Here is a 57,671-nt window from a genome sequence, read left to right as displayed (position 1 = left end):
GCAAGATGCCTGTTCCACAAAGAATAGTGCAAGATGTCAGTTTTATCTCACATCTTGCACCATTCTCAAGAACAGGCATCTTGCCTGTTCCTAAACAAGTAATTGAGAATGGTGCAAGATGTCAGTTTTATTCTACTTTCTGCCTTCTACACTTCGGATAACTTTTGTATTCGGCCTTAGACTACCGTTCAGCGTCCAACAGTTGTTTGCTGCGGCGGTTCGATCACTTCGATTTCCACTCTGGCTACGCCACTGCTGATCATTCCTAGCACGTTGGCGGCGCCGGCGGACAAGTCAATGAGCCGATCGCCCACATAGGGGCCGCGGTCATTAATGCGGACGACTACGGTGCGGCCGTTGTCGAGATTTCTCACCATGACTCTCGTTCCAAAAGGCAAATTTGGGTGGGCTGCGGTCAAATCATTTTGGTTGAAACGCTCGCCGCTGGCGCTGAGGTTGCCATCAAATCCCGGGCCGTACCAGGAAGCCCAGCCGCTGAGGCGCACTTGAACTGGGCCCAGAGACAGCACGGGGGGTTCTGGTTGGGGTTTGCCTGCGACTTCTTCGAGGGGTGGGGCGTTGCCCAGAAGCCGGCGGAGGCGATTGGTTGCTTGCAGGGCGTCTCGGCTAAAGTTGCTGGTGGTGTCGGGGAGGATTGTTTCGGCGTTGATGTTTACCAAGTCCTCGCCGTTTGCCTGGATAATGTAGCGATCGCCTTTTTCCCACTTCACGGTAATGCTATTGGGATCGATGTTGTTGCGGGCTAGCTGATTGAGTCTTGCTGCTAAGCTTGATGCCCGCCAAACTGGATCGGGTTCTTGGTTGCTAGAGTTGCTGGCAATGTTTCCGACTTTGGGATTGTCTTTTGCGCCCGCTACTTTTGACGGACTGCTAGCACCGGCTTGGCTGTTGCCAGTTTCTCCCAAAGGCGTGTTTTTTTCCGGATTCGCGTTCAGAAAGGTGATGACTGGAATGTTTCGCACGTAGACTGTCGCTGCTTGTCGCCCGCCTAAGTCGTGGGGCTGAATTTTGGCGATCGAGTCTCGGGCAATTTCAGCTCTTGCTTGATACTGATACTGTCCGACTTTTTGCGCTTCGACCCGAGTAGCGTTTAACTGCCGGGACGCTTGGGTGGCAATTACTTGCTCGGAAACCTGAGAGTTTTGGTTGTCGGCACCTGTTGCTTGTGCGTGACAAGAGGATGCCGTTCCTACCATAGGAACTAACAGGACAGCGAGTAGACCACCAACAAATTTTTCCTTCATACGTCCATTTTTGTGAATAGCCATTGCCAACCGAGATTGGAGGATTGGCCATTTGGCGGCGGGCATCAAGGATTTCTCTCTTGCCCTTCGCCATTCCCCCGTGAGTCAAAGCAAAGTATCCGGGTGCGTTTTTGCTTTAATGCTCCTACCCAAAAAAAATTGGCGGAAACTTCCCTGACACTTGACAACTCATACTCGATTCGCAATTTGTGTTTTGTTCACGAACTGCAACAGACTACCACAAACTTTTGTGCTTGGGGATCGCTGGGATCGCGATTTTCACCAAATCTTCATCAAATTTTCTCAAAACTCTCTATCATAAAATCCTTTAGTGCCAGCGGTTACAGCCGTTTCAGCCATTACGGAAAAATTTACAAAAATTTACAAAACTTTAGTGTATTTTGTGGGCTGCGGAATGGCTAGTCTTAAAAAAGCTGTTTGTCAACTGTTATGGGAATAAACTAAAAATTAGAAGAAATCGATTTGGCGGACTTATGGATTATCGAGAAGCAGGTGTGGATGTTGAGGCGGGCAGAGCTTTTGTCTCGCGCATCGGGAGTATGGTTAAGAGCACGCACCGATCGGGAGTTTTGGGCGGATTCGGCGGGTTTAGCGGGTTTTTCAGCGTTCCGGAGGGTTTAAAAGAGCCGATTATGGTTTCGGGTACTGACGGCGTTGGGACTAAGTTGAAATTGGCCCACAATCTCGATCGGCACGACACGGTAGGTATCGACTTGGTGGCGATGTGCGTCAACGACGTGCTGACATCCGGGGCCGAACCCCTCTTTTTTCTCGATTATTTAGCCACGGGAAAGTTAAATCCCGAACAATTAGCTGCGGTGGTGGCCGGGATTGCTGACGGTTGCAAGCAAGCGGGCTGTGCTTTACTCGGAGGGGAAACGGCAGAAATGCCCGGTTTTTACCAAGCGGGTGAGTACGATTTGGCGGGGTTTTGTGTGGGAATTGTCGAAAAGAGCAAATTGTTGGACGGTTCGCGGGTGCAGGTGGGAGATGTGGCTGTGGGGCTGGCCAGTTCGGGCGTGCACAGCAACGGTTTTAGTTTGGTGAGAAAAATTGCGGGCGATTTAGGTTTTGATTGGAATTCCCAACCCGAAAAGTTAGGTGGCAAAACTTTAGGAGAAGTGCTGCTGACTCCGACTACAATTTATGTTAAACCAGTTCTCGAAGCAATTAAGAGCGGTCTAGAAATTCACGGCATGGCTCACATTACGGGCGGCGGTTTGCCGGAAAATTTTCCCCGCTGTTTGGGAGTTAATCAATCTGTGAAAATTGACAGCAATAGCTGGCCAAATTTGCCAATTTTCCAGTGGATTGCTGAAGCGGGCCAAGTTGCCACAGCCGATATGTTCAATACTTTTAATATGGGGATTGGCTTTGTGCTGTTGCTTGATTCCAGGGAAGTAGAACAGGCTGTTAAATGGTTTGAATCTCAGGGAATTGGTGCTTGGGCGATCGGGGAAGTGATTGAGGGGAACGGAGAATTGATCATGGATAACGGTTAATTGGTAATTAGTAGAAAGCAATCGCATGGGGTGAAGATTGCTTCGCTTTGTTTTATGCGTTAACAGACACTCTCAAGCTGCATTCATCTGTGTATAATCTGCGGTTAAATTTATACTTTTGAAAGTAACCGCAGAGGACGCAGAGGACACAGAGGAAAAAATAGAAAAAGAACTTCACAACTGATGACTCGTTGCTTTAATTTTAACTGAAATTGAAATAAGCTCTTGTGCCTTTAAGTACGGTATAAGCGGTTGTGCTTTTAAATAGGGTGTGAGGATTTGGTGAAAGGGAACAGGAAACGGGAAACAGGGAACAGACAATATGTAATTTAAATGCTCGACAGCTTAATTCCAGATTATTTCCGTCAATGAGTGCAAAACTAGCCGTTCAAAAGTATCGGAATCCCAAACAAATATAGCAACTGCAATAAGCATTAAAATAAAAAAAGGAGATAATAGAGGAAAAAAATATGATTTTGTTATTGCTAAATAACCGAAATAATCAATCAAAAATTGGTATTTTTTTTGGCTATATCGTAAATAATGTGTTTCATTGGTGTATTCAGGGATATCCATAGAATCTAGACACTTACTACTATTTTATGTCCGAAGAGAACCTAGTGAAGCAATCTCAAACCCTTGATTACGTAAGTCCTGAATATATTGCTAATGGACTGTTTAAAGTAATTGAAGAGCTGTAATATTTATTACATCGCCTTTCAGCGAACACGCTGATTATTGCGATCGCACTTCTTCTCCTCCCTTGTTTGCAGCATTCTGTGATTTATAATTATAGCGATCGAGTTTTTGAAATCCTATTTCATTCAATCCAGGAACCTCCTCATACTAAACAGAGATTGGACAGTGAAAATTCATACTAGCCAACTATACACATTTCCCCTCGCCGCAGGAAGAAAAAACCCAACGTTCGGTCACATCACGACGGTAGCAATCCACATTTATCATTGGGTGACTGATGAATACATATTCTTGTATAGTTGAGAGCGATCGATAATCCGCAAATTTATCTCCTCTGTGAAACGCCTCAGTAGTGGGAGATAAGACTTCCACTTTATATGATGTTATTTTAATTACCAATAAAACAGGTTTGGAGTAAGGAATTTACCCATTATTGAGTAATAGTTTCGCTATTAAGGACAGAATTACTCACTACCAAATTGATTGTTTTACGGGCATAAGTTATCGCTACAAATTGGATGATTTTGAGGACAGAAGTCCTGACTTATTAATAGGCGATCGCCAATCATTAGACTTTTTGCAAAAATAGATAATATCTGCGTTCATTTGCGTTGATCTGCGGTTAAAAACAGAAAATCCAGAACTCTTGCAAAAAGTCTAACCACTAATCTTACTTAGTCTTGTCCAAACTCCGCGATTCCAACCAAATAGGAATTGCAATCCAAGCAACTGCTAACAGCAAAGCAAATACCGCAAATTGAGCAGCCCAAGCTACCAATTTCTCTAAAGACACAACTTGTCCCAAGAAGTAGGATAAACTTACCATTACAGATGCCCAGCTTGCAGCACCCAGAACATTGAACAGCGAAAATTTCCAAAAAGGCATTTCTGCGATACCCGCTAGGGGGCTAGCAAAAATTCGCAGCAATGCGATGAAACGGCCCAAAAATACGGCTTTAGCTGCATTTTTGCTAAACTGTTCTTTTAGGTCAAACAGTTGTTCTTCTCGGAAGCGGAAAAATTGTCCCAGCTTCAGCAGCAGTGGCCAGCCGCCGTACCTGCCGATCGCATAACCAAAATTTCCCCCCAATGTAGCACCCGCGATCGCACTGCCGAGCACAAACCAGTAATTCAGTTCACCGCTGCCAGCTAAAAACCCGCCAGCAATCGTAATTGTCTCGCCTGGAAGAGGAACTCCCAGATTTTCCAGCAAAATTCCCAGAAATACTGCCCAGTAGCCGTAATCGCGCGCAAACTGCTGAATAGTCTCTAACGATAAAAACTCAAAAGACATTCGATACTGCCTTCGTAAACTTTTGCAAAGCTCAATACATTTATATATTGGCTCGATTCAGGCAATAGTGCAATCTTTCGCTGTGATGAAGAACACACTGTTGTCGCGATCGCTGGTCTAACTAAAAATTAGCCTTTCAGGCATACTAGAGGAATAGAGAATTGTTGCGGTTGCGTTCCGCGCGATCGCTAGCCAGTTTTCCTACTAAATTTATCACAACGGCTCTCCCCACCAATTCCCAGAAGCGCGATCACGCATCCTAAAACATACGCTGAAATCCCCTGAGTCTCTCAAGAGAGTCAGCAACTAAACTAACTTATTTATACTTTACGCTCGTAGGATAACTGCTATGGAATCTCCCAACTTCAACCCACCCATTGTCCTTCAACCTCACAACTGCCTCGACTCCCAAGCCGGCAGCCTCCTCCAGCAACAGCTAGCCGAGATTGTGCCCGATCGCCACAAACTCTGGGTAATAGACATGGCCGCCGTAGATTTCATCGACAGTTCCGGGATCTGCGCCTTAGTCGGGGGACTCAACGCCGCCCGCCACCGGGGATGCCGCCTCGTCATCTGCAACCTCTCAGCCACAGTCAAGCTAATTTTTGAAATTACTCAACTCGACCAACTCTTTGAAATCTTCGACAGTTTCGAGCAAGTTATCTCCACTGAAACTCCGGCTTTAGTTGCTTGATTAAAATTAGCTGCCCAGTTCAAATCTCAAGTTTCCAAAAGACTTCAAGCAACCGCAAAGCTAATTTGAATATCATAAATAGGTTTATTTGTCAAGCAATACCAATGACAAAGAAATAAATCCGGCACTTGAACGCCGACAGAAGCGATCGCAGGTGCAGCCGGAAAAGGGCAAAGTCGATCGAAACAAATCCTTTCCTCCACAAACCCGAACTGCATCAAATAAGTCGCCGGCGGCGCATTTAAAAGATTAAGCAAGCGGTAAGCCAACTCATACAACTGCTGTCGCCAAACATCCGACAAATGCACCGGTTGAGAGTAACTCATCTCGCCAGACTGCTTGTCAGGTTCGCCACCGATCACCTCAGCATACAGTGGGCCCTTTGCAGTCAACACCACAGGCAGCCAAAAATTGCCACCGCCGACGGGAAAAAGCAACTCCTGGGACACTCGATCGCGCGCCCCCGAAACATTGGCACAAAATCGAAACACATCTTGAGCCGGAAAAACCAGATTTTCTGGTACATCCAGCGTCAAAGGACAAACGATCGCCCCACCCGGAGCGATCGCGCCCGAATTGAGTTCAGAAACCCCACAAATATTGACTTCAGTTAAAGGATCAGATTGAGCGATCGCCGCCTTGAGACTTGCGGCCGAATCTTTCTCACCACCCGCCACAATCAAAACCTTAGACATTGCCAAAGCTCGGCATTTGAATTCCCCGATCGTCCTCAGCATCGACGCTCGGCAGATCCAGGCCCTTAGCCTTGCGGCTCCGCACAGCGAGACGGTAAGTTACGCTTTGCAACTCAGTGTGCAACTGGCGGTTTTCCTTTTGCAATTGATCCAACTTTTCCTTAATTGGCTCGATGCGCTCGGCAAACTTTTGGCGGTAAACCCCTGGCAATTCCTGAACCACCTGTTCCAGCATCCGAGAGCGATCGGTCAATTCTTGCACCGACTGCCGCAGTTGGTAAACCTCAGCATCCCGCTCAGCGATTTGTTCTTGATAAAAACCCACCTGTTCTTCAACAGCTTGGAGTTGTTCCCGCATTGCCTGCATTTGAGCTTGGTGGCGATCGGAAACTTCCGGCGCAGGCACAAAACTAGAATTGCCCTTCACCAGCCTGAAAAGTTCTTGAGATAACTGCTGCACCAATTGGTCGCGCATTTGCAGCTCTTCGGTGAGACGAGATACCTCTGATTGCAATTCTTTTGAGCTTACAAGTTTAGTTTGATTCACGATGACTCTCAGCTTTTGTTATATAATCTGTTTCTCTTTAAAAATATCTTTCCCTTACCGCAGAGGCAAGAGGCACTTCAAAAGTTTTGAACCCATTAGGCTAAATCGAGCCAGCGGCCCGAGGTCAAGGGTAAAACTCAGTCTAACTCAAATCAGGCATCCACGTCATCACCTTAGTTTCTTGCCATAGAAAGACGTAGAATCCTAGGTTATTTATCCATAAACCCGGTTTCTTAGCTTTTTCTGATAATAGTGCAAGCTCTCATGTGTAACCAATCACAGCCGAAAGCACTTTGCCAGCTTCGTCCACGGTGCTGCCAAAACAGATAATGCCGTCCTCGTGACCGGCCATCGCCAGAATTTTGCACTCTGCCAAGTTCTCCTCCTCAAAAAGTCTAAACATTTCTAAGGCCATCTGGGGAGTGCCGTAAGGTATTTCTTTTCTAGTAGTAGGAATCTTAAACAGCAGTTGCTGCCATAGCTTAGGATTATGGACGTGAATTATTCCGCCCACCTCCTCTCTCTGAACGTACAGGGCCCCGTGAGTCAGGGACTCCGACGAAGCTTGTACGGGGCCCCGGCAGCCGAGGTAATTTTTTTCTAAGTTAAATTCGGTAACAGTACAGTAGAATTCAGGTCCCAGAGTCCTCAAGTGTGCAGTCTGGGTTCCCGAAATCACGAATTGGCCGGAATTGCCGAGTCTGACACTGACGTTGCCAAACCCTATGCCATTTTCGTAGACGCCAATTAATCCCCAAGCGTGGAGCCGATCGCGCCAGTCCATCAAATCTGCTATGTTCCGAGCAGCTACAGGGTCTGCTTCTTCCCAGTCACAGCGGTACTTAACGACTCCTTCATCCATCCATTTTTTTGTCCGAGCTGACACGACAGACATAGCCCAAGCTGAGACTTAATCGAAGTTCTCAAGAAGTTGTCAAACAGCTTTTTTTGCCTGCTGCCTTATGTCTCGGTGCATAAGTTCCTTAACTAATTTACATTCCAGTGTCGCCGTAATTAGCGACCGACATTAGCAAAAAGTAAGCTAGGAAAGAAGAACCAATTATTCCTAAAATCATGATTTAGCCTCTAGGTGATTACAAAAGTTCAATATGAAAATGTAAGCTCTCAGTTGGGGAGTTTGATCCCAGGCTTTTTCCCGATCGAGTTTCTGATGTGAAACTACATAACATCCTTGAATCGCTTATTGTTCTATACTACAGCATTTCTACTGAGTTGAGCTCTACCTTAATAAATATTTAAGGAGCAAGTACCCTTGATCCGGTAACTCCTGTAAAAAGCAACCGTACATTTACTTATTTTTTACGATTATATCTATATTTAAGGAAGAATCAAGCGGAACACAAAAAATATTTTTTAGCCAGGCTGGGACGAACTGGCCCAATCTTCGGGTGTTCTACGTTAGTCCACACCTCGGTCGATCGAGCAATTTTTAGCTCCGGGGCATCATACAAGCTAAGAAACCGGGTTGAGGGTAAGGTAATATCATATCGAGTAAAATCACCGCCACGCCAGATCGCGTCGGCGGGTTTACCAAAATCTGTAGTAGTATAAGTTGTAGTAGTAGTATAAGTTATAGATCCCGTCAACCCGCGCCTACCGAAAGGGGGATAGTTGATGACCGAGCCTGATATAAGTCCTATTAAGAAAAAAACAAGCCGATCGAGCAGTGATGACTTGATCGGCTAAATTTTTCTGTGAAGCGCGCTCGCCCCCAGCCCTTTAAATGTGGAAGTGATACAAGATGCTGCCGTCGTCTTTAATTTCGCAATTGGCATTAAAGACTTCAGCCTGTTGGTTCAAAAAACGCTGAGCCACATCCGGCGACAGCCGCGTTTCCATCGCAAACCGCACCAGAGTTATTTCGCCGCGGCCTTCTTTAATCAGTCGGTACAAAGCACTTTGGAGCCTTTCGCTCTCTTCTCGTTGAAAAGCTGCTTTGTACTTCCAATCCGCCACCGAAGGAATCAAACCCCGGCTGACCAAAATCGCCAACAGCAAGCCAATTCCCAAAATTAGAGGCACTGTCGGATCACTCGTGGGCGTCGCCACAATTTGCGGCACTGTAGCGGCGGCCAAACTGCTGACCATTTCTTTTTCCGAAGCTTGCGTATCCGCCATTGCAAGCTGAGTTTTGTTGTAAAAGTCTTGCTGAAGCTTCATTTGCTGCAACAGCCGAGCGCGTTCTCTTTCGTATTGGTCGAGTTTTTGCTGAGCTTGTTTCAGGTCTTGAGTGACTTGTGCCAAGCGTTGGTTTAGCGACTGATTGACTGATTGCCACCGATATCTGTTAATCAGGCGGCTTTTTTCAACCATGCCCTTCATCAACATATCCGCCGTTTGGATTGCTTGATCTTGATCGAGCGAGCGATACCCAACCACAATTTCTAGGGGTTGTTCCGGCTTAGAAATTTTGACACTCGCATTTTGTCGAACTTGCTGGGGCGACAGCTTAACTGCATCTGCCACTGCTTTGACAACATTATCTGCTAGGAGAACCTCCGGGGTGAGTTGCTCTCCCTGCTTGAGAATTGTTGTGCCCGTGGTCGAAAATTTGACTGGCGGATTATTAGAAGTGAGAGTGCCTTGAGCCATGAATCCGGGGGGCGGGGCGAGGCGGTAGGCCAGGGCGCCTGAAATACCCATAATTACAGCAAAACTGCCTAACGCAATCCATCTGTATTGATGTGCTGAAGATCTAAAACGTAAATTTCCCATTTTGATAGTCAAGTCATAACATTCGCTTGCCGCAGCTACTGCCAAACCCAAGAGCGATCGTTTCTTTCTGGTTAGTCAAATTGACTGCTGAAAATTTTCTCAGTTTGTACCTAAAAGCTCTTAGCTTTTGAGAGTTGTCAATATTCATGAACCCAAAAAACCGATCGCGCTTTTATTTGATCCGAGCTATAACTTCAGTTTTTGTCCTTAATAATTAATCTGTAACAAGGCTTCTGGAAGTCTACTGGCATCAGACTAGCACTCAGGCGTGCGAGATCCTCGCCTCCCCGTGTTTGTTGACATTCAAAAGTGTCACCTTTTCACCCTTGGCAATCCTCCAATTATCTTACGTCTTGGCGTCTTGCGGACGCGGTTGAAGAATAAAAAAAACCTTAAATAATCTGCCTAAAAACTTAACAAGCAAGAATTATACCATGCAGTTAAGAGTTTGCTGCATATTAAAAAAAATTGTGGCTCTGGGCGCGAGACCAGATCCACATATTCACATAACAATTATGGTTCGATCAGTTGATGGTTCGATCGAGCTCGCCTAGGCGAATGTTCACAAGCCGATGGGCAAAATAAGACCCTCGCGGGCCATGACAGCCTTCGGAAAAGCGATTTGCACATCTTCGGCGATGCGATCGAGAAAATCGTCTGTGTGAGCCGGATCATGATGAAAAATCACCACTCGTTTCACCCGCGCCTCCTTAGCCATTCTCACCGCTTCCTGCCAAGTCGAGTGTCCCCAACCCACCTTCGGAGACTTGGGGTTGTGATATTCCTCGTCTGTGTACATCGCATCGTAAATCAGCACATCAGCGTCGAGGGCTAAATTGTAGACATTCTCATCTAGCCGATCGGGAAAATGTTCAGTATCCGAACAATAAACAACAGATCGTCCCTGCCAAGTCACCCGATATCCCATAGCAGTATTCGGGTGATTCAGAGAACCCGTCCTAATCTCAATATCATCCAGCATCATCGTCTGGTTGTGATTGAGTTCGTAGAAATTCAAATCTGCCTGCAAACCCATCAGCGGCACCGGCGAATTCGAGTGCAGTACCCGTTCGACAAAGTGCCTTTTCATGCAATCTCCATCCGGCGGAGTCGCGCCGTAAATATCAAAGCTATTGCCACGGATGAAAGCTGGGGCGAACAGCGGGAAACCCTGAATGTGATCCCAGTGATAGTGAGTAAAAAACATATAAGCTTGCACGGGCATTTCTTGCACCAACTGGTCTCCCAGCATCCGCAAGCCTGTTCCGCCGTCAAAAATCAAGCGTTTGCCAGCGACTCGCATTTCCAAACAAGAAGTATTGCCGCCGTAGCGAACAGTTTCCTGTCCGGGTGTCGGAACACTGCCCCGCACGCCCCAGAACTGTACTACAAAATCATCTATACCTTTTATTGATTCGGAGGGTTGAGGGCAATCAACGGGAGTTGCCGCTACAGAGGACAAGCTGATTTCCATTTTAAAATTCAGGCTTTAAGGTTCCACATTGTCCGTGATGGCGCAGCAGATGATCGCACAACACTAAAGCTACCATCGCTTCCACCATTGGCACAGCTCTTGGCAAAACGCAAGGGTCGTGCCGTCCCTTGGCAGCCAGCAGCGTTTCTTCGCCTTCTCGGGTAACGGTGCGCTGCTGCTGGCGAATTGTTGCAGTTGGCTTGAATGCCGCCCGCAAAATGATATTTTCGCCGTTAGCAATCCCACCCTGAATTCCGCCAGAGCGATTCGTCACTGTACGAATTACACCCTTATCATCAGTATAGTATTCATCATTATGTTCGCTGCCCTTAAGCAGAGTCCCGGCAAACCCGGAACCAATTTCAAAGCCTTTGCTGGCGGGCAAGGACATGATGGCTTTGGCCAAGTCGGCTTCGAGTTTGTCGAATACGGGCATTCCCAGCCCTTTGGGTACGTTGCGGGCGACGCATTCGACTACACCGCCGATCGAATCTCCACTGTCGCGAACTTTTTCGATCAGTTCAATCATTCTTTCGGCACATTCGGCATCTGGACAGCGGACGATGTTGCTTTCTACTTGTTCTAAGGTAACAGTGTCCGGGTCGGCGACACATTCTAAGTCTTTGATGCGTTTGACGTAGCCGACTATTTCGACTCCTGCTGCTTGTTTGAGAATTTTTTTTGCGATCGCCCCTGCTGCTACTCTACCTATTGTCTCCCTCGCGGACGATCGACCTCCGCCTTGCCAGTTACGAATTCCGTACTTGGCATCGTAGGTAGCGTCAGCGTGAGAAGGGCGGTAAGTTGTCGCCATTTCGCCGTAATCTTGGGGGCGAGTGTCTTGATTGCGGACTAAAATTGCGATCGGCGTTCCCAAAGTTTTGCCTTCAAACACCCCCGACAGAATTTCGCAGGTATCTGCTTCTTTGCGGGGCGTAGTAATTTTGCTTTGGCCAGGGCGGCGGCGATCGAGTTCGGCTTGAATTTCCGATGCGTTGATCGACACCAGGGGCGGGCAACCGTCAATTACTACTCCCACACCGCCGCCGTGAGATTCCCCAAATGTCGAAATCCGAAATAAATGCCCAAAGGTATTGCCCATTATGCTTTGCCCTGAAACTTGATAATTTTTAGCTTAAATGGAATAGAGATTTACTGTATTTATGAAAAATATACCATTGACGAGTAGGCGACAGGTGATCGCCTCACAGCATCACTCCCTTCCCACCCCTAGAAGAATATCTACCAGGGAGAGAGGGAGAGGGGAATGGGGAATTGGGCATGGGGCATGGGGCATAGTTTCTTTCTATTCCTTCTTCCTTCTTCCTTCTTCCTGACATCCGTTACATCCGTTACAAAATCCGTTGCCGAACTTCCTTCTTCTTTAGTCTTCGTGTTCTTCAAAAGGATCTCTCAATTCCTTCGCGGGAGGGCCGAAAGCCGTGTAGATCGAGAAACCGGTGATGGCCACCAGACACACACCGAGAGAAATGCCGAGAACTGCTGCGGGTTCCATATTTTTGATCGATTATGAGTGCTCCACTCTATAATATTACAAAAAATAACAATCCGTCTGAAAGTCTAGTGATTTTAGGCGCTGTACGGTATGGCAGTCAACCCCCTCTCCCCGTTTTCCGAGTCCCCCTGCAGCATTTCTGAGAAATTGCGATCGCAATTAGCGGTAGAAATATGTCAAACTTTTCTGTAGAGATTCATTGCAGGTGACTTATGGCACAACGGACTTGGTTAGGAGATATACTCAAACCCCTTAACTCGGAATACGGCAAGGTAGCCCCCGGCTGGGGAACCACGCTATTGATGAGCGTGTTCATTGGACTGTTTTTCGTGTTCTTGTTGATTATTTTGCAAATCTACAACTCTTCTCTGATTCTGGAGAGTGTGGATATGGATTGGTCGAGCCTAGGCCGCTAAAAATTGATCACAAAACAGTAAGGCTAAAAGTAAAAGCTTAGGGTTGAGGAGAAAGGGTAAAAGCTAAGTTTTCCCGTTTTTCCTTACCCTTTCCGATTACTTTTGCCATAAATAAACAAGAAGTAACTAAACAAATTGCTGGAGAAAAATCATGAATATTTTTGGCATTGGTTTGCCCGAAATGGCAGTTATTTTTACGATCGCCCTATTGGTATTTGGCCCGAAAAAATTACCTGAAATCGGCCGGAGTATGGGGAAAGCAATTCGGGGATTTCAAGATGCTTCGCGGGATTTTGAGTCGGAGTTCACGCGGGAAGCTAAGCAGTTAGAAGAAGCAGTAGCAACTAGCAGCAAACCGGAAACTGAAAAACTCACGGCGGCGACTCCCAAGGAAGATAGCACAGATAGTTAAATGAACAACACTCAGAAGTCGGAAACACCAGCGGAGTTAGTGATTCCCCAGCTAATAGTTGGGTTGGGAAATCCAGAACCTAAATACGATCGCACCCGACACAACATAGGCTTTAATGCTGTCGATGCCTTGGCTAAATCTTGGCAGATTTCGCTGTCGGAAAATCGCAAATTTCAAGGCATATTTGGCGAGGGAAACCGGCTGCGGGGACAGAAAATCCGCTTGCTGAAACCGCTAACTTACATGAATCTGTCGGGTCAAGCGATTCGGGCGGCGACGGATTGGTACAAAATACCTGCGGAGTCGGTATTAATAGTATACGATGATATGGATTTGCCGATCGGGAAATTGAGAATGCGGCTTGCCGGTTCGGCCGGCGGACACAACGGCATGAAATCGACAATTTCTCATTTGGGCACAGACAAATTTCCCCGCTTGCGGATTGGCATCGGCAAACCTCAAAACGATGCTGCTAAAAATGAGAAAGATACCATTTCCTTCGTTTTAGGAAAATTTTCCTCAGAGGAAAGTCAGTTAGTAGAGAAAGTGCTTAAACTGGTTGTAGAAGCTGTGGAACTGAGTCTGCACCAAGGAGTAGAAAAAGCCATGAGCCTTTACAATAGTCGCACAATTGCAGAAACAAACGCGGAAACAAAAAGGTGAGTTCGAGACGTTTGCCTGAAACAACTGCATATGTCCGGGTTACTGGTCAATCTTGGCAAAAAGGCACGATTGAGGGTGAAGTGACTGCCGGCAATTTTGAGTGGCAGTTTCAGTGGCGTTTCACGTCAGAAAAAACACTGATTCTTGAGCCTTCTCAGGGTAGGGCATTGATTCAGGAACCGCTGCACCGCTTTCTGGAAAAATGGGATTATCAGCTTGAACCGGGCGGGGATTATTCGTTTACGGTTCGGGCTGAGTTTTAAAATCTTAGTAATGGGAAATGTGCAAAAGGCAATCGGGAATAAAAACTTCCTCTCGTAAGATATCCCGATTCCAGTAATTCTTTAATTAATCACGGGAAAAGGCTGTAATGGGAAATTGGGAAATGGCGATCGGGAAGGCAAACTTTCTCTAGTAGGAGGTCCCGATTCCAGTGATTCTTTAATTAAAGCAGGTGGCGTCCCTTCTCGGTAAGCCCCGCAATAATACATTGTCAAAACAGCTTTGTAAGCCCAGTGATTGGAAGGTACATCGGTAAAAGGATTTGGCAGGGTTTCAACCTGATTCTGGATGCAAGCATCGAGAACTTGTTCTCGCGTTGGCTGCACTTGAACTAAAGAATTATTTGGCTTGACTTGTGCGGTATTTTGTGCGTTTGCCGGAGCTAACAAACCTGTATACATTAACAGTGTAGCAGTGCCAAAGATGCTGAGTTTCATAAGTTTATAAATTTCTCAATAAGTTGGGTGGTAGTGAGGAATTTAGTCCTCAAAGTTGTGGCAAATAAGGAATCTTCGTCCTTACTCAAAACCTTTGGAATGTTCAGACATTTTTCGCATTCCCAAGGCCAAGACACTCAAAAACAACAGCCCGATCGCCCCAGCTAGCGGATTGCCGTTAACTCCTGTCACCCAGTCGGGAACAGATGCGGAATATCGCACTAACTGCCCGATGTTAATCATGTAATATCCCCAGACTAAACCTGCATGAAGCCCGATCGACAAACCGAGGCGATTTTGGCGCGCTCTTTTTCCCCAAACCAAAATCAAACCCAGCAACAACAACCCCGGAAACTGCGGCCAACTCCGCAGCATTGCTACCACAGGCTTGATAAAATGAGATAGGGCAAACACCAGGCTATTTGCCCACAGAGATATTTTATAATTGTAATCCCGCTGCAACTCGTCCAGCAACCAACCACGGAATACCAACTCTTCCGCAAAACCGACTCCAAGGGCGCTTAACAGCCCTTCGGCGATGATTCTCGGCAAATTATCAGAATTTTGCCACGCGACTAAGCCGAACAGCCCTTGCACCGCAAATAAGCTGAAAGTGAGCAAAAGCCCGATCGCCAATCCGATTAAAAGCTCAAAACCGTTTTTTCGCGTATTGATTAAACCGTAACTTTTGAGTAATTGGGTTTGTCCGTAAACCTGTTTTCCCCAGCGCGGCACTAGGAACAGAAACTCGGTAAACAACAATCCCATTGTCAGAATAGTTGCTAGGTTACTATCTTTAACTAAGAGATAAATTGGTGCTGCTAGCGGCAGCCAAATTGCTAGCAAGATTAATAGGAAAATTATCACACGTAAAGGAAATGGATAACTGGCTATTATTTGGAGGCGGTTAATCATTGGTTACAATTTACTTGCTGAGAAATTTTAATTTTTAGTAAGAATAAACATAGCACGGGTCGGACGCATGAGTGAAACAGTCAACAACACTGTCGCTTAAATGAGTGACACTCAAATGGTGTAGCACAAATAAGTGTCACTCCAAAAAGCGACTGTAAACTCTCCAATACTGCCACTTATATATGGAGTATCAGAATATGAAAGGATAAATAAAAATGTCTCAGCAAGATCCTACAAGTATCGATTTAACCAGTAGTGATTTTTCGTTTGGAGAAATGTCAGTCGATGACATAGCTGCGATCGCAGCAATAGAGGCTGGAATTAGCGATCCAACACATCCAATCGAGGACGAAACCGCACCAATACCTAGCATCCCACCGCTACCGATCGCACCGACCGCAATTGTGATCGCCAAACGGCCGGTCAGTGGGCGCTACCGCGGTACATTAGGCAGCTTTCAACTCGAACTCCGGGTTGACGTTGACCGCACTCGACCAATGAAGCGGTTAAGCGGCGACTTCTTCCAAATTAGCGGCGGTACTACCACCTATTTTGGCTCCTTTATCGTCGATGCGCCGACGATAACGGTAACAGCTTCTCAAGTCGTCATCAAGGGCCTCGGAAGCTTTACCTTTGCCGCCGGAGCTCCCGTAATACAGGTGACAATCCAGCGCAAGTTCATCTTCCAGCCGCAGGCGCCAGCAACGGTGGAATTTTTCACAAAGGGCGGAGTCGCCGGAGCAACTTACACTTGTGTCTTCGAGTCTGTCTATTTCCGCAGTCTGCGACTAGAAACAGACCAGGTTTCCGATGTTGTCACTCCCATATTCAGCAGCTACAACACGGGTTCGCTGCCGTCGGGGGGGCCAGCGCGCAACCTCAGCGTCGTCAGTTCCTATGCAGAAGCTGGGATCGAGATGATCGCAACAGCAGGAAACAACGTCATCAATATCGATGAAGCTGGTGCTGGGGCTAAATGGAGCAACGCAGAATTGCACGCTTCGATGCAGAAACATTTCACCTTGTGGCAGGATTTGCCGCAGTGGGCTGTTTGGCAGGTAGTTGCTCAACTTCACGACCTGGGCCCAGGGCTCTACGGCATCATGTTTGACCAGCAAGGGAAGCAGCGGCAAGGCTGCGCCGTTTTTCATCAAGGTATAGGCGGAGAAACTGCCGAAAAGCTGCGATTGCAGCTCTACACTTATGTTCACGAGCTGGGGCATAGTTTTAACTTGCTGCACTCGTGGCAAAAGTCCTTGGCGACGCCCCCCGGTACGAATCGCCCGCTGTCGTTGTCTTGGATGAACTATCCCTTTAATTACCCAGCACCGGGTGGCGAGGCTACCTACTGGAGCCAGTTTGCGTTTCAGTTCGACAATGAGGAGGTCATCCATCTCCGCCATGCGTTCCGCAACAATATTATTGTGGGTGGAAACGACTTTGCGATCGGCTCTGGTCTGGGGCAGGAAGTGATGGCAGATCCGATTCGCGATGAGTCGGGACTGACTTTCAGGATCTCAACCAACCAAAAGAGCTTCGCCCTCGGTGAGCCTGTGGTACTGGAATTAATGCTGGGAACGACGGCTGCAGGCGGGCGCCGGGTGCATACTTGGCTGCATCCGAATTGCGGCTTGGTCAAAATCGTGATTCGCAAGCCTAGCGGCGCAGTTGTGGTTTATGAACCGCTAATCGATCATTTAGTCGGTCAGCGAGAAAGCACGATCGCGCGCGATGATGTAATTCCAGAAAGCGCATATATCGGCTATGGCAAAGACGGATTTTATTTCGATCAACCCGGAAATTACCGGGTACGGGCGGTCTATGGGGCTTTGGACGGTTCAGAGGTATTCTCGGATATCATCACTATTCGCGTTCGCTATCCTGTGACGCCAATTGAGGAAGAACTGGCCGCTCTGTTTATCGGCGACGAACAGGGTTCTTTGTTCTATTTGCTGGGTTCGGATGATGAGTCTTTGCGAAGCGGTAACGATGCTTTTGAGGAAGTTCTAGCAAAATATCCGAAACACGCGATGGCAAACTATGTTCGGATGGTGAAGGGTATCAACGCTAGCCGTGACTTTAAAACGATTACCGACGATCGTGAAACCCGGGTGATTGTACGCCCTGCGGAGTTGGATGAAAGCGCCAAGTTGCTGACAGCAGTCGCCGATTCCAATATTCTCGACCCTGTTTCGGCACAGATGTCCCTTTCCTGTTTAGCTGAGGTTCAGGCTAAAACCGGCGATGAGGATGCTGTTAGCAAAACTTTTAGCAAAATCTCAGCAATGGAAGTCAAGACATTGCGAGCGGCAGCCAAGAAGTAAAAAGTGAATTGGTGAATTACCCTGAAGATTGCTTTACTTTATTTTAAACTAAATGAGTAAAGCAATTTTTGTTAGTTTGTACAAAACACTGCTAGCAACAACTTCACAGCATTAATGATAAGTCTGTTGTTGGTTCGACACCTGATAATTCTGTTGGCACTTTTGGCGATCGGGTCTACCTGCGTACCCGATCGCCCCCAGGCAGATTTTTTGACCCCTTACCATTACCAAGTGAGTACCACTATGCGTTTATTTATCAAACTTCGCGACGGTTTCAGCAATAACACCGTGACTGTAGAAGTGAATGAACAGGAAGTCTATCGCAAGTCTGGCGTGACTACGGATTTGACGATTTCCTTCGCGGATGCGGTGGAAGTTCCTGTTGAGGAATCCACAGTTAAGTTGAAGGTAGCTGTGGAGGGTGGCCAGACGCAGACAAAGGAAATTCGGGTGCAAGAGACTCCTTTTGTTGATGTCTGGATCGTGGGCGGAAAAATGGAGTTGCGAGTATCCAAGGAAGAGATGCCGATGCTTTAGCAACTCGCCGATTCCACGGGAGATTAAACATTGAAATCTTGCGGTTATTTCCTAATTGTGCAAAGCAGATTTTTGGGCGCTGCGAACTGGTGCGGGCTGTACACAGCAGACAGAAACAGGTACAATAGCATTGTATCTGTTGCAACTTTAGGTAAAATAAGTTAAAAAGCCAGGTGACAATGACTGAAGCCTCCGATTTTTCAAATGTCGATCGAGAATTAGATGACACAATTTTAAGCTTCGCAGACATTCAGGCAGAACTCAACCTGCGCCACGCTAAAGATGCTCTGCGAGATATAGTAGAAAATCTCGACTTGACTGTTCAAGAGCGAACTGGACTAGAACCGGAAATTGGTGGGTTAGAGAAAATGCTCGACAAGCTAGAGCGCGCTTGCGTGCAAATAGCTGTGTTTGGGATGGTGGGAAGGGGAAAATCTTCGGTTTTGAACGCGCTGCTAGGTCAAAATGTGTTTGAAACTGGCCCGACTCACGGGGTGACTCGCACGACGACTATCGGCCAGTGGGATGTCGGAGAGGGAATTGATGAGAATTTGCCCGATGGCTTACGCCCCCCTACGCTACGACTTTCGCCAGTTATTTACCGTTTGTCGCAAGTTGAATTAGTCGATACTCCGGGAATAGATGAAGTTGACGGAGAAACTCGCGAACTTTTAGCCCGCCGCGTTGCTCAACAAGCAGATTTGATTTTGTTTGTGGTTGCTGGCGACATTACGAAGGTGGAATACGCAGCACTTTCGCAGTTGCGAGAAGCGGGAAAACCGATGTTATTAGTGTTTAATAAAATTGACCAGTATCCTGATGCAGACAGGCTGGCAATTTATCATAAAATTCGAGACGATCGCGTCAGAGAATTGTTGTCTCCCGATGAAATTGTGATGGCGGCGGCTTCGCCTTTGACAGCGAGGGCGGTGCGCCGTCCCGACGGCAGTATGGGTGTGCAAATGACTCGCAGTTTGCCACAAGTGCAAGATTTAAAATTAAAGATTTTGGAGATTTTAGACCGAGAAGGCAAGTCTTTGGTGGCGCTGAATACGATGCTGTGTGCGGGGGATATTAACGAGCAGTTGGTGCAGCGAAAAATGGAGATTCGAGATGACGCGGCTAATCGAATTATCTGGAACGGGGTAATGACTAAAGCGGTGGCGATCGCACTTAATCCAATTACTGTAGTTGATATTCTTAGCGGTGCGGTAATTGATGTGGTGATGATCTTAACTTTATCTAAAGTTTACGGCATTGCGATGACGGAAGCGGGCGCGGTGGAATTGCTGCAAAAGATTGCGATTAGTATGGGGGGAATTACTGCGGGTGAATTGTTGGCTAATTTTGGTTTGAGTTCTTTGAAAGGCTTGTTGGGTTTGGCGACGCCGGCGACGGGGGGTTTGGCTTTAGGGCCTTATTTGTCTGTGGCGGTAACGCAAGCTGCGATCGCGGGGGTTTCTTCCTACGGAATCGGTCAAGTTACTAAGGCTTATTTGGCTAATGGTGCTTCTTGGGGAGATGATGGGCCAAAGGCTGTGGTGAGCAAGATTTTGTCTTCTTTGGATGAGGATTCTATTTTAAATCGGATTAAGGAGGAGTTGCGGGCTAAGTTGGATTTGGGCAGTGTGGAAAAACAGAAATCTTAGTAGTCGTTAGTCATTAGTCATTAGTCATTAGGAGGAATTACAAATTGCCAATAGCTGATGCCCTATGCCCGATGCCCAATTCCTAATATTATGTTACTAACCATCTCTACAACTCGCGTCCCTGCTACAGATTTGGGTTATTTGCTGCACAAACATCCCGATCGCCATCAATCCTTTCCGATGACTTTCGGGCAAGCCAGCGTGTTTTATCCAGAGGCAAATGCAGAAAGGTGCACGGCGGCTTTACTGTTAGATGTCGATCCGGTTGGTTTGGTGCGGGGCAAGTCGAAATCGGGCGATCGCCCCCTCGAACAATACGTGAACGATCGCCCCTACGTTGCCTCTTCGTTTCTGTCTGTCGCCCTCGCCAAAGTCTTTAGTACAGCTCTATCCGGTCGCTGCAAAGACCGCCCAGAACTCGCAGAAACAGCTATTCCTTTGACAGTTAATCTGTCGGTTTTGCCCTGTCGCGGTGGCGAGAAGTTCCTGCGGCAAATGTTTGAGCCGCTGGGCTATCAAGTCGCAGCAAAACCCCTGATTCTTGACGAGCAATTTCCCGAGTGGGGCGCGAGTCCTTACTTTTCTGTAGAACTGCAAAATACAGTTCGTTTGGCGGATTTGTTAAGCCATCTTTACGTGATAATTCCCGTGTTGGATGACGACAAACATTATTGGGTGGGCGATGAGGAAATCGAGAAGTTATTGCGTCACGGCGAAGGTTGGTTGAACGCGCATCCCGCCCGCGAACAAATTGCCAACCGCTATCTGAAACGCCAGCGCCGTTTGACGCGAATTGCTGTGGCACAGTTAGGAGAAGAAGATAATATTTACCCTGATGAGCTCGAAGTTTCTCATCAGCAAGAAGAGGAAGTTTTAGAACAGCGAATTAGCTTGAATCAAGAGCGTTTGGAAGCTGTGACGGAGGTTTTAAAGGAAAGTGGTGCTAAGCGAGTGGTAGATTTGGGCTGCGGTGAGGGAAAACTGCTGAAATTGCTTTTGAAAGAAAGCTCGATCGAACAAATTACAGGCGTCGATGTGTCCTATCGCGCATTGGAAATTGCCAGGGAACGTTTGCAAATCGATCGGTTGTCTCCCGCACAACAATCTCGGATTCAACTAATTCAAAGTTCGCTGATTTATCGGGACAGCCGCTTGACTGGTTTTGATGCGGCGACGGTAATTGAAGTGATCGAACATCTGGATTTAGAACGGTTAGCTGCTTTTGAGCGGGTTTTGTTTGAATTTATCCGACCCAAAAGTGCGATCGTCACAACTCCAAATATTGAATATAACGTTAGGTTTGAAAACTTGCCTGCGGGCAAATTTCGCCACCGCGATCACCGTTTTGAGTGGACGCGCGCAGAGTTTCAGACTTGGGCGAATGGGGTTGCTGAACGGTTTGGTTTTGGGGTGGAGTTTCGCTCCGTTGGATCGGAGGATTTGGAAGTGGGTTCGCCTACGCAAATGGCAGTATTCGGTCAGTGAAAATAATACCCACGGTCTGTTTGTGCTTACAATATAGTTAAACTTGGAAAAATGCAGGCTTCCGCTATGAGTAAATCTATTCAAACCCAGATCGTTACAATTGACAATTCTCAGGGCATTCGCATTCCCAAATCTTTGTTAGATCAAATTGGTATTAGCGAAGCAGTAGAAATCGAAGTTCACGGCGATCGGATCGTCATTCGTGCAGCCCAAAAACCGCGTGCCGGCTGGGAGGAAGCGTTCGCAAAAATGGCACAGCAACATGATGATGTCCTTCTTGATGATGTCACCACTACGGAGTGGGAGAAGCTTGAGTGGCAATGGTAGTCAAACGTTTTGATGTTTTTAACTGGTTCCCAGGCACAGCCCATTGCTGACAACTTAAGACTAAAACCCATAATAAATTTCGCTTTTAGTCGAAGGCTCGATCCCCCTAAATCCCCCTTAGTAAGGGGAGTAGGGGTTGACTTTGAGAAATACTCTTGTCCCCCCCCTTATTAAGGGGGGTTAGGGGGGATCGATACTTCGATACAAACAAGAGAGACGCTCGGTTTTACGCTAACTTTTCACGCCTTGGGCAGAGCCTAGTAACGAGTAAAAATCTATACTATTAAACAATGAAAATTACGCTTCCAGAACTATCCCTAGTCGTTCTCATCGGTGCATCCGGTTCCGGCAAATCCACCTTTGCGCTGCAGCATTTCCTACCTACAGAAATCATTTCATCGGATTACTGCCGCGGTCTGGTTTCCGACGACGAAAACAATCAAGCGGCCACCGCTGATGCTTTTGAAGTATTGCATTTAATCGCTGCTAAACGTCTGGCCGCAGGTAAGTTAACTGTAATTGATGCCACCAACGTTCAGCCGGAAAGTCGCAAATCATTGTTGGAATTAGCCCGAAAATATCATTGCTTTTTGGTTGCTATTGTGCTAGATTTACCAGAAAAATTGTGTGCCGATCGCAATCAACAACGTGCAAACCGCAATTTTGGAAATCATGTAATTCGCCGCCACGTTCAGAATTTAAAGCGATCGCTCAAATCTCTAGATAGGGAAGGATTTGGGTACGTTTACGTCCTCCGTTCTCCAGAGGAAATCGACGCGGTGGAAGTCGAGAGACAACCTTTATGGAACAACCGCAAACACGATCGTGGCCCTTTTGATATTATCGGCGACGTTCACGGCTGCTGCGACGAATTAGAGCAATTGCTGCAACAGTTGGGCTATCAAATTATCGAAAAATCCAGCGAATCCGATTTGGGGAATTTTCCCACCTACGCGCACCCGGAGGGCCGTAAAGCCGTGTTTTTGGGAGATTTGGTCGATCGGGGCCCGCGCATTCTCGACACCCTCAAACTCGTGCGAAACATGGTACTCGCAGAAACAGCTTTGTGCGTACCTGGAAATCACGACATCAAACTGCTGCGAAAACTCAACGGCAAAAATGTCAAAATCAACCACGGACTCGAACAAACCTTAGCAGAAATTGCCGCTTTACCCGATGAATTGCGCGAATCAGCAGTACGAGAAATTCGCCAATTTTTAGATAGTTTGATTGGGCATTACGTCCTCGATGGCGGAAAATTAGTCGTCGCCCACGCCGGGATGAAAGCTGAATTTCAGGGACGCGCATCGCGCCGCATTCGAGATTTCGCCTTGTACGGAGAAACAACTGGCGAAATCGATGAATTCGGCTTGCCCGTCCGCTACAATTGGGCCGCCGAATATCGAGGTCAGGCAGCGGTTGTTTACGGACACACCCCCGTTCCAGAAACAGAATGGTTGAACAATACTGTTGATATTGACACTGGCTGCGTTTTCGGAGGCAAACTAACAGCTTTGCGGTATCCCGAAAGAGAATTTGTCAGCGTTCCTGCTGCTAGAATTTACTGCGAACCTGCCAAACCCATCCTCTTTCAAGACAGCCCAACTCCACTTAAAAATACAGACATTAATTCACCCGTTATCAATAGCGGTTTGGCGGCAGGGAATATCACCGCCCAACAGCAGTTTGATGACGTACTGGACATTAGCGACGTACTCGGAAAACGGATTATTTCCACTCGCCTGCAAAGTAACATTACGATTAAAGAAGAAAATGCGATCGCAGCCCTAGAAGTAATGAGTCGGTTTGCCGCCAATCCCAAATGGCTGATTTATTTACCGCCCACAATGTCTCCCGCTGCTACCTCCAACGAACCTGGACTTTTAGAATATCCAGCCGAAGCATTTAGCTACTACCAACAGCAGGGCATATCGACAGTTGTGTGCGAAGAAAAGCACATGGGTTCCCGTGCAGTTGTGATTGTTTGCCCCGACGCATCGGCAGCTTTACGCCGCTTTGGCATTCTCAGCGAGAGTATCGGCATTTGCTACACCCGCACGGGACGGCATTTTTTCGATAATTCTACCTTAGAAAGAGAATTTTTAGCGCGGGTAAATGTCGCTCTCACTGCCAGCAATTTTTGGGAGAAATTTCAAACCGATTGGGTGTGTTTGGACTGCGAATTAATGCCTTGGTCAGCCAAAGCTCAAGGTTTATTGAAAGAGCAATACGCCGCCGTGGGAACAGCATCTCGTCACGGGTTTGCGGAGGCGATTAAGAACTTAGAACAGGCAAACCAGCGGGGAGTTGAAATTAATTCTTTGCTAACCAGCTACCAAGAACGAGCCGAACTAGCCGATCGCTATGTTTGTGCCTACCAGCGCTACTGCTGGCCAGTGAAATCGCTCTCCGACCTCAAATTAGCACCTTTCCACATCTTGGCAACCGAGGGAACTGTTCACACTGAGAAAAATCACTGTTGGCACATGGAACAGATTTCACAAATTTGTAAATGTGACCCGGAATTCCTGTTAGCTACTGAATACAAAATAGTTAAAATTGCAGATTTTGACAGCCAATTGGCGGGGATTCAATGGTGGGAAAAACTGACGGCGGCGGGAGGCGAAGGAATGGTTGTTAAACCAATGGATTTTATTGTGAAAAATAGCAAAGGACTCGTACAGCCTGCGATAAAATGTCGCGGTAAAGAGTATTTGCGAATTATTTATGGTCTGGAATATTCTTTGCCGGAACATTTAGAAAAATTGCGATCGCGCGGACTTTCCGGCAAGCGTTCTTTGGCGTTGCGAGAGTTTGCTCTCGGTATAGAAGCATTGGAGCGATTTGTTGCGGGTGCTCCTTTGAGACAAGTTCACGAGTGCGTTTTCGGAGTTTTAGCGATGGAGAGCGAACCTGTCGATCCGAGGCTGTAATCGGAAGGTAGAAAGCAGGCGAAAATCTCGATTTGACAGTAATCTGGCAGGGGTTTAAACCCCTGCCTCAAAGCTAAATTTGTCTGAAGATAGTTTAACAAATTATTAGGAAAACAACCAATTACCAATTACCAATTATTACTGTATTTTACTAACTCATAACTTAGGTAATTGGCACAGGTTGGGCGACTGCGGCAAATAAGGTGCGCCATTTACACCCTACTTTAATTCCACGAATCGGCGGCTTAACATCAGGTTTTTAACCCTAATTGCCTCCTATTTGTAACCTCTATTTTTTTCCGACCAAATGCGGGTTGGTAGTCCCCAAACATAGACAAATCCTTCGGCAGCTTTGTGATCGAATTCGTCCTCTGCGCCGTAAGTTGCTAAGTCGAAACTGTACAGAGAATTGTCAGATTTGCGGCCGACAATAGTCGCATTTCCTTTGAACAGTTTGAGCCGCACGGTTCCAGTTACTCGCTTTTGCGTGTCCTGAATAAATGCGTCTAAAGCGGTTTTCAAAGGATTGTACCAAAGGCCGTTGTAAATCATTTGGCTGTAGGTTTCTTCGATGCCTCGCTTGTACCGCGTTACATCTGCTGTCAAGGTCAAACTTTCTAAGTCTCGGTGCGCGTGCATCAAAACTAAAATCGCTGGTGTTTCGTAAATTTCCCGCGATTTAATACCTACAAGGCGGTTTTCAATCATGTCAATCCGGCCGACTCCGTGGTTCCCAACTATTTCATTTAGCTGGGAAATTAAGGCGACTGGTGATAATTTTTTGCCGTTTAAACTGACAGGATTGCCGCAATCGAAACCGATTTCTATGTATTCGGGTGTGTCGGGAGTTTGTTCGATCGCCTTTGTCATCAAATAAACTTCCTCTGGCGGTTCCGCCCAAGGATCTTCCAGGATTCCGGCTTCAATTGCCATTCCTAATAAGTTGCGATCGATACTGTAAGGGGAAGACTTTTTCACTGGCGACGGAATGCCGCATCTCTCGCCGTATGCGATCGTTTCCTCGCGGCTCATTTTCCACTCCCGCGCTGGTGCTAAGATTTTAATCTTGGGGTTGAGCGCGCCGATCGACACATCGAACCGTACCTGATCGTTTCCTTTACCTGTGCAACCGTGGGCGATCGCATCTGCACCGTATTTTTCCGCAGCTTCTACTAACAATTTAGCAATCAGCGGGCGAGCCAGGGCAGTCGAAAGGGGATAACGGTTTTCGTAAAGTGCGTTAGCTTGAATCGCTGGAAACGCATAATCTTTGACAAATTCTTCGGTAGCATCAATAACTAAAGATTCCGAAGCACCGGATGCTAAAGCTTTTTTGCGGATCGGTTCTAATTCGTCTCCCTGTCCCAAATCAGCAGCCAGAGTAATTACCTCTTCCACACCCCACTCATTTTTGAGGTAAGGAATGCAGACGGAAGTATCGACTCCGCCCGAATATGCTAGCACAACTTTTTTAGCGCGACTCATTGCTCTTTACATCCTGAATTTAACTGACATCTTGCACCATTGTCACTAAGCTTTTCAGGGCGGGCAAGATGCCCACCCCACAAAAAAATATCATTTTTGTGGAACAGGCATCTTGCCTGTTCTTGAGAATGGTGCAAGATATCCGATTTAACCGACTTTTCATTATGCACCTAATTGAGATCGATTCTTGTCAGAAATAGTACAGATTTATATATTCTTTTTTTGCTAAACTTGGCTATTTACCAGGGGAGTTGCTGGGGAAAATCTGCTACCGTGGGATACGGTAACTGTGGCGATGAGGAAAAACCGTGTTTTTTAGTGTTGTGATTCCGACGTATAATCGTAAACCGATTTTGGCAAAATGTCTACTGGCTTTGGAAAATCAGCAGTTCGGTGAGATTGTCAGAGAGTATGAAGTAATTGTGGTGGACGACGGATCGACGGACGGGACGCTGGAGTGGTTGGCGGCAAATGCTGACTTGTTGCCTCATGTGCGATCGATCTGTCAATCTCACCAGGGCCCGGCGGCGGCCCGGAATTTGGGCGTTGAAGATGCTAAGGGCGATACGATTATTTTTATTGACAGCGATTTGGTGGTAACAGAGCATTTTTTGCAAGCACACGCCGATGCTTTACTACAGGGTTACAAAGATACTGATGCTGTTTTTACTTACGGCAGCGTGATCAATACTTGCAATTTTGAGAATCCTACCTCAGAACCTTACAAAATCACCGATTTTTCGGCGGCTTATTTTGCTACGGGAAATGTGGCAATCGCCCGCCACTGGCTGCTGGCTGCTGGACTGTTTGACAATCGCTTTCAACTGTACGGATGGGAAGATTTAGAGTTGGGAGTTAGGTTAAAACAATTAGGTTTGAAACTCATTAAATGTCCGGCTGCTGTCGGCTATCACTGGCATCCACCTTTTAGTTTAGAGCAAATTCCGGGCATGATTGACCGAGAAATTCAGCGCGGTAGAATGGGAGTTTTGTTTTATCAAAAACACCCAAGTTGGGAAGTAAGGATGATGATTCAAATGACTTTTCTGCACCAAATCCTATGGGGAGTTTTATCATTAGGTGGGATGCTGAACGAACGAACGATGACTCCTTTTTTGCAGTGGTTGATTGACCAAGGCAAACCGCAGTTAGCTCTAGAAATTGCTCGGATTTTTCTGAATTGGTATAACGTGAAAGCCGTGTACGCCGCTTGCGGGGAATTGCAGACCGAGACAAAGATACCATAAATCGGCCCGACAGCGCAAATAAAATATAAGATATTGTAGGAGTATTTCAGGGCCCATTGGTGTCAACTTAAGCTCAAATGTAGTAAAAGCCTACTGTTTGACAATTATGCCTACACTGCCCTAGCGCTGCTAAAGAAGGGGGATTTAGGGAACTCAAGACTTGGATACAAACCAGAAAAACAAATAATTTTAGTCTTAAGTTGACACCCATGTTCCGGCCTGTTTGAATTAACCTTTCCAGTGAGGATATCTACTGAAAAAAAAGCCACAAGATAAAGGCAGGCAAAACTGGTTGATAGAAATTGTACCAGCTTTACCTTTAATCAAAATTGCTTGCTTAGCCTGTGATTTGAGCAATATAGGCTGTTTTCTCACTCGGCTCCGATCGTTTTATCTACCAACATTTTCCAACGCTCATTACTTTTGATATAATGACAGATAATTTAGGAGCGTGCTATAAAGCCAATAGTTGTGCTGGTTGATCTGAGAGTGTTACCTAAAAGTGGTTAATGATTTTGAAAATATTCCCACATATACAACTTGAATAGTGTGAGGGTTTGCTATGAATACAACTGACAATAAAAATCCAAGACTAGAAACACTTAGACTTCAAAACGCTGCCTTACAAGAAAATATTTTAATGGTGGACGACCATCCAGAAAGCTTGCGGCTTTTATCCCAGCTTTTGTCTAAGCGGGGATATAAAGTGCGGCCGACACGAGATGTCAAATTGGCTCTTAACTTTGCTCTGTCGAGTCCACCAGATTTGATTTTGCTGGACATCATGATGCCCGGTATGGATGGCTATCAAGTCTGCGAACAGCTAAAAGCTTGTCCGCAAACCAAAGATATTCCTGTGATTTTTATTAGCTCTTTAAATGAAGTTTTTGATAAAGTCAAAGCTTTTTCGGTGGGCGGGGCCGACTACATTAGTAAACCATTTCAAACAGAAGAAGTGGTGAGCCGCGTCGAAAATCAACTGCTTCTGAGCCGTCTTTATAAACAAATTTTAGCACAAAATGCGCGGCTGCAAGCAGAAATAGAAGAACGCAAACGGATCGAAGCAGAACTCCGAGACAGCCAACGCTGGCTATCGGCAGTAATTCAAACACATCCTAATCTTTTGTACGTTTCCGATTTGATAGAACAGCGAACTCTGTATATCAACCGCGAAATCTATAGCGATATTGGCTACACCCTTGAAGAAATCCAGAAGATGGCAGGAGGATTTCTTCCTAACTTAATACACCCTGACGATTTACCAGGATTCTCAGAACATCTGAGCAAAATTGACGCAGCAAAAGACGGGGAAAGCTTTGAGTTTGAGTACCGAATTCAGCACAAAAATGGTGAATATCGCTGGTTTGTTAGCGTGGATACAGTGTTTGCCAGAACAGCAGACGACAAACCTTGGAAAATTTTGGGGACGGCTACTGAAATAAGCGATCGCAAACAAGCAGAACTAGAACTTAAAACAGCTTTAGCTGCTTTGGAACGGCAAATAAAACAAAAATTTCTGCTAGAAACAATTACTCTCGAAATTCGCTACAGCTTAAATCAAGAGCAAATCTTTCAAACAGCGACTGCTCAAATAGGTCGAATTTTTAATGCCGATTGCTGCTTGATTCACACCTATACAGAAGACCCTGTTCCCAGAATTTATAATGTCGCTGAGTACAGAAAAACAGCCTCTCAATCGCTTTTAGATTTAGAAATTCCCATACAGGGCAATCCTCACGTTGAGTTTTTATTATCCCAAGATCAAGCTGTAGTTTCTGACGATGTTTTTTCCGAAACCCTGCTAGAAAATGTCCGAGATTGGTGCTGTCAAATAGGTTTGAAGTCGATGATATCCATCCGCACTTCCTATCAGGGAAAAGCTAACGGAATGATATGCTTACATCAGTACGATCGCCCCCGCCACTGGACGCAGGATGAGATCAGATTATTGAGCGCTGTGGCGGCACAGATGGGAATTGCGATCGCTCAAGCAAATCTTCTGGAACAAGATAAACAACAGCGGCTTAAACTTCAACAAAGCGAAGCTAGTCTAGCAGCAGCCCAGAAAATTGCCCATATCGGCAGTTGGGAATTTGATTTAGTCACCAATAGAATTACTTGGTCAGAAGAAGTATTCCGCATTTTTGGTCTTGACTCAAGTGCAACTGAACCGACATCTGCCAAACTTTTAAAGATGTGTCATCCCGACGACAGAGAATTATTTCAACAAACCGTCAGCCTGACTATCTCACAAGGCATTGCCTACAAAAGAGAGTTCCGATTTTTGTATCCTAGCGGTCAAATTATATACGTCGAAGGAAGGGGAGAAGCTGTTTTTAGCGAAACTGGGGAAGTAATAAAACTGTTGGGAACAGTGATGGATATTAGCGATCGCAAAAAAGCCGAAGCAGCTTTGCTTCTTAGCGAAGAACGTTTTTATCTGGCATTTGAAGGCAGTGCTACGGGATTGTGGGATTGGAATTTGACCACGGGAGAAGTCTATTTTAATCCGCGGTGGAAAACGATGCTGGGATATGAAGTAGAGGAGGTAGAAAATAGTTTCGCCACCTGGGAGAAACTGGTACATCCAGAGGATGTTCCTCCGGCTAAAGCAGCGCTAAATGCTCACCTGGAAGGCAAAAGTCCTACTTACGAAGTGGAATTTAGGATGCTGACAAAATCCGGCGAGTGGAAGTGGATTTTAGCTCAAGCGAAGGTGATGGAACACGACGCTTCGGCAAATCCTTTGCGGATGACGGGCACGCATATCGATATTAGCGATCGCAAACAAGCCGAAGCAGATTTGCAATTTAGCGAACAGCGAGAACGAGAAAAAGCGAAACAGTTAGAAAAAACTCTGGCAGACTTACAAAAAGCTCAATCTCAGCTTATTCAAGCAGAAAAAATGTCAAGTATCGGGCAAATGGTAGCGGGAGTAGCCCACGAAATTAATAACCCCATCAGCTTCATCTACGGCAATATTATTCCCGCCGCACAGTACGCTCGCGATTTGGTAAAATTGATCAATCTCTACCAGCAACACTATCCCGAACCAGTTGCCGAAATTGAGGAAGAATTGGCAGAAGTCGAAGTAGATTTTATTGCTGAGGATTTTCCGAGAATGCTGGCTTCCATGCAAGAAGGTGCTAACCGAATTAAGCAGATAGTGCTGTCTTTACGAAATTTTTCGAGACTGGACGAAACAGCTCGCAAAGTAATAGATATTCATGAAGGGATAGAGAGCACTTTGGTGATTTTGCAGCACCGATTTCAGCCACAGGTAAAACGTGGGGAAATTCAAGTTATTAAAAATTACGGGGAACTGCCCAAAGTCGAGTGTTATCCGGCTCAATTAAACCAAGTATTTATGAATTTGCTGATGAATGCGATCGACGCTATGGAAGAGTCATCAGCAAATTGTACTTGCAAAGTTAATCAGATTCGCATTGTTACTGAAGTCAGCAGCGAAAATCAAGTGTGTGTGCGAATCTCTGACACCGGGCCCGGTATCCGTCCCGAAATTCAGTCAAGGATGTTTGACCCATTTTTTACTACCAAACCGATCGGCACCGGCACTGGTTTGGGGTTGTCGATTAGTTACCAAATTGTGAAAGACACCCACGGCGGTAAGTTGGAGTGTCATTCAGAAGTTGGCCGGGGAACAGAATTTGCGCTCCAACTGCCGATTTCGCAAAAGTTGAAAGTTAAAACTTAGGATAAGCTGTTAAATCAGGGGCGGTAAATTAACCATAATTTTTGTAGGGGCCAGTTCACCAACCATCTATAATATCAGCCAGAGATGAGCCTAAACCCACCCCGACCGTCAGATGGGGGGGGAATTCAACGGATATTATATGAATCGTCTATCAGAACCTATTTTAGAGTGCGTCATAACCTGACATTTTCTCCCGTATTTGCTGCGAACGGTCTGTCATTTAGTTTAATCTTATCTTAAACATGATATAATAAAGAGTTACCCTTTTGAGACTCCAGACGTTGCGCTGCTAAAATTAGTAGTGAATATTACAGTTGCTATTATACAAACTCTGTCAACATACGTCTGCTGTAGCGTCTACCACATTTTAACTGAATTATGACTGACTCAATTCGCTTCCTCATGTGTGCTCCCGACCACTACGATGTGGATTACGTGATTAATCCGTGGATGGAGGGAAATGTCCACAAATCATCGCGCGATCGCGCCGTCGAACAGTGGGAAAAACTTTACCACGTCCTCAAAGAAAACGCCGTGGTAGACCTCGTACCGCCCGCAAAAGGCTGGCCGGATATGGTTTTCACCGCCAACGCAGGCTTACTTTTAGGCAATACCTTCGTCCTCAGCCGTTTCTATCACAAAGAACGCCAAGGCGAAGAACCCTATTTCAAAGCATGGTTTGAAAGCAAAGGTTTCACCGTGCACGAACTCCCGAAAGACTTGCCGTTTGAGGGCGCTGGCGATGCTTTACTCGATCGCGAAGGACGCTGGTTGTGGGCCGGATACGGCTTCCGTTCCGAACTCGACTCGCACCCGTTACTAGCAAAATGGCTCAACATAGAAGTGCTTTCGCTGCGTTTAGTTGACGAACGTTTCTATCACCTAGACACCTGTTTTTGTCCTCTGACAGGCGGCTATTTGCTCTACTATCCAGCAGCATTTGACTCCTACTCCAACCGCTTAATTGAAATGCGAGTTGCGCCGGAAAAACGCATTGCCATTGAAGAAGCAGATGCCGCCAATTTTGCCTGCAATGCGGTCAATATTGACAAAGTTGTGGTAATGAACAAGGTTAGCGAAGCCTTGAAAACGCGCATTACTAAGGCCGGTTTTCAAGTAATTGAAACGCCGATGAGCGAATTTCTGAAAGCGGGCGGCGCCTGTAAGTGTTTGACGCTGCGGGTAACGGAACCGGTGCAAGAAGATCGATCGGCAAACGTGATGGTAGAAAGCCGCACAATTCGCATGGACGGTCACTTGCTAGATGCTGGTTTAATCAGTCGCGCTTTGGACTTAATTGTCGATCTCGGTGGCAGTTTCCAAGTGCTCAATTTCAATCTAGGAGAGCAGCGGCAAAGCACATCATCTGCCGACGTTAAAGTTTCGGCTCCTTCCCACGATGTGATGGAAGAAATGATGGGAATGCTGATTGACTTGGGTGCAGTGCCGCCACCACAAGAGATTTGCGACGCTATTTTAGAACCCGTAGTCCAAGATGGTGTCGGACCAGACGACTTTTATGTGAGTACAATTTATCCCACGGAAGTGCGGGTAAATGGTCAGTGGGTGAAAGCGCAAAATCAGCGGATGGATGGTGCTGTTGCTATTACTGAAACTGCTGATGGCCCAGTGGCTAAATGCAAATTATTGCGCGACTTAAAAGTAGGTGAAAAAGTCGTTGTAGATGTAGTGGGTATCCGCACCATCCGCAAAACAGAATCCCGGGAACAGCGCAATTCTCAAGAATTCAGCTTTATGTCCGGCAGCGTTTCTAGCGAGCGCCGTGTAGAATTGGTGGTGGAACAAGTAGCGTGGGAATTGCGCCAAATTCGCGATCGCGGTGGCAAAGTTGTAGTTACCGCAGGGCCTGTTGTTATTCACACCGGCGGTGGCGAACATTTAGCGCATTTGATTCGCGAAGGTTACGTGCAAGCGCTGTTAGGTGGAAATGCGATCGCAGTTCACGACATGGAACAATCGAATATGGGAACCTCTTTAGGGGTTGACATGAAACGCGGTGTTGCTGTGCGGGGTGGACACCGCCATCACTTGAAAATAATTAACAGTGTGCGACGTTACGGGAGTATTGCAAAAGCTGTTGAAGCAGGCTTGGTTACTAACGGTGTGATGTACGAGTGCGTGAAGCATAATATACCGTTCTCTCTTGCCGGTTCGATCCGTGATGACGGGCCACTTCCTGACACACAAATGGATTTAGTTAAGGCTCAAGAAGAATATACTGAGCTGTTACGCGGTGCGGATATGGTGTTAATGCTGTCGTCTATGCTGCACTCAATTGGTGTGGGAAATATGACGCCGGCTGGTGTGAAGATGGTCTGTGTGGACATTAATCCGGCGGTGGTGACGAAATTGAGTGATCGGGGTTCGATCGAGTCTATTGGAGTTGTTACCGATGTGGGATTGTTCCTAAGTTTGTTGGTTAATCAATTGGATAAATTGACCAGCCGCCATCATGTAGCTCAATCTGTTTAGATTTAGCTAGTCTACTCGTTACCAGGCTCTTCCTGGTAACGCAGATGCGGAGGCTGTGGAATTAAGAGATTTAACCGCAGAGGGTGCAGAGAACGCAGAGGGAGATTCCAGAGAGATGAATAATTCCGATGAAGCGCGGATTTGATATTGATATTCCCATAAAAAATATTCCAATAAAAAGCCTCAGACCCGCAAGTCTGAGGACCGGAGTTCCTGAAAATCGTCACTTCTTACTATTGTCGCCAACAAACACCACAACATACAAGAGGGGTGCAACCCAGCACGGCAGTTTTTGGCAGATAGAGATTGCTTCCTGACTCGGAAGGCGAAAGCAATTTTTAATTCAACACTTCACGAAAGCAAAACAATTCTTCTCGCCATTTTCAGATCTGAGTTGATAATTATTGCTTTAGGATGGCAGTCTGTCCTCGATCGCAATATAAGGCTCACCGTGAGTGCCCGTATATATTTGAGTCGGGCGGTAAATGCGGTTTGCCTCTAGCTGTTCCTTCCAGTGGGCCAACCAGCCAGCAACACGGGCGATCGCAAAAACTGGTGTAAATAAGTCGATCGGAATTCCCATTTTTCGGTAAACTAGACCCGAATAGAAATCTACATTTGCATAAATTCCTTTGTGACCCAATTTCTCCTCAACCACTTCTTCCAACTCGACAGCAATGTCGTAATAATCGTCGTGACCGAAGTTCTCAAATAACTGTTCTGCTAACCCTTGGAGAATAGTTGCTCTCGGATCTTTCACCTTGTAAACTCGGTGACCGAAACCCATGATTTTGTCCTTATTTGCAACGCACTTCTCGACAAAAGGCCGCACGTTTTCTACCGAACCAATTTGCTCCAACATATCAATCACTTCTTCATTAGCTCCCCCGTGCAGTGGCCCCGCCAAAGTGCCAACTGCTGAAGCAATAACCCCGTAAGGGTCTGTCAGCGTCGAAGCTGTTACCATTGCCGAAAATGTAGAGGCATTAATTGTATGTTCAGCATGGAGAGTCAGACAAGTGTCAAAAATGCTAGCTAACAGTGGATCGGGTTCTTGCTCGTTGAGCATATAAAGAAAGTTAGCCGAGTAGTCCAAGTCATCCCTCGGCCGCACCGGGTCATTTCCCCGTCGCATTTGCTGGAACGCTGCTACCATTGTGGGAATCTTAGCTAGCAGTCGCACTACAGCTTCTCGAATGTATGCTGGGTTAGCCAGGGCTCTGCGAGAGTAGAACAAGCCCAAGGCGGCCGCTGAAGCTTGCAGGGCGTCCATGGGATGTCCTCTTTCTGGAAAGCATTTCATCATGTCCCGGATGCGATATTTGATCCGGCGGTGATAGCGAATTTCATGCTCGAAAGCTTCTAGTTCTTCCTTTGTCGGAAGTACCCCCCAGATTAATAAATATGAAGTTTCGAGAAAGGAGCTTTTGAGTGCCAGTTCCTCGATGCTAATCCCGCGATATTCCAGCAACCCTTTTTGTCCATCGACGTAGCTAATGCTGGACAAGGTGGCGGGAACACCTTCTAAACCTGGTTTGAATTCGCCGACGACCATTGCGATACCGTTTTGTGTGAGTTCAATCTACTAAAAGTACATTACCAGAAACCAAGATAGTGTCACAGTCTTGACAAATAATCATTTAATTGGGGTTCAGAAATCGGGTTTTTCAAAAGACAGCCCGATCGCACCGCTGCGTATTGTCGCCCCTTTTCTCCGGTTTCGCCGTCCGAGAATGCGGTTTTAAGAGGGCTGGCGCGTCCTGTTAATGTCGGGGCGGTTCGGTGTTTCTAGGGGAGCAAAAACTTGGGCGCCGTTAGCCAAAACATTTGGCTGCGGCCCACTGGGGAGCCTGTTTCGGGGAGGATTAAGCCGATGATACCTGCTTTTTTGAGAATCAGGGCGTCTTGCGATCGACCCCAAAGCAAAGTTTCTGCCCAGTTGCCTAAGTCTGGTTGGTGGCCAACCAGGGCCAAGCTGTGGCTACCTATTTCCTGCCACTGTTTGTACCACTCCAGCCAGTTCCCGATGTCTCCTGAAGGGGCGAGGGTGGCGGATTCTTCTATTTGGGAACTCAAACCGACTGTTTGCAGGATTTGGGCGGTTTGCTGCGCCCGCAGTAGGGGACTGGTGAGAATTAGGTCAAACTGAATTTCGAGTTCGTACAGGCGTTGGGCAATTTTCCGGGTTTTACGATCGCCCTCTTTAGTCAGGGGGCGTTCTGAGTCTGTATCATATTCTTCGGGTGCGGCGGCGATACCGTGCCGGATTAGATAAATAACCATATCTCAATACTTCCAGGCATTGGGTCCCGTTTTTCTAGGAGCTGTCTAGGATATACCTACCTTTTGCCTATTCTACAACTGTATTGAAATCTGGCGCTGTCATCTGGTTGGCGCTTGTGTAGCGATCGCGCCCTTGTCGTTTCGCATCATATAATGCTCGATCGGCGAGGGCAACGAGTTCATCCGGTGATATTTCCGCAGTGGGAATCACAGTTGCAATTCCCATGCTAACGGTCACGATCGCGCTCACATCAGATTGCTCGTGAGGGATTCCCAAATCTCGGATTGCCTCTCGGATCGACTCAGCAACAGCGATCGCGCCATCCGCATCCGTATTCGGTAGGATAGCCGCGAATTCTTCGCCCCCGTAACGTGCCAACAGATCCGATGAACGTTTAACCGCTTGTGCAGCCGATGAAGCCACTTTTACTAAACAAATATCCCCAGCTTGATGTCCGTAGCAATCGTTATATCGCTTGAAATAATCTACATCCAACATAATCAACGAAAGCAGTTGTTTCCCCTGTATCAGTCGGTGCCATTCCGACTGCAATCGCTCATCAAAACAGCGGCGGTTTGCTACTTGTGTTAACCCATCTGTCGTAGCAATTAATCTTTCTTGTTCCGCCCGGTGTCTGAGCATCTCCTCGGCCCGCTTGCGTTCTGTAATATCAGCAAAAGTCGTTACTACTGCATAGGGTTGAGACTGATTCATTTGGAACAGCGGTTGCGAATTAATCGAAATCCAAGTCAGCGTTTTATCCGATTTGTGAATGCCCATCACCACATTTGATACGGGTTTTCCCGTCCGTAGGGTAATCATTGCCGGATGCTGTTGGCAGGGGAAAGGAGAGCCATCTTCCTGAACGGTTCGCCAGTCTAAATCTATGGATGTACGCCCCATAAGTTGTTCGGGAGTCAGTCCGAGAATCCTTCCGGCACTAGCATTACAGGTAGTAATTTGTCCGTCTGCTAGCTGAAGTACGACGCCTTCAGTCATGCTTCTAATCACAGAACGATACCGTTCCTCGCTCTCCTGTAATTGACTCAGGAGAATGTTTTTAGCATCAAACTCTGAAGCCAGATGCAGGCTACCCGCCAAAAACCCCGCCATCAGTTGTAAGGTATGAATATCTGACTCTGTAAAGGCACAGGGTCTAGCGGAAACAACTTTTAAGACGCCAACCCGATCGTCCTGATAGAACAAGGGAACAACCACCAGTGACCGGATACCAATGCGCTGACAGACAGACTGCTCCACCCGTGGATCGGTTTGTGAATCATCACAAAGCATAATTTGGCCGGTCGCAATACATTTTCCCGATAAACTTGTCCCTACTTTCATCCGTAATCCAACATAGGTGCTGGCGATACCGCTGGCTGCCCGATAAACCAACTCATCCCCTTCCAAGATTTCAATCACGGCCCCATCGGCACCGATCAATTTTTGAGTTCGATCGTTAATCACCGCCATCACTGCATCCAGGTTAGGATTGCGGATGGCGATTTCCTGTTGGGTGGCAATCACCACAGCCAGACGCCCGAACTCTTGCTGTAATGCTGCTTCTGCTTGCTTGCGATCGGTGATATCCTTCATAAAGCAGTGATGCCCGATCGATCGCTCCTGCGAGTCGTAGGCTGCCAACATCACCACCTGCTTGTAAAAAATCGAACCATCTTTCCTGATACCCCGGGCCTCAACTTCCACTCGGCCCTCGGCTAGCATTTTTTGATAAGCCGTCATCATCTTGTAGCAGTCGTCGGGATGAACTGTTTTCTGCCAATTGATACCAACCATTTCTTCAGGCTGATAACCCGCTATATTGGCGTAGGCTTGATTAACGGTGAGGTAGCGTCCGAAAACATCCAGTCGCGAGATGCCTTCCACAGCATTAGCAAGAGCTGTACTCATTTCTCTGAGTTCTGTTTCCGCCTGGACAATATCCGTAATGTCTTGGGATGTACCAAACAACCGAATGACTTTTCCCTCTGCATTGAGTTGAACCTGTCCTCTGGCTTCAGTATGGCGGATAGAACCATTCCGACTCACGATTCTAAGGCGCAATAGATAAGGCTCTCCGTGAGTGAGCGCTCGTTGAACTACCCGGTGTAGCTGTTTGGCACTTTCGGGATGGTAAAGCCGCAAGTTTTCTTCATAAGTAGGTTCGCCTAGGGCCCTAGATCGTCCCAAAATCTCGAATAGTTCGGGAGACCAGGTAATTTTACCCGTACTCACGTCCCATTCCCAGCTACCGATGTGGGCAACCCGCTGGGCTTCTGACAACCGGGTTTCACTCTTTTGCAGGGCTGTTTCTACTTGCTGGCGGTCGGTAATGTCTTTTTCGTTCACGAGCAACATCGGGTTGCCTGTTACCGGGTCGTTGGTACACCGCACGTCCATCCCATGCCAGCGAATCCCCGCCAGAGTAATCACTTGAGCCTCCGTGCTAAATACTTCACCAGACTTAAGAACTGCCATTGCTCGCTCTCCTACCTGAGAGTCAACAAAGCGACTCACAAAAGCATTATCTGTCGCAGAGCCACGGTGCAGCGCCTCCCCGTAACAGCCCAAGGCCGCCGGGTTTTGCAGCAGCGGCACACCTTCGAGGGTGTAGAGCGAAACCATCAGCGTGGTGTGTCGGATTGCCTCGATCGATCGCAGGGTTTCCGGTTCGATGTGAGGAGCGGTTTCGACCTTACCCTCGACCAGGATTGCCAAACGCCCGCTATCAATCCTGATGCCAGAGCACCGACAGCCGACAGAAACAGCCTCACCGGCCGGGTAAAACGTCCACTGCTCAGACAAGGTTTGGCCTTGCTCAAACTGCTCCAGATAGCCCTGCAAGCGAATCCGAGTACACTCTGACAACATATCCCTAAAGTTGTGGCTCGCGAGTTGCTGCCGCGTCGAAGCATTCCACAGGTACAAGGAAGCTTGGTTGGCCCACCGGATTTGCCAATGCTCAATATCAAATATCCAGATCGGGTTTTGCAACAAGTCAAAGGCTTTGAGGTGGACAATTTCCCCGCTCAGGGAACAGGCTAACTCTGGTTGTAGACAATTTTGATGATTGACTCTTGGCGCGCTTTCTGTATTGGGATCAGTTTGATTTGGTTCTGTTTCGAGTTCCGGCGGTTGATTTGGCCCGATCACCGGGCGGTGAGATTCCAAGTGCCACATCCTCAACCCGATGTGCATTGCAACCTGTTGCATGATCTCAACGTCGAGAGGTTCCCACTGACGCGGACTTCGGCATTGATGAGCAATCAACAGTCCCCAAAGCTTCGGAGATTGCTGTTGTTGGCCATCTAGCAAGATTGGCGCAACTAAATTTGCCTGAACTTGGATGCGATCGAGCAATTCGACATCACAAGCTTGAAGATCACCAGCGTGAATATCAGAAATGCTGCTCGTTTGTCCCTGGCTGTAACGATCTACCCAGGTGGCTTCAAAGCAAGGATCATAAATCTGTTTTCCTAGGGTTGGCGGCCACTGGGCATCAACCGATTCTGCAAATACTACGCCATCTCTATGCGATAGGAAGCGATAAATAATTACGCGATCGGTTTGCAGCAGCAACCTGGTTTCTTCTAGCGCACATTGCAAAATTGTCTCCAGAGCCACGAACTCGTTGATTTTAAGTGCAATTTCTGAAACTTTTTCTAGGCTTTTCTCTAACGACCAAGAGAAAGTCTGTTTTGTAGACATCTCCGTCTTCCTTGTTTTTTTAAGCTATTTTCTACTATCCTAACCCGCGGCAAATAAATATAATAATTTGTTTAAAATTGTATGAATCGCTACATGGACTTAGGAAAAAAAACATATTCATGTGACAAACACAACTTTTTTTGACTGCTACAATTATTTTTTTCATATCATTTAGCCAATGGTTTAGGTTGTTGGGTATATATTTTGATTCTTTTCAAGGTTTTTTTTACTAATTATTATCGGAACTTTCCTGCACCAACTATAACAAATTGTGATGAATTTAGCGAGCAAACACTAAAATATCACAAAAAATCCACCTTGCATTTTTGTTAAAAAGTAAGAAATATTGTGAATTTAGTAAACTCGATAAAACTAAATTTGCTCCGCAACCTGGTTTTTTTGAGCAAAATACTTCGTTGCCTCCCTTGACAACAGTTAAAATACCCAGTTTATTTGGTGTGTATTTTGGGGAAATGGGGATAAAATTTATTAGGGTGAGTCCTGGAGAAGTCAACAGGGTTTTTTAACCTCCTTACTTCGTTAAAAGTCTTGCAGGATGTTCAATAAACTTTTTATGGTCGGATTCTCCTGCCCAACCCCTACTACCCACAAGAAAATACAGTTGTTGTGAAACAGGCCGGAAAGCCTGTTGATGGCAGAAGCGCACAAGGCGTGAGTTCAAACCCTCAATAAAACTTAAAAAAGCCGGTTGATGAGAGTTAGAGTGCGGGCAAGACTGATTATCAAGTTAAGATTTTGCCCGGACTGAGAAAAAAACACGGCAACACCTGGTAGCAAGCGGAAGCCAAAAAGCGATCGCATTCCCAGGCTGTTGCTGGAATTCAGACCGCACTTAAAAACTCCAGAGTTAATGATCGTAAACAGGATTGTCTTTAGGACTAATTAAATTCAGCAGTTTTTGCTTAATCTGAGCATCAAATACTTCCCATTTCAGCCTTGCATAATCGCTCTTCTCATTCCCGCCGGAAAGAAACCCGACGGGAATTTCAAAACCTCCGGCTTGACTTCTACCGCCACCAAAAAAGCGTCCTTGAGCATCTTGACCGAAGGCTTCTTTAATGAATTCGTCGGGGTCGAGAGTAAGTTTATTAGTTCGCAGCGAGCCAATTACTACTTCAATTTCTTCGTCTTTGTCGTGAACAATTGCGTAGACAACTGCTGTGTGTACGTTCTCCTCTGTTACTAAAAAGTCCGCCGCTTGGGGAATAGAATCCCGATCGTCATAGCGGAGGTAGCCGATGCCGGCGATCGAAAAATTGTTCTGGACGGTGCGGTGTTTGAGCGATCGCTCGATCGCGTCCATCACCCACTTAGAACGAGACGACTGTAACACGGCATTCAGTAACTGCGGGTCGTAAAACCTGCTCAAATAAGCCGCAGCTAAAAAGTCCTCCTCCTGAGCTTGTCTGAGGGCGATCGTATCCGATCGCAAACCGTGCATCAAAGCTGTAGCGCACTTGATGTGCAGACTGACGCTGGCGTCGAGAGTTAGGAGTCCAGCCTGTAAATACTCGGCAAAAATCGTGGCTGTAGCGCGGATTTGAGGGCGCAAATCGATAAATTCTGCCTTCATTTCCCCCTGCAAATTGTGATGATCGATGACGGAGGCGATCGGAACTCCAGCCGCTAAAATAAACTCGGTTAAGCTACAAGTCGTCCCTTGGTTGTCGATGAAAGCGCAGCCCTGAAACACCGACAAATCCTTAGTTTTTACTGTTTCCAGCGTCCACGCAACCTGTTGCATGATCTCAACGTCGAGAGGTTCCCACTGACGCGGACTTCGGCATTGATGAGCAATCAACAGTCCCCAAAGCTTCGGAGATTGCTGTTGTTGGCCATCTAGCAAGATTGGCGCAACTAAATTTGCCTGAACTTGGATGCGATCGAGCAATTCGACATCACAAGCTTGAAGATCACCAGCGTGAATATCAGAAATGCTGCTCGTTTGTCCCTGGCTGTAACGATCTACCCAGGTGGCTTCAAAGCAAGGATCATAAATCTGTTTTCCTAGGGTTGGCGGCCACTGGGCATCAACCGATTCTGCAAATACTACGCCATCTCTATGCGATAGGAAGCGATAAATAATTACGCGATCGGTTTGCAGCAGCAACCTGGTTTCTTCTAGCGCACATTGCAAAATTGTCTCCAGAGCCACGAACTCGTTGATTTTAAGTGCAATTTCTGAAACTTTTTCTAGGCTTTTCTCTAACGACCAAGAGAAAGTCTGTTTTGTAGACATCTCCGTCTTCCTTGTTTTTTTAAGCTATTTTCTACTATCCTAACCCGCGGCAAATAAATATAATAATTTGTTTAAAATTGTATGAATCGCTACATGGACTTAGGAAAAAAAACATATTCATGTGACAAACACAACTTTTTTTGACTGCTACAATTATTTTTTTCATATCATTTAGCCAATGGTTTAGGTTGTTGGGTATATATTTTGATTCTTTTCAAGGTTTTTTTTACTAATTATTATCGGAACTTTCCTGCACCAACTATAACAAATTGTGATGAATTTAGCGAGCAAACACTAAAATATCACAAAAAATCCACCTTGCATTTTTGTTAAAAAGTAAGAAATATTGTGAATTTAGTAAACTCGATAAAACTAAATTTGCTCCGCAACCTGGTTTTTTTGAGCAAAATACTTCGTTGCCTCCCTTGACAACAGTTAAAATACCCAGTTTATTTGGTGTGTATTTTGGGGAAATGGGGATAAAATTTATTAGGGTGAGTCCTGGAGAAGTCAACAGGGTTTTTTAACCTCCTTACTTCGTTAAAAGTCTTGCAGGATGTTCAATAAACTTTTTATGGTCGGATTCTCCTGCCCAACCCCTACTACCCACAAGAAAATACAGTTGTTGTGAAACAGGCCGGAAAGCCTGTTGATGGCAGAAGCGCACAAGGCGTGAGTTCAAACCCTCAATAAAACTTAAAAAAGCCGGTTGATGAGAGTTAGAGTGCGGGCAAGACTGATTATCAAGTTAAGATTTTGCCCGGACTGAGAAAAAAACACGGCAACACCTGGTAGCAAGCGGAAGCCAAAAAGCGATCGCATTCCCAGGCTGTTGCTGGAATTCAGACCGCACTTAAAAACTCCAGAGTTAATGATCGTAAACAGGATTGTCTTTAGGACTAATTAAATTCAGCAGTTTTTGCTTAATCTGAGCATCAAATACTTCCCATTTCAGCCTTGCATAATCGCTCTTCTCATTCCCGCCGGAAAGAAACCCGACGGGAATTTCAAAACCTCCGGCTTGACTTCTACCGCCACCAAAAAAGCGTCCTTGAGCATCTTGACCGAAGGCTTCTTTAATGAATTCGTCGGGGTCGAGAGTAAGTTTATTAGTTCGCAGCGAGCCAATTACTACTTCAATTTCTTCGTCTTTGTCGTGAACAATTGCGTAGACAACTGCTGTGTGTACGTTCTCCTCTGTTACTAAAAAGTCCGCCGCTTGGGGAATAGAATCCCGATCGTCATAGCGGAGGTAGCCGATGCCGGCGATCGAAAAATTGTTCTGGACGGTGCGGTGTTTGAGCGATCGCTCGATCGCGTCCATCACCCACTTAGAACGAGACGACTGTAACACGGCATTCAGTAACTGCGGGTCGTAAAACCTGCTCAAATAAGCCGCAGCTAAAAAGTCCTCCTCCTGAGCTTGTCTGAGGGCGATCGTATCCGATCGCAAACCGTGCATCAAAGCTGTAGCGCACTTGATGTGCAGACTGACGCTGGCGTCGAGAGTTAGGAGTCCAGCCTGTAAATACTCGGCAAAAATCGTGGCTGTAGCGCGGATTTGAGGGCGCAAATCGATAAATTCTGCCTTCATTTCCCCCTGCAAATTGTGATGATCGATGACGGAGGCGATCGGAACTCCAGCCGCTAAAATAAACTCGGTTAAGCTACAAGTCGTCCCTTGGTTGTCGATGAAAGCGCAGCCCTGAAACACCGACAAATCCTTAGTTTTTACTGTTTCCAGCGTCCACCGCTGCAAGGGCAACCCTGTCAATTTAACTAAGGCAATATTTTCTTGGTGGCTGAGGGCGCCGGCGTAGATAATCTCGCATTGGATATCGTATTGTTCGGCGATTAATTTGTAAGTCCAAGCGCTGGAAAGTGCGTCGGGATCGGGAAAATCTTGCAGCAAGATTAACTGGCGAGTGCCTTTGTGCCGATCGAACATTTGGCGCAATTGCTCGACTTTGCGATCGTGCAATTCCTCGCGGAGACGGCTGCGGTTTTCCTCGGAAACAACTTCGGCTTTGCTGCGCCGTTTCCCAGGCCCACTCACTCCGGGTACAACCTCGCTGCTGGCCTCAAGTTCACCTTCGTGGTTGCCGGATGTTTCATCGGAATTGTTAGGGGGATGGTCTTTCATCGTTAAAAATTAACAATTTAACTATTTCAGGATTTGCGCGACATTCTATCTTAAACCCGGTTTCTTTGTAGATGCCTTGTTGTCAAAGCCCATACTTCTTACTAGAAACCAGATTTAAGAGCGTAAATTCTCTCTTTAACTGTTTAACTTTTTAACTCATGTAGAGAGTGTGCGTTCCCAGGAACGAAGCAATCTCAGGACTCAGAACTTCCGCAAAAAACCCCCGCGCTTGCGCTGACAGGGGTTTTAAAGACCAATTACATATTTTTGCCATTCTTTGTGCATACCGCTCTTAACGTGTTTAGTCACTTCAAAATAAAGACCGCTGTGAGGTTTCCTAGGTGGATAGCGCAGCGACATTCCCGCTTCTTTTGGCGTGCGGCTGCCTTTATTGACATTGCAGCGGACACAAGCGGTGACGAGGTTTTCCCAACTGTCGCCTCCTCCGCGCGATCGGGGAATCACATGATCGAGGGTTAAATCGTCCCCCGCATAACTACAGTATTGACAAGAGTGTGCGTCCCGGTGCAAGATGTTCCGGCGGGTCAGCGGAATATCCTTATAGGGAACTCGGACGTAATGCCGCAGTCGGATCACAGTTGGTAGCGGGAAGTTTGGCGCAATAAATTTCCCGTTGTGTTCTACCTGTTCTGCTTTTCCTTTCAGCAACAAAACTACCGCCCTTCGCCAATTGGTGATGTTAAGGGGTTCGTAGGAGGCGTTCAGCACCAGAACATTGCCCATTGTTGATTATTAAAGAGAATATTTTTTTCGATGTTAACACAGGTTCCCCTTTAGGTGGGACAACCTCAGAAAGAGCGAGGGGAGCGCAAAAAACGGTGCAAAACCACTCCTTTACCCTATACCTTTGCGCTTGCGCCCCCTGTGGCTGCACCTGTTTTCTGCCTTTGGTGTTTGTCAGCGAGCTTTTTTCCCTGAGTTTTGGCTTAGATGAGGCCAGTGTGTGCGATCGCAAAAATTTGCAGAATAAACTTTATTTTTTTCTCTAAATGCCTAATCTTCCCGGCAACAAACAGTTTAACTTTTTAGACTATTAGTAACCTTAAATGAAAAAGCTTATTACTGCTCATGAAATTTCGGCTCTTAAAGTCTGCTTTGAGTGCGTCAATTATTGCCCTTGCTGCTCCGATTTTAGCAAACAGTCCAGCCTTTGCCCAAACGCCTTCATTCTTCTGTGGCGCTGCTGGCGGCCGCCCAGCTACAATTGCTGTCCAACAAGGCAAAAATATTCCCGTTATTTTGTGGCTAGCTGATAACTATTTCAATGAATCAGGAGAAGACGCGATTACTCGGTGCACCCGAGTATCGGGAATTCTCAACAACTCACAACCGCAAGGAACTTGGGAGAATATTGTCACAGCAGGTGCATCGCCCACCGGTCAACTAATTATTTGTGCAGCTAATCCTCAAGACGGTTCCTGTAGATTATTATATCAAGTACCCAAAGGCCAAAATCCAGAACAAGCTCGACAAGAACTCTTAAGAAGAGTCACAAATCCTAATGTAAGTGTTTCGCCTGTTAAGGTAAATTGATAGTCATAAGTTATTAGCTACGGGTAGGGACAAGGCATTGCCGTGTCCCTACTTGCTAAAGTAATGTATGCACCCTACTTGCAGATAGTTGAAACTCTGGTAAAATACTTCGGTTGAGTGGCGAAAAAATTGCAGCTTTGCTTCAGCAATTCTTCTAACCCTTCAACCTGCCTCAACCATACAGTGCCGTTGCTTCCAGCTACAGCAATTTGCTTTCCGTCTCGACTCCAACTGACACTAACAACATTCTCCTCGAACTCAAATTGAGCAACCTGTCGCCCCGCTAAATTCCACAGCCGTACAGTCTTGTCAATTCCCACTGTAGCAAGCAGTTCTCCGTCGGGGCTAAAACTAATTGATTTCGCATCAAAATGCAAGGTTTGAAATTCCTTAACTAATTCTTTTTCTGAGAGATTCCACAGCCCAACTTTGCCATTCAATGTTACTGTAGCAAAGCGATACTGGTGTTGAGCTGGAGTGAAACTAATCCCTATTGCCTGAACAGGCAGTGTTTTTTTTAGCTTGCCCGACAAATTCCAAAGTCGCACTGTAGATTTGCCATCTAAAGTCGTTATGAAATCGCCCTTTGGGCTAAAATTTACGCTTCTCACTAAGCCGTTGTGACCTGGGAGTTTCTGGCTAGGTGATACTAATTGTGGCAGTTTAGACAAATCCCAAATTGCAGCATAGCTGTCTATCCCTGCCGCGGCTAATAACTTTCCTTCGGGACTAAAACTGATGCTGGTAACAGAGCCTTGGATTCCTTTCAAAGTAGAAATATTTTTACCTGATAAATTCCATATTTTAACAGTGCTATCCCTTCCGGCTGTCGCTAAAAAATTACCGTTTGGGCTAAAATTTACCATATTAACTGACCGCTGTAAAGCTTTCCATTCAGCAATTTTTTTCCCGGAAGAGTTCCACATCCTAACTGTATCGTCTATTCCGGCGGTTGCTAAGATTTGCCTATTTGGGCTAAAAGTGACGCTGGTAACTGCACCTTTATGAGCTGACCACTTAATCTTTCTTTGCGGACTTAATGAGGCTTTGACCTGCTGTGTTTCACTAATTTCATCGAGAATTATTTGTAAGGCTAACAGCGGTCTTGTTGCCGGGTATTGTTCTAGCTTAGGTTTGTTTTCAACCAAGGTTTTTAATTTTTTACCGGAGGCGATCGCCCTCAGTAAAGCTTCTGATAAAGCTTCGGTGTTTTCGGTTTTTTGAGATACCGCTAACAATAAAGCATCGCTGCCATTTTGTTCAATTTCAATACTTGCTTGTGCTAGTTTAAACCGCTGGTAAGCAAGAGTTGAAAAGCCGATCGCTGTCAGTAACGATGCTGCCAGTACCGCAGAACCGATGCCGATCCACTGTTTGGCTTTTTGTTTGGCAGAGTCAGCTTCACTCAAAGCTTTTTCGGCATCACAGACAGCTTTTTTGGTTTCGAGTGTAGCTGAACGCAGCAGTTGATTTTGGTCGCTCAAAATAACTTTCTGGCTGGCAGTCAAAAACTGAAAATCTTCGTTTCTCAAACTTTTTCCTGCCGCCCAAACTAATGCTGACTGCAAATCATCTCCTCGCAACAGTTGGGAATCATCTTCACAGCTAGAATTTAGCCAGAGTTTGATGGCTTCGGAGTAAGGCGAGAGTTTTTCTAATTTTTGTTCAATTAAGTCTTGGTTAAATACAGCTTGATAAATAGGATTAGAAATTGTTAATTTTTCCCTGCGCTTAACGATTAATCCGCTTAATCGTAATTCCATTTGTTCGGCACTACCATCGGGGACAATTTCAGCTTGTTCTAATATTTGCTGATACAATCCGAGTCTCCTGACAATCCGTTGGTTTTCTCTGAAAAGCCGATCGCGAATTGTGGACAAATGTTCGGGCACATCTTGAGTTTCCCAATTCTCCACGATTTTCAAGCGCACTACTTTCTCCACCCACTCTTGAGAAGTGTGAATTTTATCTCTCTCCCCCTCTTGGCAAGCGGTGGCAGCATCTTTCTCCCCCTCTTGGCAAGCGGTGGCTGGGGGGGGTAAATTCGGGATTAATTGTGGATTTTCCAGCAGAAGTTTGCACAGCTTTTGAGTCAAAAAAGGCTGCCCGCCCGTCCAATACAAAACCTCTCTCAAAACTTCATGAGGGCTATCTGTCAGGTCTGCCAACCCTGCTGCTAGCGGTTGAGCTTCTGTTTCGTCAAAACCAGTTAATTCGATCGCCTTGCCAATATTAAAAGGGGTATTGCTGGTGGCATTTTGCTCGCGGCACAAATCCGTCGGCGATGCTACGCCTAAAAGGGCCCAAGTTAGGCGATCGAACTCTGAATTGTTGGCGCGCTTGTTGTAGCACGATCGAATTAAAGCTAAAAAATCGTCGGCGGGAAAATCTAGGGCGAGAATGCTGTCGATTTCGTCAATAAAAATGACAATATTGCTGGTAATGTTGGGTAAAAGTACGGTTTCGATGAATTCGCTCAATCTTTGAACCGGAGTTAAAAAATTGCGATCGCGCCACCAAGTCCGCACGTTGACAATATCCGACAGGTTAAAGTTATTTTCGAGAATGCGTAGCAAACCAGCATACCACTGTTCGGGAGTGACGCCGCGGTTGCCAATTTCCGAAATGTCGATCGCAGCACAAGCAATTCCTTCATTTCTCAGCCGCTGAATTGTCCGCACCTGCAAGCTAGATTTGCCCATTTGCCGGGAATTCAAAACATAGCAAAATTCTCCGGCTTTCAATCCGTTATATAAATCGTCGTCGGCTTGCCGCTTCACATAATTTGGAGCGTTATTTGTCAAACTCCCACCGACTTGATAATAACTGGGTTTTGTGGTAAAATTCATATAATTTATTCGGTTGAAACCGCTACTACATAAACAAAATCCGTCTTCGCAGACTGAAGAAGTGAGGCGGTATTAAAGCATAATTATGTATGATAAATTGTAGCACAATAGAGCATGAAAACTGATTGGACTGGATATAACGACGACAAAGACAAGTTAAGAGATGAAATTTGGTGTTTGCTGAAACAGCAAGCCGCATCTATTGGCGATCCGTTTGGTCATATTCCAAACTTTGTCGGTGCACAGGTGGCTGCCGAAAGATTGGCAAATTTACCAATTTGGCAACAAGCAAAAACGATTAAGTGCAATCCTGATTCGGCGCAAAATCCGGTGCGGATGCAAGCTTTGCAAGATGGAAAACGCCTGTATATGGCAGTACCGCGATTGACAGACGATCGCTGTTTTGTAGAGTTAACTGCTGAGGATTTGCAGAGACAAAATATATCAATTGCCGAAAGTGCGATCGCCCGCCAAGCTCTCGATTGCGGAAAATTGGTAAGTTTTGCAGAAATGGAGCCGATCGATTTAGTAATAGTCGGTTGTGTAGCGGTGGCGCGCAACGGGGGAAGAACCGGGAAAGGTGCAGGATTTGCGGATTTGGAATTGGCTATGTTGCAGGAATTCGGGTTAGTACAAATCGATACGCCTATTGTAACAACAGTGCATCCTTTGCAAATAGTCGCAGATTCGCGTTTACCAATGCAAGCTCACGATTGGGCGCTGAATTGGATTGTTACTGCCCAGGAGGTAATTGATACTAATACAAGTTATCCGCGTCCAATGGGGTTAAACTGGGATAGTATACGGCCGGAACAGTTGGAAAAAATTCCAATTTTGCGAAAGTTCAACGAACCGCGAAGGCGCGAAGGACGCGAAGAATGAAAGAAGAAGAGGAAGAAGGTAATTTCATGATATATCTACTTTGTGGTGAACACGCGCCATGCAATGAAAGCAGTAAAACCGAGATAACCAAACACGGCTATCCAGTCTAGCCAATTATCGGATGTTATCAAAAAAATATCGTTCATGGGTATCATTCACCTGATTATTACTTGCCGCAGTTACGCATCAAATTTTACACGATCGCGCTTAAGTGCGATCTAAAATATTGTCGGTACAGTTCGCACCTCGGCACGCACTCGTTCCCCTGCAACTTCACCAACCCCAAACTGTCTAATTTAAACGCCTGCATCGCCTTTAATTGCACCGGAGAGTCGGCCGCCACAATCTCTCTCATACCCTGCGCTAACTCAGGATATTCTTCCAAATTCCACAACTGCCGACGCAAATGGTCGCTGTAAATTCCCGCATCTGCGATCGCAGTTTCTTTTAATTCATCGAGTGTCAAATCCGATCGCGAAATGTGATATAATGCAACTCGCACTAAATACGGATGACCGCCGACAATTTTCATTAAGTTTTCAACTTCTGCATCCGACCAATTCAAATTATGGCGCTCTGCTAAATCTTGTATTTGCTGAGAGTTGAATTCGGGCAAATCTACAGGCAGTCCGACGTTGAAAGGCGATTGATTGATGTTCATTGGGATGTAAACTTCGGTGGAGTGAACTACAATTAATCGCAGTTTTTTCCAGATTTCTCGCCGCTTGGATTCTTCGTGCCACGCCCGCAGCAGTCCTAAAAAGTCTTCGGCAATGTCGGGATATTGGAAAACGCGATCGATCTCGTCTAATCCTAAAATTAAAGGACTGTCGATTTGCGGCAAAATGTATTTTTCAAAGTAATCTTTGCAGTTGACTTTGCTGCCAAAAATCTCGTCCCAATAATCGTCTAATTGATTGGGTAAGTGCAACTCGCGGCCGACGTAAGCGCAAAACCATTTTAAGAATTTATCTAAGTTGGCAAAGACGCCTTTATCTACTAACTGAAAAGTTAGCGGCACGGTGCAATAGCCTTGACGAGCTCCGTGATGCAAAATTCTTGCCATCAATGAAGTTTTGCCCATTTGTCTTGGTGCTTTGATTCTAATTAAGGCGCTGGGCTGCACAATAGTTTGATAACAGCGTTCTTCGATGGGCGGGCGTTCTACATAAAATTGAGAAGCAACATCGACTTGTCCTCCCGGTAATTCCGGTTCAGCGGCGGGTAGAGGTATTTCGTCGCTGCTAATTTCTAATACCTGTTTTTGTGTTAAATTGTCCGTTTCTTCGGTAACTGGTGTGGGTTCTTCTGCTAGTAAATTCAGAACCTCTTCGATAATAATTGGAGTGTCCGCGGTGGTTTTCCATTCCCTCTGTTTGATGCGGTAGAGATAGCCCCGCAAGTCGTGATTTAGAGGCGCATTTAGCGGAAAACCGACGCGGATGGGGAGAATTATTGGTTTCTTGTCAGGGCGGGAGTCTTGCAGTTCTTTTGCTTGCTGAACTTGATATGTTATCAGTTCGCTTTGATTTCCCGTTGGCGGCAACAGTAGCAGCAAATAATCGCATTCTTGGAGGAATGAATTAATGCGATCGAACCAATTATCTCCTAATCTAATGTTATTTTCTGCTGTGAAAACTGTATGCCCGATCGCGCTTAAGGCCGTTTCTAACTCTTTTCCTAACTCGCGATCGGGTTCGGCGCTACGATAACTGACAAATACTTTAACAATTCTGTTGCTGGCTGTATCTTCCGCTGCCGGCGAATTGTCCAGCTCGTCTAAATTTGTCGGTTCCTCAAGTTTAGCCGATCGATGGTCGCTAGCAGCCAGAGTCATTTCAAAAGCCGCGAACAACTGTCGAATTTTACTCAAATCCGCACCTTCTCTACCCTGCTTAATTTTGCTGACTGTATCCGCACCGACGCCAGATTCCGCCTCGATTTCAGTCAGAGTACCTCTAATGTTATGTCGGTCAGACCATTCTTGGAGCGCCTCGTTAAGTTTCTTTAAGCCAGAGGCAGTGAGAATGCGACCGCGATCGCGTTTTGACTTGAGCACTTCGCTTGCAGTGAAAGGGGAACGAATCTAGAAATTTTAACGCCTTAAGTTCCTATTTTGGGCGATTTTAAGGAAGATAATCAACCAGCCGGAATTTAAGGAATTTTACTGCGAGAGGGTTTTTGGGCGATCGACTCCTGAAACTCTGTCCTGATAACGGCTTCAACAGTTGAATATATTTGAGGATAAAAAGTTTTTCTTAACTCCCCAATCTCCGCCACTAATCACCACTTAACTTTTTAGAGTAGATACACCAAGCAAAAAAGGAGCAGCCAAATGAGCAAAATCTTACACAGGCTGGCAATGGCCGCTTTGGGAACCGCCGCCATTTTCACAATTAATACACTTAATAATTTAACAGAAGCATCAGCGGCTGGTAAATTTGACGAACCAGAAATTTATCAAAACACAGTTTTTCCACTCGGCGTACCGGGTCAGTTCCATAAATAGGCAAATTCATTGATTGATTTAATTTAATTAAGGAGAAATTATGAAGTCTACACTGTGTTCGCCACAACCTATAGCTACCAAATCTGACTCGGTTGATGCTGAGGCGATCGATGCCTGCACTGCGCTTGCATGGATGGAATTGGTAGCATTAGATGCTAGCGCTCTCACAGGGGATGATTGGCTGGCTTTGTGCGATGATATAGATAGCGGGGAAATCTACCGCTGCTGGTTTTTGTGGCGCGATCGCGAAGTTAGCGGTAATTGGGAAGCTTACGATCCTTTGAGCGATCGCCGATTTGTTGCTAAAGGAAAAGTTTTTCTCAAAGCCGCGATCGACTCCCTCGAAGATGCTAGAAATCGCGAACTCGCCTAACTTGAATTCATCTCACGCGAATAAAATTTTTGTCTGCAAAACAAGAATTATGCCAAGAGAATCCACAACTGTACAAACTTTCGTCCGCCTGGGCGAGACTGGAAAAAAAAGAGGTAGTAGAAGCGGATTTGAGATCAGTCCCGGAAACCGACTATTCTCAAAGAAAATAAAAAAAATTACGGCTGCAGGCAAAAGTTGACTGTATGATGCTAGGTGCTTCGTCTCGAAAGCGGTTGATCAGGTTTTTTCAGCCGCTTTCTCGTTGCAGCCGTTAAACTCTTTCTCTTCACACATGACTCCTAAACTGCGATGGCTGTTGCCGGCCGCCCTTAGCCTTTTCTCGATCGCCCTGCCCGCAAAAGCTGATACACTAACATCTTGGCACTTCGATCCCAGGGAAAACCAACTCAATTTAACCACAGATTCAGGAGTTCAGCCGGAAGTTAAACTAATCGCCAATCCCACCCGCTTAGTAATTGACCTACCGGGAATAGTCTTGGAATATCCCGAAAGCCCTCAAAGTTACAACTCAGCTATTCAACAAATTAGAGTTGGGCAGTTTGACACCGGAACTACCAGGTTAGTAATAGAATTAACTCCCGGTTATAAGTTAGACCCGCAACAAGTCCGAGTCATTAGAGAATCTGCCACGCGCTGGTCGTTTCAGTTGCCAAATCCCCAGCAAATAGCTGGAAATGAGTCTTTTATCCCCACAGCTATTACCCGCATAGAACAAGCAGCAGGTCAAGTTAGACCCACTGTTTCGCCGGGAAATCAGAGAAACTATTCCACTGATTTGGCAATGTCAGCAGGCTCGGAAATGACAGCCATCAAGCCTCAAATCGAAAGTGCGATCGAACAGTATAGATCCCTCAGCGCCGGAATGTTTTTTCTGGATTTAGATACAGGAAACTATTTGGATATCAAGGGCGATCGAGTATTTCCGGCCGCGAGTACCATCAAACTACCAATTCTGATTGCTTTTTATCAAGATGTAGACGCAGGCAAAGTTAGCCTCGACGAAACATTAGTTATGAAGTCCGACTTAGTTGCCAGCGGTTCTGGAACTATGCAAGACGAACCTGATGGAACTCGGTTTAGCATCAAAGAAACCGTAGATAAAATGATTACCATCAGCGACAATACAGCCACCAACATGATTATTGAACGTTTGGGGGGAATTGCTAAACTCAACGAGCGTTTTCGCAGTTGGGGATTAACTGATACCAGAATTCGCAATTGGTTGGGAGATTTTCAAGGAACAAATACCACAAGTTCTGTGGATATGGTAAAGTTGCTGGCGATGCTGTCTCGCGATAAATTAGTCTCTGAATCGAGTCGGGAACAAGCTTTAGAATTACTGCGGCACACAACAACTAGAACGCTTTTGCCTTCCGGTTTGGGCCCTGGCGCAGTTATTGCTGACAAGACTGGAGATATCGGCTTTGTAGTTGGCGATGCAGGAATTATTGATATGCCCAACGGCAAGCGTTATTTAGCCGCAATCTTTGTCAAACGTCCTTACAATGACCCGATTGTGAGAGATTTTGTCCGTCGGATTTCGCGCATTGTTTACAATTATTTAGACCAACCTGCGGCGAGAGTACCGGATAATTTGCGTTGATCTGACAATTCGGCGATTGAAATCGCTACTAAACAAACAAAGTCCGCCTTCGCGGACTTGAAGAGAAGATTTTTAATTACTAAGGACTATTCTTTGCGCTCGATGGCTACAGTCAAATGAGCTGCAACTGCCCCAACTGTAGCCAGTACAGCAGCAATTGGAAAGACTACCGATCCTGCAACGCCGCCTACCAATCCAGCCATCAGCGGAATGTCTGCCAAAGTCCGCCCTTGCGAGTTTTTGATGACGAGGCGGCGGAGTTTTCCTTGCTGAATTAGTTCTTTGACTTTACCAATTAGGCTGTCGGCGCTAATCTTAAATTCTTCCACTCTGACTTTTTCCTCTGTTGCAAATTCTGAGGCGAATACATGAGTTTCAACTGTTGGGTTGGCTGAATTCCCTGCCGCTGCTGTTTCGTCTTGTAGAATTGTTACTTGTTGTTCTAGTTGTGAGTTCATTTTGTGTAAGGGCGGGTGAAAACCAGCCGTTTAATTTCTATACTCTTATCTTCGGCGATCGCACTTGGGAATGACAGGCAAGGAAACCCTACAATGTGTATTCGTACTTTCCCCCCCTGCTTTCTTACTCAAAACCTTATTTTGGTGGCGTTAGTTCAGGGCGCGTTTATCTCTTCCTAAAGATAGAGAAGCGTTTGTCGAAACAACCCGTCTCTAGATATAACTCAAGTAATATCAATTCGGATTGCACTCCTCATGATTGTTGAGTGTTGACTAAAATTATGATTTTGGGACAAATGACAGTTTGGACATTTGAAAAATACCGATGCAACCGGAAACGATATCAGTTGTCTTTACGACTTGACCGACATTTGAGACGAGCGCTTTTATCCTGGTGAACAAAGTGAATTAATAGACAATTCAGAATCGTACAAACTGCTTTAAAATATTTTTAGTCCCAATATTTCTACCATGACTTCAAGAGTGATTGCTATCTAGGCACACTCCTCAGAGGGTGGAGGTACGATCTCGATACCGTACTTGGGAGCAGTAGTAAGAATTTTGTCAAGGTCTTCAGGGCTCAAGGATGCTCCAAGGGTAATCTCACCATTGACGGCCTTTCCAACTTCGGCAATAAATTTCTCAAAGCCAGCAGGAGTGACCCAAACCAGCATTTTAGCGGGTGTAGCGGTGGTATTCGTAAATCGGTGAAGCTGGCCTTTCGGTGAATGAAGGAAGGTTCCAGCCGTCACAACGAAAGTACGATCGTCAAGCTGGAATTCAATCTCTCCGTCTTGAACATAAAATGATTCATTTTCTCGGTTGTGGCGATGGGTTGGCGTACCGCCACCAGGTGCAACAATTACCTCACAAAGCGCATAGGCTTCCCCTGTCTCTTCACCAACTGCTTTGAAGGTATAGAGGTCTTGACCAAAGTAGTAAGAACGACCTTGACCGGGTTCAATAAAAAGTCCGTTTTGATGAATTGTCATTTGTTAATTCCTCAAGCGAAGTGTTAGCTGGCTGGCGATGGCTTTTTGTGGAACATTGTTCACGAATTCAGAGTTCTCTCAATACGCCGATCGGGGATAAGCCACATGATGGCAACTAAAACATACAGCATGAAAGCCAACCATGAGTTGACAAAGGAAAGCAGGATTGCGACGGTATAAATCACCACTGATACTTTACCCTTCAAGTCTCGCCCAAGTGCAATTGCCAGAGTGGATTCTTTACCGTGGTGAGAAATAAGGACACGAGTAAGAATGAAGTAAGCGATCGCAGCCAACAACAGCACTGTGCCATAAAGCGCAACTGGCCACGCAGCGAAGTGATTCTCGCCTGTCCAGGCAGTGACAAAGGGAATGAGTGACAACCAGAACAGCAGATGCAAATTAGCCCACAAAACATTACCATTGACGTGCCGAGCCGCTTGTAACAAGTGATGGTGGTTGTTCCAGTAGATACCAAGATAAATAAAACTGAGTACATAGCTCAGAAATACTGGAACTAGGGGATGCAGCGCAGCTAAATCAGCTTCATGGGGCACTTTCAATTCCAGCACCATAATGGTGATGAGAATGGCGATTACACCGTCGCTGAATGCTTCTAACCTGCCTTTACCCATTTTTGTAGATCCTCCTTTTCTGCTGGCGCGGGCGATCGCTTCTCATTCCAAAAATAACTTAGCATAAGGTCGGTTGCAGTGATGTGTTATACCGATCGGCGATCGCTGGCACTTACCAACCAAGCTAACGATTTTGCTTGCCTAATCTCGGCTGAAAACAGATAACCTTAACGGACTTTTCGCTGATCTGTTTAAGCAGTCGATCGGGACGATTTCTTATAAATACCCGATCGCGCAACGGGTAAAACGGGAGAAGCAGTTGTTGAAATAAAAAGAGCGATCGATTAAGGAAGCGCGTAAGATTGTATAATAGCAGGTAACAATGAGACTTCTATTTTGCATTTTTCCAGAAAGTTCTCATTAATAACTCCATTGATTCAGCACCACAAACTGATAATTTAGTTCATATTCGGCTGTTTCTAAATTATCAATTGCCTTCACTATCGCCTGATAACTCATATTCTTAGAAGCTTCAGAATCTTGATAAACTGCCAAAATTCCTGAATGTTCTGGGTTCGCTTGATGCAATTGCTGAAAGTCATCACAATTGCGTGTAAGCAGCACTCTCTCATTTTCTCTGGCAGCGTCTAGCACGACTGAATCTGGATGATTCATTAAATCCAGTGTATTGACTGTGGCTACATCGTGACCGGCTGCCTGAAGAAGATTGACTAAATACTTTGCTTGAGAATCTTCGTCAAGCAGCATTCGTAGGCTCAACTTGGACTCCTTTTACTTCCAATCGATAGCGTTCCTCGTCTGCTTCTAATTTTAAAAGTTCTTGATGTTTCTGGCAGTAATCAATCGCCTCATAAATAGCAGACAGGGGTAAATCCCAATTTTCGGCAGCTTGTTCGGGTGACATCTGATTTGCAGTCATGTCTCGCCAAATAGTCGATGCCAGTAATTTACGTCCCTTAATGTAAAGTTGTTTGCGCCAAGGATGAGGACGTGCAATTAAATATTGCCAATTCTCGATTTCTGGTGTACTTTGCAGGGATTGAACGATCGCACTTAGCAGGGCAAGGCGATCGCTGACTGATAGTTGGCTGGCTTTTTCTTTAAGCTCTTGCAAGGACATAAAAAGATACTCCAACAAAGGTTGGTATCTGAATTATAGTACATTGGAAGGCGATCGAGATTGACATAAACCTTTTGAGTACGATGATGGAGAAGAACTTTATACAGCAGAGATCGTATCCTCTTCTAGGCGATCGAGATCGGAGTGAAGTCCTTGTCCAATATAGGCACGTACTAATAATCGATCACAAGAAAACCCAAGTAAGGGTGCAACTCGCTTCAAATCTTCGATCGCATCTTCGGGAATAGGAATGGCGATCGATGTCATGGGACGATTTCTATTCAACCGCTTTTTCAATGTCTCAACTTTCATAGTATTCACGTTCATTGCATATCACTCGTTCGTGCCGAAATAATCCGAATGATGTCATTTTACTGAAAACTACTCATAGCGTACCTTCTTAGATTTAATCACCTCAATTACATCATCGTGCCTTTGCCCCTCAATAATATCCTTGAGATGAATTTGCCCATTAATGTATTAGACCTCTTGCGAAAGTGCGCTCGTTCTAGGTAAAATAAAAGAAAAAATTAGCTCCCATAATATGAAGTACGAA

At 46.0% G+C, this 57,671-nt stretch carries 49 protein-coding genes; 20 read left to right on the top strand and 29 right to left on the bottom strand.

Annotated elements, in window-relative coordinates; genetic code table 11:
* Nucleotides 1-188: 188 nt before the first annotated feature.
* Entirely contained in the window at nt 189-1,331 is a 1,143-nt protein-coding gene (locus Q5691_RS11500; RefSeq protein WP_333213697.1) for a septal ring lytic transglycosylase RlpA family protein, read from the bottom strand.
* 428 nt (nt 1,332-1,759) lie between these two features.
* On the opposite strand from Q5691_RS11500, the gene purM reads away from it, so the two are divergent.
* Nucleotides 1,760-2,788 (top strand): phosphoribosylformylglycinamidine cyclo-ligase, encoded by a 1,029-nt coding sequence (gene purM / locus Q5691_RS11495; protein WP_333213695.1) that lies wholly within the window; start codon nt 1,760-1,762, stop codon nt 2,786-2,788.
* 885 nt (nt 2,789-3,673) lie between these two features.
* Here the strand turns inward: purM and Q5691_RS11490 are convergent.
* Together Q5691_RS11490 and Q5691_RS11485 are read right to left on the bottom strand one after the other, a co-directional pair.
* Nucleotides 3,674-3,859, bottom strand: coding sequence for a Uma2 family endonuclease (locus tag Q5691_RS11490; RefSeq protein WP_333213693.1), 186 nt, complete (start codon nt 3,857-3,859; stop codon nt 3,674-3,676).
* Nucleotides 3,860-4,157: 298 nt separating this feature from the next.
* A complete protein-coding gene (locus tag Q5691_RS11485; protein ID WP_333179291.1) occupies nt 4,158-4,781 on the bottom strand; it encodes a DedA family protein in 624 nt (207 codons plus the stop codon).
* 349 nt (nt 4,782-5,130) lie between these two features.
* On the opposite strand from Q5691_RS11485, the gene Q5691_RS11480 reads away from it, so the two are divergent.
* Nucleotides 5,131-5,475, top strand: a complete 345-nt coding sequence (locus Q5691_RS11480; RefSeq protein ID WP_333054586.1) for an STAS domain-containing protein — start codon at nt 5,131-5,133, stop codon at nt 5,473-5,475.
* Between the two features lie 44 nt (nt 5,476-5,519).
* Here Q5691_RS11480 and Q5691_RS11475 read toward each other — a convergent pair whose 3' ends face one another.
* From Q5691_RS11475 to psbN, 9 genes are all read right to left on the bottom strand, one after another.
* A complete protein-coding gene (locus Q5691_RS11475) occupies nt 5,520-6,170 on the bottom strand; it encodes a hypothetical protein (protein ID WP_333344911.1) in 651 nt (216 codons plus the stop codon).
* Nucleotides 6,163-6,717 (bottom strand): Npun_F5560 family protein, encoded by a 555-nt coding sequence (locus tag Q5691_RS11470; protein ID WP_190742499.1) that lies wholly within the window; start codon nt 6,715-6,717, stop codon nt 6,163-6,165. The genes Q5691_RS11475 and Q5691_RS11470 overlap by 8 nt, the downstream gene beginning before the upstream one ends.
* Before the next feature lie 262 nt (nt 6,718-6,979).
* Nucleotides 6,980-7,612, bottom strand: coding sequence for a class II aldolase/adducin family protein (locus Q5691_RS11465; RefSeq protein WP_333213689.1), 633 nt, complete (start codon nt 7,610-7,612; stop codon nt 6,980-6,982).
* A 454-nt stretch (nt 7,613-8,066) separates the two neighbouring features.
* Nucleotides 8,067-8,324, bottom strand: a complete 258-nt coding sequence (locus Q5691_RS11460; protein ID WP_333344908.1) for a hypothetical protein — start codon at nt 8,322-8,324, stop codon at nt 8,067-8,069.
* Between the two features lie 133 nt (nt 8,325-8,457).
* Nucleotides 8,458-9,381, bottom strand: a complete 924-nt coding sequence (locus tag Q5691_RS11455; RefSeq protein WP_333213685.1) for a hypothetical protein — start codon at nt 9,379-9,381, stop codon at nt 8,458-8,460.
* Nucleotides 9,382-10,015: 634 nt separating this feature from the next.
* Nucleotides 10,016-10,927, bottom strand: a complete 912-nt coding sequence (locus tag Q5691_RS11450; RefSeq protein WP_333213683.1) for an MBL fold metallo-hydrolase — start codon at nt 10,925-10,927, stop codon at nt 10,016-10,018.
* A 1-nt stretch (nt 10,928) separates the two neighbouring features.
* Nucleotides 10,929-12,029 carry a chorismate synthase gene (gene aroC / locus Q5691_RS11445; RefSeq protein WP_333063247.1) on the bottom strand — a complete coding sequence of 367 codons (1,101 nt, stop codon included), beginning with the start codon at nt 12,027-12,029 and terminating at the stop codon, nt 10,929-10,931.
* 140 nt (nt 12,030-12,169) lie between these two features.
* Nucleotides 12,170-12,331, bottom strand: coding sequence for a hypothetical protein (locus Q5691_RS11440; RefSeq protein WP_333344905.1), 162 nt, complete (start codon nt 12,329-12,331; stop codon nt 12,170-12,172).
* Nucleotides 12,312-12,443: a photosystem II reaction center protein PsbN gene (psbN, locus tag Q5691_RS11435; protein ID WP_190742515.1), complete on the bottom strand. Its 132-nt coding sequence runs from the start codon at nt 12,441-12,443 to the stop codon at nt 12,312-12,314. The genes Q5691_RS11440 and psbN overlap by 20 nt, the downstream gene beginning before the upstream one ends.
* A gap of 212 nt (nt 12,444-12,655) precedes the next feature.
* On the opposite strand from psbN, the gene psbH reads away from it, so the two are divergent.
* From psbH to Q5691_RS11415, 4 genes are all read left to right on the top strand, one after another.
* Complete coding sequence (gene psbH, locus Q5691_RS11430; RefSeq protein ID WP_015176007.1) at nt 12,656-12,859, top strand: photosystem II reaction center phosphoprotein PsbH; 204 nt, start codon at nt 12,656-12,658, stop codon at nt 12,857-12,859.
* Nucleotides 12,860-13,010: 151 nt separating this feature from the next.
* On the top strand, nt 13,011-13,271 hold the full coding sequence (locus Q5691_RS11425; protein ID WP_006633691.1) for a TatA/E family twin arginine-targeting protein translocase: 261 nt from the start codon (nt 13,011-13,013) through the stop codon (nt 13,269-13,271).
* Nucleotides 13,272-13,934, top strand: coding sequence for an aminoacyl-tRNA hydrolase (gene pth / locus Q5691_RS11420; protein WP_333342112.1), 663 nt, complete (start codon nt 13,272-13,274; stop codon nt 13,932-13,934).
* Nucleotides 13,931-14,197 (top strand): DUF3146 family protein, encoded by a 267-nt coding sequence (locus Q5691_RS11415; protein WP_332958583.1) that lies wholly within the window; start codon nt 13,931-13,933, stop codon nt 14,195-14,197. The genes pth and Q5691_RS11415 overlap by 4 nt, the downstream gene beginning before the upstream one ends.
* Before the next feature lie 81 nt (nt 14,198-14,278).
* On the opposite strand, the gene Q5691_RS11410 is transcribed toward Q5691_RS11415, so the two are convergent.
* Both Q5691_RS11410 and Q5691_RS11405 read right to left on the bottom strand, forming a co-directional pair.
* Complete coding sequence (locus tag Q5691_RS11410) at nt 14,279-14,653, bottom strand: S-layer protein (protein WP_333344903.1); 375 nt, start codon at nt 14,651-14,653, stop codon at nt 14,279-14,281.
* 81 nt (nt 14,654-14,734) lie between these two features.
* Nucleotides 14,735-15,568: a CPBP family intramembrane glutamic endopeptidase gene (locus Q5691_RS11405; RefSeq protein ID WP_333344901.1), complete on the bottom strand. Its 834-nt coding sequence runs from the start codon at nt 15,566-15,568 to the stop codon at nt 14,735-14,737.
* Nucleotides 15,569-15,783: 215 nt separating this feature from the next.
* Here Q5691_RS11405 and Q5691_RS11400 point away from each other — a divergent pair, with 215 nt between their 5' ends.
* The 6 genes from Q5691_RS11400 to Q5691_RS11375 all read left to right on the top strand — a co-directional run bounded on the left by Q5691_RS11400 (nt 15,784) and on the right by Q5691_RS11375 (nt 24,823).
* The gene (locus Q5691_RS11400) at nt 15,784-17,892 is read left to right on the top strand and encodes a hypothetical protein (RefSeq protein ID WP_333213671.1); all 2,109 of its coding nucleotides are present in this window, start codon (nt 15,784-15,786) and stop codon (nt 17,890-17,892) included.
* A 114-nt stretch (nt 17,893-18,006) separates the two neighbouring features.
* Nucleotides 18,007-18,429, top strand: coding sequence for a hypothetical protein (locus Q5691_RS11395; protein ID WP_333213669.1), 423 nt, complete (start codon nt 18,007-18,009; stop codon nt 18,427-18,429).
* 179 nt (nt 18,430-18,608) lie between these two features.
* Entirely contained in the window at nt 18,609-20,078 is a 1,470-nt protein-coding gene (locus tag Q5691_RS11390; RefSeq protein ID WP_333213667.1) for a GTP-binding protein, read from the top strand.
* Nucleotides 20,079-20,168: 90 nt separating this feature from the next.
* Nucleotides 20,169-21,563 (top strand): 3' terminal RNA ribose 2'-O-methyltransferase Hen1, encoded by a 1,395-nt coding sequence (locus Q5691_RS11385; protein WP_333344898.1) that lies wholly within the window; start codon nt 20,169-20,171, stop codon nt 21,561-21,563.
* Between the two features lie 66 nt (nt 21,564-21,629).
* The gene (locus tag Q5691_RS11380; protein ID WP_333311465.1) at nt 21,630-21,890 is read left to right on the top strand and encodes an AbrB/MazE/SpoVT family DNA-binding domain-containing protein; all 261 of its coding nucleotides are present in this window, start codon (nt 21,630-21,632) and stop codon (nt 21,888-21,890) included.
* Nucleotides 21,891-22,180: 290 nt separating this feature from the next.
* On the top strand, nt 22,181-24,823 hold the full coding sequence (locus Q5691_RS11375; protein ID WP_333344896.1) for a polynucleotide kinase-phosphatase: 2,643 nt from the start codon (nt 22,181-22,183) through the stop codon (nt 24,821-24,823).
* 276 nt (nt 24,824-25,099) lie between these two features.
* Here the strand turns inward: Q5691_RS11375 and Q5691_RS11370 are convergent, their stop codons facing one another.
* Complete coding sequence (locus Q5691_RS11370) at nt 25,100-26,308, bottom strand: argininosuccinate synthase (RefSeq protein ID WP_333344894.1); 1,209 nt, start codon at nt 26,306-26,308, stop codon at nt 25,100-25,102.
* 308 nt (nt 26,309-26,616) lie between these two features.
* Between Q5691_RS11370 and Q5691_RS11365 the strand changes: the two genes are divergently transcribed.
* The 3 genes from Q5691_RS11365 (at nt 26,617) to argZ (ending at nt 33,763) form a co-directional block, all read left to right on the top strand.
* Nucleotides 26,617-27,555: a glycosyltransferase gene (locus Q5691_RS11365; protein WP_333213393.1), complete on the top strand. Its 939-nt coding sequence runs from the start codon at nt 26,617-26,619 to the stop codon at nt 27,553-27,555.
* A 562-nt stretch (nt 27,556-28,117) separates the two neighbouring features.
* Nucleotides 28,118-31,270: a PAS domain-containing protein gene (locus Q5691_RS11360; protein WP_333344892.1), complete on the top strand. Its 3,153-nt coding sequence runs from the start codon at nt 28,118-28,120 to the stop codon at nt 31,268-31,270.
* Between the two features lie 378 nt (nt 31,271-31,648).
* On the top strand, nt 31,649-33,763 hold the full coding sequence (gene argZ / locus Q5691_RS11355; protein ID WP_333213395.1) for a bifunctional arginine dihydrolase/ornithine cyclodeaminase: 2,115 nt from the start codon (nt 31,649-31,651) through the stop codon (nt 33,761-33,763).
* Nucleotides 33,764-34,172: 409 nt separating this feature from the next.
* Here argZ and Q5691_RS11350 read toward each other — a convergent pair whose 3' ends face one another.
* The 6 genes from Q5691_RS11350 to Q5691_RS11325 all read right to left on the bottom strand — a co-directional run bounded on the left by Q5691_RS11350 (nt 34,173) and on the right by Q5691_RS11325 (nt 44,902).
* Entirely contained in the window at nt 34,173-35,318 is a 1,146-nt protein-coding gene (locus tag Q5691_RS11350; RefSeq protein ID WP_333082657.1) for a citrate synthase, read from the bottom strand.
* Between the two features lie 233 nt (nt 35,319-35,551).
* A complete protein-coding gene (sixA, locus tag Q5691_RS11345; RefSeq protein WP_333213396.1) occupies nt 35,552-36,046 on the bottom strand; it encodes a phosphohistidine phosphatase SixA in 495 nt (164 codons plus the stop codon).
* Nucleotides 36,047-36,113: 67 nt separating this feature from the next.
* Nucleotides 36,114-39,755 carry a diguanylate cyclase domain-containing protein gene (locus tag Q5691_RS11340; RefSeq protein ID WP_333312283.1) on the bottom strand — a complete coding sequence of 1,214 codons (3,642 nt, stop codon included), beginning with the start codon at nt 39,753-39,755 and terminating at the stop codon, nt 36,114-36,116.
* Between the two features lie 868 nt (nt 39,756-40,623).
* Complete coding sequence (locus tag Q5691_RS11335; protein WP_333344889.1) at nt 40,624-42,015, bottom strand: GAF domain-containing protein; 1,392 nt, start codon at nt 42,013-42,015, stop codon at nt 40,624-40,626.
* Nucleotides 42,016-42,883: 868 nt separating this feature from the next.
* Nucleotides 42,884-44,158 (bottom strand): bifunctional oligoribonuclease/PAP phosphatase NrnA, encoded by a 1,275-nt coding sequence (locus Q5691_RS11330; protein WP_333344887.1) that lies wholly within the window; start codon nt 44,156-44,158, stop codon nt 42,884-42,886.
* A gap of 246 nt (nt 44,159-44,404) precedes the next feature.
* Nucleotides 44,405-44,902 carry an HNH endonuclease gene (locus tag Q5691_RS11325; RefSeq protein WP_333082663.1) on the bottom strand — a complete coding sequence of 166 codons (498 nt, stop codon included), beginning with the start codon at nt 44,900-44,902 and terminating at the stop codon, nt 44,405-44,407.
* A gap of 345 nt (nt 44,903-45,247) precedes the next feature.
* Between Q5691_RS11325 and Q5691_RS11320 the strand changes: the two genes are divergently transcribed.
* Nucleotides 45,248-45,712, top strand: a complete 465-nt coding sequence (locus Q5691_RS11320) for a COP23 domain-containing protein (protein WP_333312319.1) — start codon at nt 45,248-45,250, stop codon at nt 45,710-45,712.
* A 74-nt stretch (nt 45,713-45,786) separates the two neighbouring features.
* On the opposite strand, the gene Q5691_RS11315 is transcribed toward Q5691_RS11320, so the two are convergent.
* Entirely contained in the window at nt 45,787-48,561 is a 2,775-nt protein-coding gene (locus Q5691_RS11315) for an AAA-like domain-containing protein (protein ID WP_333312318.1), read from the bottom strand.
* A 114-nt stretch (nt 48,562-48,675) separates the two neighbouring features.
* Here Q5691_RS11315 and Q5691_RS11310 point away from each other — a divergent pair, with 114 nt between their 5' ends.
* Entirely contained in the window at nt 48,676-49,443 is a 768-nt protein-coding gene (locus Q5691_RS11310; RefSeq protein ID WP_333213401.1) for a 5-formyltetrahydrofolate cyclo-ligase, read from the top strand.
* A gap of 193 nt (nt 49,444-49,636) precedes the next feature.
* Here the strand turns inward: Q5691_RS11310 and Q5691_RS11305 are convergent, their stop codons facing one another.
* Nucleotides 49,637-51,502: an AAA-like domain-containing protein gene (locus tag Q5691_RS11305; RefSeq protein ID WP_333344885.1), complete on the bottom strand. Its 1,866-nt coding sequence runs from the start codon at nt 51,500-51,502 to the stop codon at nt 49,637-49,639.
* Nucleotides 51,503-51,778: 276 nt separating this feature from the next.
* Between Q5691_RS11305 and Q5691_RS11300 the strand changes: the two genes are divergently transcribed.
* The 3 genes from Q5691_RS11300 (at nt 51,779) to Q5691_RS11290 (ending at nt 53,949) form a co-directional block, all read left to right on the top strand.
* Entirely contained in the window at nt 51,779-51,952 is a 174-nt protein-coding gene (locus Q5691_RS11300; RefSeq protein ID WP_333040368.1) for a hypothetical protein, read from the top strand.
* A gap of 40 nt (nt 51,953-51,992) precedes the next feature.
* Entirely contained in the window at nt 51,993-52,325 is a 333-nt protein-coding gene (locus tag Q5691_RS11295; protein ID WP_333213403.1) for a hypothetical protein, read from the top strand.
* A 292-nt stretch (nt 52,326-52,617) separates the two neighbouring features.
* Complete coding sequence (locus tag Q5691_RS11290) at nt 52,618-53,949, top strand: serine hydrolase (protein WP_333213404.1); 1,332 nt, start codon at nt 52,618-52,620, stop codon at nt 53,947-53,949.
* An 86-nt stretch (nt 53,950-54,035) separates the two neighbouring features.
* Here Q5691_RS11290 and Q5691_RS11285 read toward each other — a convergent pair whose 3' ends face one another.
* From Q5691_RS11285 to Q5691_RS11260, 6 genes are all read right to left on the bottom strand, one after another.
* Entirely contained in the window at nt 54,036-54,407 is a 372-nt protein-coding gene (locus Q5691_RS11285; RefSeq protein ID WP_333344883.1) for a DUF4342 domain-containing protein, read from the bottom strand.
* A gap of 494 nt (nt 54,408-54,901) precedes the next feature.
* Nucleotides 54,902-55,399 (bottom strand): cupin domain-containing protein, encoded by a 498-nt coding sequence (locus tag Q5691_RS11280; RefSeq protein ID WP_333213406.1) that lies wholly within the window; start codon nt 55,397-55,399, stop codon nt 54,902-54,904.
* A 59-nt stretch (nt 55,400-55,458) separates the two neighbouring features.
* Nucleotides 55,459-56,034: a TMEM175 family protein gene (locus Q5691_RS11275; protein WP_333344881.1), complete on the bottom strand. Its 576-nt coding sequence runs from the start codon at nt 56,032-56,034 to the stop codon at nt 55,459-55,461.
* A gap of 360 nt (nt 56,035-56,394) precedes the next feature.
* Nucleotides 56,395-56,742, bottom strand: coding sequence for a DUF5615 family PIN-like protein (locus tag Q5691_RS11270; protein WP_333344879.1), 348 nt, complete (start codon nt 56,740-56,742; stop codon nt 56,395-56,397).
* On the bottom strand, nt 56,732-57,115 hold the full coding sequence (locus Q5691_RS11265) for a hypothetical protein (protein ID WP_333344877.1): 384 nt from the start codon (nt 57,113-57,115) through the stop codon (nt 56,732-56,734). Before Q5691_RS11265 ends, Q5691_RS11270 begins: the two co-directional genes overlap by 11 nt.
* Before the next feature lie 99 nt (nt 57,116-57,214).
* On the bottom strand, nt 57,215-57,442 hold the full coding sequence (locus tag Q5691_RS11260; protein ID WP_333344875.1) for a hypothetical protein: 228 nt from the start codon (nt 57,440-57,442) through the stop codon (nt 57,215-57,217).
* Between the last annotated feature and the right edge of the window lie 229 nt (nt 57,443-57,671).

The sequence above is a fragment of the Microcoleus sp. w1-18aA5 genome (assembly GCF_036701705.1).
In the GTDB taxonomy this organism is placed as follows: domain Bacteria; phylum Cyanobacteriota; class Cyanobacteriia; order Cyanobacteriales; family Microcoleaceae; genus Microcoleus.
This window is presented reverse-complemented; position numbering and strand designations above follow the sequence as displayed.

Excerpts from the sequence above, each read along its gene's own strand:
- Q5691_RS11405 (WP_333344901.1), bottom strand. The coding sequence starts at position 15,568 with ATGATTAACCGCCTCCAAATAATAGCCAGTTATCCATTTCCTTTACGT.
- Q5691_RS11390 (WP_333213667.1), top strand. The coding sequence starts at position 18,609 with ATGACTGAAGCCTCCGATTTTTCAAATGTCGATCGAGAATTAGATGAC.
- Q5691_RS11450 (WP_333213683.1), bottom strand. The coding sequence starts at position 10,927 with ATGGAAATCAGCTTGTCCTCTGTAGCGGCAACTCCCGTTGATTGCCCT.
- Q5691_RS11425 (WP_006633691.1), top strand. The coding sequence starts at position 13,011 with ATGAATATTTTTGGCATTGGTTTGCCCGAAATGGCAGTTATTTTTACG.
- Q5691_RS11385 (WP_333344898.1), top strand. The coding sequence starts at position 20,169 with ATGTTACTAACCATCTCTACAACTCGCGTCCCTGCTACAGATTTGGGT.
- Q5691_RS11295 (WP_333213403.1), top strand. The coding sequence starts at position 51,993 with ATGAAGTCTACACTGTGTTCGCCACAACCTATAGCTACCAAATCTGAC.
- Q5691_RS11320 (WP_333312319.1), top strand. The coding sequence starts at position 45,248 with ATGAAATTTCGGCTCTTAAAGTCTGCTTTGAGTGCGTCAATTATTGCC.
- Q5691_RS11325 (WP_333082663.1), bottom strand. The coding sequence starts at position 44,902 with ATGGGCAATGTTCTGGTGCTGAACGCCTCCTACGAACCCCTTAACATC.
- Q5691_RS11395 (WP_333213669.1), top strand. The coding sequence starts at position 18,007 with ATGATAAGTCTGTTGTTGGTTCGACACCTGATAATTCTGTTGGCACTT.
- Q5691_RS11275 (WP_333344881.1), bottom strand. The coding sequence starts at position 56,034 with ATGGGTAAAGGCAGGTTAGAAGCATTCAGCGACGGTGTAATCGCCATT.
- Q5691_RS11485 (WP_333179291.1), bottom strand. The coding sequence starts at position 4,781 with ATGTCTTTTGAGTTTTTATCGTTAGAGACTATTCAGCAGTTTGCGCGC.
- Q5691_RS11465 (WP_333213689.1), bottom strand. The coding sequence starts at position 7,612 with ATGTCTGTCGTGTCAGCTCGGACAAAAAAATGGATGGATGAAGGAGTC.
- Q5691_RS11335 (WP_333344889.1), bottom strand. The coding sequence starts at position 42,015 with ATGTCTACAAAACAGACTTTCTCTTGGTCGTTAGAGAAAAGCCTAGAA.
- Q5691_RS11285 (WP_333344883.1), bottom strand. The coding sequence starts at position 54,407 with ATGAACTCACAACTAGAACAACAAGTAACAATTCTACAAGACGAAACA.
- Q5691_RS11330 (WP_333344887.1), bottom strand. The coding sequence starts at position 44,158 with ATGAAAGACCATCCCCCTAACAATTCCGATGAAACATCCGGCAACCAC.
- Q5691_RS11500 (WP_333213697.1), bottom strand. The coding sequence starts at position 1,331 with ATGCCCGCCGCCAAATGGCCAATCCTCCAATCTCGGTTGGCAATGGCT.
- Q5691_RS11410 (WP_333344903.1), bottom strand. The coding sequence starts at position 14,653 with ATGAAACTCAGCATCTTTGGCACTGCTACACTGTTAATGTATACAGGT.
- Q5691_RS11265 (WP_333344877.1), bottom strand. The coding sequence starts at position 57,115 with ATGTCCTTGCAAGAGCTTAAAGAAAAAGCCAGCCAACTATCAGTCAGC.
- Q5691_RS11270 (WP_333344879.1), bottom strand. The coding sequence starts at position 56,742 with ATGCTGCTTGACGAAGATTCTCAAGCAAAGTATTTAGTCAATCTTCTT.
- aroC (WP_333063247.1), bottom strand. The coding sequence starts at position 12,029 with ATGGGCAATACCTTTGGGCATTTATTTCGGATTTCGACATTTGGGGAA.
- purM (WP_333213695.1), top strand. The coding sequence starts at position 1,760 with ATGGATTATCGAGAAGCAGGTGTGGATGTTGAGGCGGGCAGAGCTTTT.
- Q5691_RS11340 (WP_333312283.1), bottom strand. The coding sequence starts at position 39,755 with ATGTCTACAAAACAGACTTTCTCTTGGTCGTTAGAGAAAAGCCTAGAA.
- Q5691_RS11280 (WP_333213406.1), bottom strand. The coding sequence starts at position 55,399 with ATGACAATTCATCAAAACGGACTTTTTATTGAACCCGGTCAAGGTCGT.
- psbH (WP_015176007.1), top strand. The coding sequence starts at position 12,656 with ATGGCACAACGGACTTGGTTAGGAGATATACTCAAACCCCTTAACTCG.
- Q5691_RS11370 (WP_333344894.1), bottom strand. The coding sequence starts at position 26,308 with ATGAGTCGCGCTAAAAAAGTTGTGCTAGCATATTCGGGCGGAGTCGAT.
- Q5691_RS11300 (WP_333040368.1), top strand. The coding sequence starts at position 51,779 with ATGAGCAAAATCTTACACAGGCTGGCAATGGCCGCTTTGGGAACCGCC.
- Q5691_RS11310 (WP_333213401.1), top strand. The coding sequence starts at position 48,676 with ATGAAAACTGATTGGACTGGATATAACGACGACAAAGACAAGTTAAGA.
- pth (WP_333342112.1), top strand. The coding sequence starts at position 13,272 with ATGAACAACACTCAGAAGTCGGAAACACCAGCGGAGTTAGTGATTCCC.
- Q5691_RS11480 (WP_333054586.1), top strand. The coding sequence starts at position 5,131 with ATGGAATCTCCCAACTTCAACCCACCCATTGTCCTTCAACCTCACAAC.
- Q5691_RS11380 (WP_333311465.1), top strand. The coding sequence starts at position 21,630 with ATGAGTAAATCTATTCAAACCCAGATCGTTACAATTGACAATTCTCAG.
- Q5691_RS11475 (WP_333344911.1), bottom strand. The coding sequence starts at position 6,170 with ATGTCTAAGGTTTTGATTGTGGCGGGTGGTGAGAAAGATTCGGCCGCA.
- psbN (WP_190742515.1), bottom strand. The coding sequence starts at position 12,443 with ATGGAACCCGCAGCAGTTCTCGGCATTTCTCTCGGTGTGTGTCTGGTG.
- Q5691_RS11360 (WP_333344892.1), top strand. The coding sequence starts at position 28,118 with ATGAATACAACTGACAATAAAAATCCAAGACTAGAAACACTTAGACTT.
- Q5691_RS11375 (WP_333344896.1), top strand. The coding sequence starts at position 22,181 with ATGAAAATTACGCTTCCAGAACTATCCCTAGTCGTTCTCATCGGTGCA.
- Q5691_RS11455 (WP_333213685.1), bottom strand. The coding sequence starts at position 9,381 with ATGGGTATTTCAGGCGCCCTGGCCTACCGCCTCGCCCCGCCCCCCGGA.
- argZ (WP_333213395.1), top strand. The coding sequence starts at position 31,649 with ATGACTGACTCAATTCGCTTCCTCATGTGTGCTCCCGACCACTACGAT.
- sixA (WP_333213396.1), bottom strand. The coding sequence starts at position 36,046 with ATGGTTATTTATCTAATCCGGCACGGTATCGCCGCCGCACCCGAAGAA.
- Q5691_RS11400 (WP_333213671.1), top strand. The coding sequence starts at position 15,784 with ATGTCTCAGCAAGATCCTACAAGTATCGATTTAACCAGTAGTGATTTT.
- Q5691_RS11260 (WP_333344875.1), bottom strand. The coding sequence starts at position 57,442 with ATGAACGTGAATACTATGAAAGTTGAGACATTGAAAAAGCGGTTGAAT.
- Q5691_RS11315 (WP_333312318.1), bottom strand. The coding sequence starts at position 48,561 with ATGAATTTTACCACAAAACCCAGTTATTATCAAGTCGGTGGGAGTTTG.
- Q5691_RS11350 (WP_333082657.1), bottom strand. The coding sequence starts at position 35,318 with ATGGTCGTCGGCGAATTCAAACCAGGTTTAGAAGGTGTTCCCGCCACC.
- Q5691_RS11290 (WP_333213404.1), top strand. The coding sequence starts at position 52,618 with ATGACTCCTAAACTGCGATGGCTGTTGCCGGCCGCCCTTAGCCTTTTC.